Below are 55,075 nucleotides of genomic sequence, written 5' to 3'. Positions count from 1 at the left end.
CGAGGAGCTGCCGGCTCCCGAGCAAGGGATCCTCTGGATCGAGAATGTCGGGAATCTCATCTGCCCCGCGCTCTTCGACTTGGGGGAGGGGAAGCGGGTGGTGATCCTTTCGGTGACCGAAGGAGAGGACAAGCCGCGAAAATATCCGGAGGCCTTTCACGGAGCCGATCTCCTTCTCCTCTCGAAGGCAGATCTTTTGCCCTACGTCGATTTTTCCGTGGAGCAGTGCGCCGACTTTGCCCACCGGCTCCGCCCCGGCCTCGAGCCGCTCCTGCTCTCGGCGAAGACAGGGAAGGGCATGGAGGAGTGGCTCCGCTGGGTGGAGGAGGGGTGGCTTCGCGCCAAGGCCTCCTACCGGCCGGAAAAGCCGGTCGTCGCATAGAAGGGGGGCAGAGGTGCTGGTAGACCCTTTGCTTGTCGCCGCCGTGGGAGCGGGGATTGCCGCCGGGATCGTCCATGCCCTGACCGGCCTCGACCATCTCGCCGCGATCGCCCCGTTGACGATCGAGAGGCGTACGGACGCCTGGCGAGTCGGACTCTCCTGGGGCCTGGGGCACAGCGGGGGCGTCTGGCTCCTGAGCCTGCTCGTTTTTTGGCTGTGGGGCGCCTTGCCGACTGCGCTGCTTTCTTATTGGGGAGAGCGGCTGGTGGGGGGCGTCCTGGTGGCCATCGGTCTCTGGTGCTGCCTGCGTGCTCTCTCCCGCCAGATCCATGTCCACCGGCATTGCCATGACGGGGTTAGCCACGCCCACCTTCATCTCCATCTCCACCGGTCCGGCGCACACTCCTCTTCCCTTCACGAGGCGGCGGAGGACCACCGCCATCCCCATGCCCCGCTCTGGATCGGGCTCCTCCACGGCGTCGCAGGCAGCCATCATCTCCTGGCGGCCCTTCCGGTGCTCGCTCTCCCGAGCCGGGTAGCGGCGGGCGGATACCTCGGCGGCTTCGGCCTGGGGGCGATTCTCGGGATGGCGCTCTTTTCCTGGATCCTGGGAAGAGTCGCGCTGCTGCCTGCGGCGGGAGGGAACCGGAGCTTTCTGGCCATTCGCCTGGCGACGGGGAGCGTCGCGATCGGGATTGGGGTCTTCTGGCTCTGGACGGGGGGGATTTGAATGACCCACCGAAAGGCGGCTTGGCAAATCCGTCTCGAAGGGAAAGTCCAGGGGGTGGGCTTCCGGCCTTTTGTCTACCGGCTGGCGCGCGGGGCGGGTCTGGTCGGCTGGGTGAGCAACGGCCTCGATGGGATTCATATCCGGGTGCAGGGCGAAGTCGAGGCGCTCGAGCGATTTTCGGCCGCGCTGCTTCGGGATCACCCCTCCATCGCCTCGGTGACGCATGCAGAGATCGAGGAAGCGCCGCTGGGGACCGATTCGAGCTTCGTGGTCCGGGAGAGCAGCCGAGAGGGGAAGGCGACGGTCTTGCTGCTTCCCGATCTGGACCTCTGCAAAAGCTGCCGGCGCGAGATCACCGATCCCCGGAATCGGCGCTTCCAGTATCCGTTCATCACCTGCACCGATTGCGGGCCGCGCTACTCGATCATCCAAGGGCTTCCCTACGACCGGGAGCGGACCACGATGGCGCCCTTTGCGATGTGCCCGGAGTGCGCCCGTGAATATCGAGATCCCGCCGACCGTCGCTTCTATTCCCAGACCAACTCTTGTCCCGCCTGCGGAGTGAGGGCCGACCTGCTCGATCCTCGGGGATTGCAGCTGGCCTCGGGAGGCGAGGCGCTCGATGCGGCGGCGAAGCGGATCGCGCAGGGGGAGATCGTCGCCTTGAAGGGAATCGGCGGATACCTGCTTTTGGTGGACGCAGCGAATGAGAAGGCCGTAGGCGAGCTGCGCCGGAGGAAGCATCGGCCGATCAAGCCCTTTGCGCTCCTCTTTGCCGATCTCGATGCGATTCGGCGAGAGGCCTGCGTCGGTCCCGAGGAGGAGCGATGGCTCGGCCGACGCGAGAAACCGATCGTGATCCTGAATCGAAAAGAAGGACCAACCCGGATTGCTTCGGGGGTGGCCCCCGAAGAGGACACCCTGGGGATCATGCTTCCCTCCGCTCCCCTGCCGGCCCTTCTGCTCGACCGGCTGGCGGGTCCGGTGGTGGCGACCAGCGCGAATCTGTCGGAGTCGCCCATCCTGGCCACTGAGGAGGAGATTCTCGGGGAGTTGCGGGAAGGGGTCGATGCGGTGCTCAGCCACAACCGGGAGATCGAGAGCCGCTTGGACGATTCGGTGGTCCGACTCTCCCCTTTTTTCGGGCAGCCCATTCTTTTGCGCCGCGCTCGCGGCTTTGCCCCCCTCTACCTCGCCAAGGGCTTCGAGCTCGACCGGGAGGCGGCCATCCTGGCCATGGGGGCGCAGCAGAAGGCGACGATCACGCTGGCGCATCAGGGGAAGATCTATCTCTCCCAATCCCTGGGGGATCTGGAGGGCTGGGAGGCCCAGGAGAATTTCCGCCGCCTGCTCGCCCATTTCCGCCGCCTGCTCTCCTTTGTGCCGCGGCAGATCGTCGTCGACCTGCATCCGCAGTATACCTCGACCGAGGAGGGCAGGGCGCTAGCAAGAGAGATCGCGCTGGAGGCCGAGGAGGTTCAGCACCAGAAGGCCCATTTCTGGTCTCTCCTGGCCGAGCACTCCCTTTTCTGGGAGCGGGAGCCGGTGCTCGGCGTGATTTGGGATGGGACTGGCCTGGGGGAGGATGAAGCAATCTGGGGAGGGGAGTTCTTTCTCTGGCGGGAAGGACGGATGGAGCGGGTGGCGCATCTCGACTATTTCCCTCTCCTCCTGGGCGAAAAGGCGATCCGGGAGCCGCGCCTCTCCGCTTTGAGCCTCTGGCACTCCTCGGAGACCTTGCGGGCGCGGCTCGAGGCGAAGCTCCGGCCGACCGAGCGGCCGATTTTCCGGGCGCTGCTTGCGCGAGGGGGTGCTCCCAGGACCTCGAGCATCGGACGGCTTTTTGACGGGCTCGCGAGCCTTCTCGGTCTTTCCGATCGCGTCTCCTTCGAAGGGGAGGCGGCACGCCGGCTCGAAAGGATGGCGCTGCGCACCGCTCGGACTCTCGGTGGGATCGACAAGCTGCGAAACCAAGAGCCCTACCCCTTGCTGCCTCCTTCCTCGGACGGGGTGGTGCGCCTGGACGATCTGCGAGAAGAAGTCGCCCGCGATCTGGTCCGCGGCGCCCCTCCGGGGGAGATCGCCCTGCGCTTCCATCTTTCCCTCGCCCACCTTGCGGGCCGAGTCGCGGCGTGGGCGGGTGCGCGGCATCTGGCGCTCGGCGGCGGGGTCTTTCAAAACGGACTCCTGGTCGACCTCGTGGAGGCTTTGTGGGGAGAGCGGCTTTCGGTCTATATTTCCCATGACCTTTCCCCCAATGATGAGAGTATTTCCTTCGGCCAGATGGTGGCCTCCGCCTGGCGGAGCGGAAACCTGAGGAATGCGGGTTAGGAGACTCTTCGAAAGGGAGGTGTTCGGCGATGTGCTTGGCGATTCCTGGAGAATTGAAAGAGGTCTACACGCCCTTTCCCGGCGGCTTCCGGATGGGGAAGGCGAGCTTCGGTGGGGTGGTCAAGGAGGTGAACCTGGAGCTGCTGCCGGAGGCCCAGACAGGCGATTTCGTCCTGGTCCATGTGGGGTTGGCCATTGCCCGCGTGGACGCCGACGAGGCGGAGAAGACCTTCGCCCTGCTGAGGGAGATGGGGGCGCTCGAGGAGATCGGGGCTGAGGCCGCTCCTCCGGAAGCCCGGGAAAGGCCTCCGGCAGCAGAGAGGAGGTTTCCCTGAAGCTTCTCACCGAATACCGTGATCCCGAACTGGTTCGCACGATCTTGGCCAGGATCGGCAGGCGGCTCACACGGTCTTGGCGGATCATGGAGGTTTGCGGCGGGCAGACGCATAACCTGGTCAAGTATGGGATCCTCTCCCTTCTTCCCAAGGCGATCCACTTGATCCATGGACCGGGTTGCCCGGTCTGCGTCACCTCCCTCCAGCGGATCGATCAGGCGGTGGAGCTCGCCGAGCGGGGAGTCATCCTCTGTTCCTATGGGGATATGTTGCGGGTTCCCGGCTCTCGGAAGAGCCTTTTGGAAGCCAAGGCGGGTGGGGCCGACGTGCGGATGTTCTACTCGCCGCTCGAGGCGCTTCGCATCGCACGGGAGAACCCCAGACGCGAGGTCGTCTTCTTTGCGGTGGGCTTCGAGACGACCGCCCCCGCCAACGGGCTGGCGGTCGCGCACGCGGCGCGGGAGGGGGTGACGAACTTTTCTCTCCTCTCGGCCCATGTGCGGGTTCCGCCCGCGATGGAGGCTCTGCTGGCGGATCCCGAGTGCCGGATCGACGGCTTCCTGGCGGCGGGCCACGTCTGCACGGTGATGGGCTACGAGGAATATGAGCCGCTGGCCGCGCGCCACGGGCTTCCGATCGTGGTCACCGGTTTTGAGCCTCTGGATCTGCTCCAGGGGATCCTTCAACTGGTTGGACTTCTGGAAGAGGGAAGGGCGGCGGTCGAGAACGCCTACGGGCGGGTGGTCCGGAGGGAAGGGAACCCCCAGGCTCGGGCCCTTCTCGCGAAGATCTTCGCGAAGGTCGATCGGGAATGGAGGGGCATGGGAACGATTCCGGGGAGCGGGCTCGATCTGCGGCCCGAGTGGAGGGAGTTCGATGCGAGCCGGAAGTTTGTCCTCGATTCGGGGGAGAGCCGGGAAGGGAGTGGATGCCAGGCCGGCCGGATCCTCAAAGGAGTTCTCAAGCCGCCCCAGTGCCCCCTGTTCGGCAAGGAGTGCACTCCGAGCACGCCCCAAGGGGCCCCCATGGTCTCCTCCGAGGGCGCCTGCGCCGCTTACTTCCATTTCTGGGCGGGTGCGGTCGACGACGCCCCGGCGGAGCCCACCGCAGCCCATCCATGAACCCTGTCCCCACCGCGATGGCCTGTCCTCTGCCGAAGCTCGACTTCTCCGAAATCCAGCTGGGCCATGGGAGCGGAGGGATCCTGATGCAAAGGCTCCTCGAGCCCCTCTTCGGGCTCTTTGCCAACCCGGCGCTCTCCGAGCGCCACGACGGGGCGGTGGTGAGCACCGGAGGGCGCATCGCGATCACGACCGACAGCTTCGTCGTGTCGCCGATCTTCTTCCCGGGCGGAGATATCGGACGGCTGGCGGTCCACGGGACGGTGAACGATCTGGCGATGTGCGGCGCCTATCCGCGCTATCTCGCACTCGGCCTGATCCTGGAGGAGGGGCTGCCCGTCCTCGAGCTCTGGAAGGTGCTCTGCTCGGTCCGCGAGGCGGCCGATCGGTGCTCGGTGGCGATCGTGACCGGAGACACCAAGGTCGTCGAGCGGGGCAAGGGCGACCGGGTCTTTCTCCATGCGAGCGGGGTGGGGGATCTCCATCCGCAGGCCGCCGTCTCGGCCCGGCTGATCAGCCCGGGGGACCAGATCCTCCTCAATGGGCCCGTGGGCGCCCATGGCATCGCGATCCTCTCCGTTCGAGAAGGATTCGCCTTCGAATCGAGCATCGAAAGCGACACCGCCCCCCTCCATCGATCCGTGGTTCGCCTGCTCGACCGGTTCGGGACCCGGGTCCACTTTCTTCGGGATGCGACGCGAGGCGGATTGGCCACCGTGCTGGCGGAGGCCGCCCAGCAGGGATCCAAAGGGATCGAGGTCGACGAGGCGCGCATCCCCGTGGACGAAGAGGTCGGCTCGGCCTGCGAGATCCTCGGCTTGGACCCCCTCTACGTGGCAAACGAGGGCCGGTTCGTCGCCATCGTGGCTCCGGAAATCGCGGAAGAGGCCCTCGCCGAGCTTAGGCATAGCGGTTGGCCCAAGGCCGCTGCCATTGGTGCCGTGGGCGAAGAGCACCCGGGCAAGGTGCTCCTCCGGAGTGCGATTGGCGGCAAGCGCCCGCTTCCTCTACTCCCCGGTGAGCAGCTCCCCCGAATCTGTTAGCCTGCCGCTCTCCCAAGCGTTCTCCTGCGGCTTGGGAAATGGACCCGTGGACCCGTCTGCTTCGTTGGGACTTGCTTTTCCCTCCTTGCAGTATTTCGTCATACCGCTTCGGGGGAAAATCTGCGCCCGCCTTGCATCCAGGACCATTCGCCGCGCCTCGGATATGAACTTTGTGAGACAGGCAGGCTAAGCCGGTGGCGATTGGACCTCCTCCGGTTCCTTCCCCCCGATCCCGGGGAGTCGCTGCTTCGAGGGTGTCCCGGGAATCGGAGGGGACAAGAGGGCGACGGTTCGTCCCAGGACGAGGACGACGACTGCGACACTCCAGATCAGGACATTGATGCCGGAGATCTTCTCATCGAAGAGCGAGAGCATCAGCTCCCGCAGGACGAAGGCTGCCGCTGCTTCCAAGAGGACATGAAGCCGGATCCGGTCGAACTGGAAGTATTCGACGAAGGCGCGCAACAGCTCGAGAAGCACGACGAGGGAAAGAGTTCTGCCGACCAGATCTCGAAAACTCCATCCCTTGCCCGATCCGATCAGGGTGGGAGCGAGCTCCCAAAGGCTCCGGGCGATTTCGACCCCGAGGCCAAGGAGCAACAGGAGAATGATGAGATTGAACGCCGCGGCGACCGCAATGCGAAAGAAGCGGAGAAGGGCCTTTTGCACGAGCCCCTGTTCCCATTCCCAACGCGGCAAGGACGACTCGGGAGGCTTCATCGGGGTTGATCCGCCGCACCGGCGGCCGACCGGCTCTTCCGAGAGCACCAAAGCAGACGAGGCCCCGGAGGTCAAGAACTGTAGCCAGCCTATCTCACGAGCGTTCTCCTGCGGCTTGCGAAATGGGCCCGGCCGCTTCGTTGGCGCTTGGTTTACCCTCCTTGTAGGTTGTCGTCGTACTGCTCCGGGGGAAAACGGCGCCCCGCCCTGCATCCAGGCCCATCCGCCGCGCCTCGGGTAGGAACGTTGTGAGACAGGCAGGTTAGGAAGCCGCCGATCGAGAGCGGGAACGAGGCTGGGTCGTCAACCAGCCAAGGGAGGCCCACTCGCGGAACCATTCTCCGTAGCGGCCTGGAGGCAGATCGGGAAACTTCTCGGCCGTCTGGTTGCAGGCTTGGAGAAGGGAAGATCCCTTGGAGAAGGAACGGAGGAGGAAGAAGGCTTCGCGCGGAAGGATTTTGTGGTAGACGGTCTGGCCCTGTCGATGGAGGACGATTCGGCGTCGCTCGGGAGAGACTCGAGATTCTCCGCTTTTCGGTGGACCGGGATGCGCCGCCGATGCGCTCTCGGCTGGCGCGGAAGGCAAGCGGGTCTCTAGCGTCCAGCGCTCGACAGGGTAGTGGAGGTCGAGAAGAACAAGGTGAGGCTGGAGGAAAAGCCGGGTCTCCGGAGTCGTCCTCTCCTTTCGGGGGAGCGGATGTTCCGAGGCGTAAAAGGCGACGATCCTGGCCCATTCGAACCGGGCGAGGTCGAGAACGAGCCGGCGCGGGTGGGGAGCCGCCCAATCCCGCTCTTCCCGGAGGAAGCGGGGGAGCCGGGAGCCTAGCTCCCGGAGCATCGGCGAGGTGGGAGGATAGCGGAGGAGATAGGCTTCGAGGAGCCCGGAAAAGCGCTCGGACCCCAGAAGGCTTTCCAGGCCCGGAAAGTCTTCGGAAAGGGCCTCCCGGAGACGGAGCCAGTATTGGCGATGGTAGATCTCGAGCCGATCGAAGGGGCTCTGCCTTGCGGAGGGCCGGATCAGCTGCTCCGCCAAGGCGGCCATCCCCTCTCCCGGATTGCCCTTGGTCTTTCTCCCGTCTTCCGGGACGGGCGGCCGGGTGATGCAGGAGTAGAAAAGGCGCTGGAGCTCGCGCAGGGTTTCGACGGTATCCGCCTTGGGCAAACCTGCCTCAGGGATGGGTCGAGGCGAGCTGGACAAGGAAGCGATTAGCTTTTTGCGCTTCACGATGGACTTCTTCAAAAGGCGGAATCCGATCATCCCACTCGAGGAGGGTGGGGGTGGCCCCAAGCTTGCCGATGGCGTAGCCGTAAAGCTGCCAGACCGGATCGGCGACCGGTTGGTCGTGGGTGTCGAGGATGTGGGTGGCGAACCGGCTGTGGCCCCCGATGTGGATCTGGGAGACGCGAGCGTGCGGAATCTGGTCGAGGTAAGCGTAGGGGTCAAAGCCGTGGTTCTCGCTCACAATGTAGACGTTGTTTATATCCAGCAAGATCCCGCAATCCGCCTGTTCCGCGACTTCCGAAAGGAACTCCCATTCGGTCATGGTGGAGGCTGTCCACTCCGCGTAACTGCTGATGTTTTCTACGGAGACCGGAACTTCGAGAAAATCCGCAGCCTGCCGGATCTTCGCGGCGGTATGGCGGGCGGCGGCCATCGTAAAGGGCATGGGAAGCAGGTCGTGGCTAAACCGCCCGTCGGCGCTCCCCCAGCAGAGGTGGTCGGATAGCCAGGGCGACCCCGTGCGGCGAACCAGCGCCTTGAGCTTTCGAAGGTGGCTGCGATCGAGCGGCTCGGCGGAGCCGAAGTAGAGGCCGACACCGTGAAGGACGACCCGATACTGTTGGAGGACTCGGTCGAGAACTTCCCGCTGCCTGCCCCCGTCGGCTAGGAAGCTTTCCGAAAGGAGTTCGAACCAGTCGACCACTGGCTTCTTGCGCAGGATCTGGTCGTAGTGGGGAACGCGGAGCCCGACGCCGATGCCGTATTCGGAGGAGGCGTTAAATCGGTTGCTGGGCATGGGCGCAAGAAAGGGGTGGTCCCTGCAAAAAAGGAAGGCAGGTGAGTTGCCCCGCCTGCCTTCGAGCAAACGAATTGCGAGAAATAGGCAAAAGGAGACCTTACTGCTGCGCGCCCGACTCTCCCTCTTTGCTCTTTTTCTTCTTTTTCTTCTCTTTCTTTCCGCTGCACTGGCTGCAGCTTCCCTTTTCGGATGCCATCTTGGCATGGGGGCTTCCGGACTCTGCGGTGAGATCCGCTCCGCTGGCACGAAGAGCCGATCCCGCCAGCAGGCCGGCAAAGGCGGCGGCTGTCAGCAGAGCAACGCTACGATGCTTCATCTTGTTTTCCTCCTTGGATGAGTTGGCGGCGCAACGGCTCCCGACCTACGCTTAGGCCGTGGCCGGTTGAGCCTTTTACCCTCGTTTACGTTCGAAGCGGATTGCTGGCAAGTTAATTTCCTGGAATCCTTGCCGGGAAGAGGGCGGGAGAGCAAGGAGATGATTGCGTTGATTCAACGGGTGCGGGAAGCCCGTGTCTCGGTAGGGGGTCACCCCGTCGCTGAGATCGGGATGGGGCTTCTCGGCCTCGTCGCCGTCGAGCGGGGAGACCGAGAGTCGACGGCGGGAAACCTCCTTGAACGCATGCTCGGCTACCGGATTTTCCCGGACGAAGTCGGGCGGATGGGCCGTTCCCTTCGCGACATCGGCGGAGGACTTCTCCTGGTGCCTCAGTTTACCTTGGCGGCCGATACGAGAACGGGAAGTCGCCCGAGTTTTTCCCCGGCTGCCGCTCCAGAGGTAGGGAAGGCGCTCTTCCTTTACCTGGTTCAAAGGGCTCGGGAACGACACGAAACGGTTGCCAGCGGAGTTTTTGGTGCCGACATGGACGTTGCCCTCGTCAATGCAGGCCCGGTGACTTTTTGGCTTCGCACGGGCCCGGAACCGTCCGCTTCCGAACAGCGCCCGGACGAGCCAAGCTAAACGACGAATCGGGTTGCCCTTCGTGACGGACTCGCCGAAGATCGCTTTGTGAGCGTCCAGGTCTACGGGTGCAACCATGTCGCGATCGAGGTAGGCAGCCGGGAAGAGGCGATCGCTTTCTATCAGGATGTCTTCGGGCTTCGGCTGCTCGATCAAGGGGAAGGAGACGCCTTCTTCGCGCTCGGCGAGCACCAGTTTCTGGCCCTCTTCGTGGTTCCCGAGGTCCGGCCGGACCGGCGACGTCACTTCGGCATCATGGTCCGAGACGAAGAGCAGCTGGCGCAGGTCCGGGAGAAGATTACGCGGAAATATGGCCTTGCCCTCATTCCCGGCTTTCGCTGCGATTTTCGAGACCCTTGGGGGAACCAGATCCAAGTGGTCGATCTCCATGACGAGTCGCTCGTCTGGCTCTTGCCCTACCGAGAGGTGCAGAAGGCCGGGATTATTTTTCGAGGCGAGGAGGACCGTGTCGCACCTCAGGGCGGGCGTCCCGCCTCCCCGGATCTCCGGCCGGAGATCGCCCGCTTTGCCCTGACCGCCGACGTGGTCGTCCTCGGGCTTCGCGAGGAAGAGATCTCCGTGCTCCTGATCGAGCGGAAGACGCCGCCCTATGTCGGGAGCTGGGCCTTGCCCGGCGGCTTCGTCGAGGCGGGGGAGGAGCCGCTGAGAGCGGCGGCCCGGGAACTCGCGGAGGAGACGGAAGTGGCGGGGATCCCTCTGTGGGAAGTCGCCGTCTTCGGGAGATCCGGGCGCGATCCCCGCGGGCCCGTCGTCAGCATCGTCCACGTCGCCTGGGTGGACCCGGCTCTGGTCGATGCCGCTGCCGGAAGCGATGCCTCTGCGGTGCGCTGGTTCCCGGTTGTCGACCTGCCTTCGCTCGCCTTCGATCATCGCGAGATGATCCTGGCGGCCTGCCGGTTCCTCGGGGAGAAGTTGGCTTCCCCCCAATTCGGGGTTGTGTCGGGCGCGGATCGGGATCTCCTGCGCCGGCTGCTCGTTCGGTTAGCCGGCTAGTGTGGGCGTTCGGCCGCCGCCGGAAAGGCGGCTCGAGATTCGAGCGGACGATGGAGAGCTGGAAGGGCTCAAGCTCTTCCGCCGAAGGAGACGTGGTCGTCGAGATCGAGAAGATCGAACCAGCTGACGATGTCTTCCCGGGCGGGGGCGAGCTTGGCGAGATTTTCGGCAAAGACCTGGTGCGATTCGGCGTCCCCGGGAGAACGAGCCTCCATATAGGCAGACCAGCCGAGGATTTCCAACGGTTCGCGACGCCTAGGGGCGGTTTCGAGGATCCAAGCCAGCATTTCGCTGTCGCTCTTCCCCTTTGCCAACTCACCGAGGAGGGCATCGGCGGAAAGGCCCGTGAAGGAAAACCAGCGCTGGTCGAGAGGGCAGTTGTACCGATACTCCCCGGCCTTTCCGGCCAGGTGCGCGCGTCCTTTGTCGAGCAGCCGCGGCAGGCAGACGAAACCTCCGAGACGGACCCTTGGGCTTCGCGGAGGCCGTTGAGTCAAGTCGAAGGAAAAGAGTGCCATGACCGTCGGCGAATATGGGAGTCCTTTCCTTATGCCGGAGCGTGCCGAATTGCGACAATCTTTTTGGTGGGCCGAAGGAGAACGGCGAGCCCCGATTTCGATTCCAGGCTCTATCCCGGAAGATCAGTTCTTCCATCCCGGAGAGTTGCGCTTATTCCTTTGGCAAAAGTCTTGCTTCCGGCCATATTTCGATTCGACGAACTACACAATCTCGTGATGTAATTGCAGAGGGGAAAAGTTCCATCAGGTATTCCGATGAAAGCTTCGTGCCAGGATATCCCGGGTATTGCCGTATCCTCGCTCATGGGCCAAAGACCGGGCCGGCGGGAACGGGCGATCGGTGTTTCGATGCTGACGGTGCTCGGGGCAGGGCTCTGGCTGCTGCCTCATTCGGCCTGTGCAGGAACGTTGGGCGATGGGACCACGGCTTTCCCTCGTTCGCCGATCGTGGAGGAGAGAGCCGTTGCGGAGGGGTTCGGGGTTCGTGACCTCGCCATCCAGTTGGCGGAGTACTCGGCGAGCCAATTTCAGAAATCGGATATCGAACGGGGCGGTACAAAAGCGGCCGATGAACGCGAACTCCCCTACTTCGAGCAGGCGATTTCCCTGGAAAACGCCAGGGGGTGGAACCGGCTCCTCGATCTGTCCGTAAAGTGGACCGGGGCCTATCCGAACGAGGGAGCGCCGTGGTTCTTCCTCGGGCTTGCCTACGAGAATCTTGCCGAGTACGACAAGGCCATTGACGCCTATCGGGCAGCCATCCAGAGAAGGCAGGACTTTTCGAAGGCATGGTGCAATCTGGGAACCTGCTATGCCTATCTTGGACGATACTCGGATGCGCTCAATGCCTTCCAGACGGCGGTGCAGCAAAAGGATGACTTTGGCCGAGCATGGTCGGACCTAGGCGGGACCTATGTGCAGCTCGGACGCTATTCGGAAGCGGTCACCGCTTTAGAAAAAGCCACCCAGCTTCGCCCCGACCTTCCGGAAGCGTGGGGTAACCTCGGTAGCGCCTATGCGGAATTGAAGAATTACGACAAGGCAATCTCGGCGACGAAGGAGGCCCTGCGCCTCAAGCCGGATTATGGAGAGGCCTGGTGCAATCTGGCCATCTTGTACAAGGAGACAGGCCGCAAGAACGAGATGGCCAAAGCCTGCCAGAAGGTTCGAGAGATCGATCCGAAGCTAGAGAAGGATCTCTCCAGCAAGCTCGCGACGCCCTGATTTTCCTCTTTGGTCGGAAACTGGCAACGGGGATGGAGGTCTACAAGGCGGTAAAGCCCTGACTCCAGGTGACTTGCGGTGGGGAAAGGATTCCGCAGTCAGCCGACTTCTTTAACGTCCTTTCTCCGATGGTTCCCCTTTTCCATAAACCGCCTCCTTCAAGCTCTGGATGCGAACCTTCCCTTTCGCAACCTCAGGCTTCCCCTCCACCTTTTCGGCGCCCATCACTGGGAGGATCGTCACCCGATAGCCTTTCGATGTCTTTACCAACGTTTCCGTTCTCCCTGCAGGCACGGACTGAAGGAGGAAAAGCAGAGCGAGCGAAAGCAGCCCAACACTCCCCAAGCGCATTGCTCTCATTGGTCTTGCTCCGCAATTGGTAAACGGTGGAACCTTCCCTCGTCGTTTAGGCGTGACTGGATCGAGTATGCACCTCACGTCTCCTGTGCAACAACAAAATTGATTCTTAAAACAGTGGACGCCACCAAACGCCGAAATCGGACATTCTCCTCCTCTTCTTTGAGGGAGGGAACGAACCCAGGCGGGCCCCCGGGCTTTCCAGATCTGCCTCAGGGGAGTCGCTCCTTGAGCTTGACAGTTGGATGAGGCTTCGATAAGAATCCGTTAACCAACGCGCCCATGTTTGGGTCGCATCTGAAATCATACTAAGGAATAGGAGTAACAGGAGGTATCTATGGCCGATACGATTGCGGAACATCACGAGCAAGCCGCCATGCACCATGAGCATGCTGCGATCCATCATAAGAAGGCGGCGGAGCACCATCGCAAAGGTGAGCACGCGGAGTCGGGGCATCATGCGCATATCGCCCACGGACATGCCCAGCATGCCGAGCATCACGCGGAGTTGGCCGCAAAGGAAGAGGCGACGATGCACGACAAGGAGCCCTGAGCAGGCGCTCCGAAGATTCCGGAAATCCTTCCCGGATGGGGCCGGCACGGGCTTGCTCGCAGGGGCTTTTGTTTTGGAGTTCCTGCGGCGGCAAGGATGGCCAGACATTGTTTAGGGGTGGAGCAGAATCGTTCGCGGAACTGCGGGAGGGAATGTTCGCCGAGGCGTTCGGAGAGGAGCGAGAGGAGGGCGTTACGGATGAGCGCCAAGTTGGCCAGCAGGTTGGGCTGGCGAGAGCGGGAACGGTCTTCGCCCATCAGGACATCGCGTCGCCAATGATTGCGGATTTCGGCTCCGCCCCAATGTCCTCGGATCAAGTCCAACCATTCTTGGGGCGAATACTGATCCGGTGGCGCGCTGGAGAGGTAGTAACGGGACTCGGTGGTGGTGAGGCCGCTCTTTTTCTTCGTTCGCTGGCTGCGCACCACGATCAGGGCGCGGGCAAAGGGGAAGTCGGCGGCCAGGGGCTCGATGGGGAAGGCATGGAGCCCTCGGGTTTCGACCCGGCCATGACCGGTTTGGTTGTCGGCAAAAAGGGGGTGTCGGGCAAGGCGTCCAAGGCTTGAGCCTCTTGGAGCAAGCGACGCTGATTTCCCTTGATCCCGAACAGGTAATCGCCCCCTTTTTCGACGATGAGACGGGCCTGGCGCCGCTGACAATGCAATGGGTCGGCCGTGATGATTTTGCCATCCAGGGCCGGCAGCTTTTCCAGCAGCGCCACCGCCGCGCTTTGTTCGCAACGGGGCGTGTCCTGCTTTTGGTCGTGGACCGCCACCGCTTGCGGGGCGCCGTCCTCCTGTTGGGCCAAGGTCAGGAGGCCAATGTGGTGACGAATCATTTTGCCGTCCATGGCCAGCCGCCTGCGGCAGCAGGCCGCCCTGCCCTTGCAACCAGTCGGTGAGCCTGGAAGCGAAGGCTTCGGGATCCATGCGGGTGAGCACCTGGTAGAAGACACTGTGGCCGGGAACCGGATGGAAGCCTCCGGTGCCCTTCTTGAGCGGCAAGCCCAGCCGACGGCGTTGGGGCTGGGTCAGACTGGTGGCAAAACGGGCGATCTCAGCGATCTCCCGCCGCCCGGCCAAAAGCGCCATCGCGATCAAGGTCAACACCGGATCCGACCGGATAGTGGGCGTTCTCTTCTTCTTGCGCGGATCGGGCCGCTTTCCCAAAAGACCTCCAGCAACGATTCGACGTGTGTTGGGCGTTGACCGGCAGCGTGCCCGAGGGCCTCGCGCTCAAACCCGGCGCGGCACTCTTCGGGTAATTGGGCCGCCCGTAAGGTTTTGCCGCGCCTTGCGCCGAAAGAGGACGCAGCCAGAGCCGCGTTGGGCCGGTCATTGGGCAGGTAAAAATCGGCCCCGATGGCGGCTGTAGCCGCGCTGCTGTAGCCGACCGCCTCCCAGTTGCTCGCCTTGTAGCAGGTCCCCCGCATAGGCCTCCGGATCGGTGAAGCGCTCTCGGCCAAAAGCGGAGTGTAGCCAAAACGATCCCGCCACTGCCCCGGCAACGCCCGCAAGGCGCTCCCCCCAAAGCTTGGGAGGCCAGATTGGGCGCCTCGCCCCTTGGGAGTAAGCCAGCAGAAAACGCCGATTTTGTACGATCAACTTGAGCCGCTCCACCCCGCTGTACGGCGCTCCATCCAATCCACCGATCCCGATCCTTGAGCGCGTAGCAGGCCGGCCCCCAAACCAGCAGCGCCACCGCCTGCCCATCTTGGGCAATGACCTGGCGTAAATAGTCGCCTACCGATCGCCCCGCCCCCAGATAGTGGCGCTCCTTCAACTGCCCATCGAACCATTCGATTTCTTCGGGAGAACTGGCAATCGAAACTTCCAGTCCGCAATCCCTTGCCCCATCGGCTCTTAAATGGAAAAGCTGTTTCATCGAGCCTATGGCATCGAAAAAGTCGCCTCATGTCTAGCCTTTCTTTCCCTCCCTGACACGGAATCACTTGCTCGTTCATAAAAAAAGGCCCTGCCCAAAAGGCGGGGAACTCCTTCCCCGGACGTGGCGAACGACTCTTTTTTCGCGGCGGGGGCTGGCGCGGATGGGGCGTCTCCTTAGGATGCTTAGGCTGCGGCGGAGGCGAAGGCCGTTCGTTCCGCCTAGACAAAGGAGCCATCTTGGGGAGAGTGGGATCGAGCCGATGCGCCTCGGCGTCGAATTGGGCCGCCCGGGCTGCATCGCCCTCGATGCGGTAAACGAGTGCGTTGTTGAGCAGCAGAATGGCTAAGAACTTCCTCTGCTGCTCGACGATCTTGCCCGCCCCTCGTCCCGCCTGGATGTACGCCAGGGTCGAATTGAAGGTCGTATCGGTCTGCGCCTGGCTCAGCGCGGCCCGCTGGATGCCGATCGCCCGGGAGATCGTCTTGTGAGCCTCCGCATATCTTTTCTGGAGCGTGTAGACGACTCCGAGGTTGTTGTAGGGGACCGCCACGCGGAAGGCGAAGCCCAACATCGATGACGCCGACTGGAGCCTCTTGGTGGGATCGATCTCCGCGCCTGCTTGAAGAGAGGTGGCGATTCTCAGCTCCCGATCCGCAGCCGCTTCGGCCTCGGACAGGTGGCCGGCGATGATCCGCTCCGCGACTGCTTTTCCTTCCCCGGCAGGACCGAAGAGGATCTGAGGAGCCGCGAGGAGAGGAACCGCTTTCTGCTTGCCTTCCTCCGGATGGGCGGCGGGAAGGAGCCGGGTCTCGGCCAGCAGGAAGAGGACGAGAAGCAAAGCCGAGTTGCGTGGGCCGACGCGAAGGCCAGAGCGCCAACGTGCCAGAGCACCGGGCGAAGACTCCTGGAACCGGGACGCCACCGGAAATCTCGGTTGACCTTAGAGGCTAACGCTTCCCGTTCGAAGGAGACAAGAGGAATTCCCTTTCTGGGCATCGTCCCTTCGGGTCACTTCCTTTTCCCCGCGAAAGGGGCCCGCAGAACTTCCCGCTGGAACTCTTCCGGGGTGTCGAGATCGACGAGGACCCCGTCATCCTCAATCGGAACTTCCCTTACGAAGAGGCCAAGCTTTGCCAGCAGGGCGCTTCCTCCTCGGTCCCCGCTGAGAGCCGCGAGGGCCGCAAAGTGGCGCCGGCTCCAAACCACGGGGTTCCCCCGCCGTCCACGATAAGTCGGGATCAGGATTCCGGCCTCCTCATTCGAGGCAAAGGCGTTCGAGAGGCGATGCAGATGGCTCGCGTCCACCCTGGGCATATCGGCCAGCAGGATCACCGTTCCCCGGCAGTCGTCCGGCAGCGCCGCAATTCCGGCGCGGATCGAAGAGGCGATTCCCGTTTCCCACTTCGGGTTCGGCAAGCAGATCCCTGCGAGGTCGGCCACCGCCGCCGCCGCTTCGTTCCCGCGATATCCGACTACGACGACGATCGGAAAGAGCTCGGCCTCGCGCGCCGACTGCACGGCGCGGCGGATCATCGCTTCCCCACGGATGGGCAGCAGGGGCTTATGAGCGGGCCGCATGCGCACCGATCCTCCCGCAGCCAGCACGATGGCCGCAATCCTCGTGGTCTTCTCCGCTCCTGGTGGCATGCGAAGATGGTCTCAGGTGGCCGCTTCCGCCACCTCGCGAATCGCCCGGAGGATCCGGGGATAGGTTCCGCACCGGCAGAGATTGCCGTTCATCGACGCGACGATCTCATCGACTTCGGGATGGGGATGGGCGGAGAGCAGGGCGGCCGCCTGCATGATCTGGCCGGGCTGACAGTAGCCGCACTGCGGCACCTGGTGTCGGATCCAGGTTCGCTTGACCGGGTGATCTTCCGGCAACCCTTCGATCGTCGTGATCTTTCCCCCGACGGCCCCGAGCGGCACCTGGCAGGAACGCACCGCCTTCCCGTTGATGTGGACCGTGCAGGCGCCGCACGCTCCGATCCCGCAGCCGAACTTGGTGCCGGTCAGATGCAGAACTTCCCGGAGAACCCAAACCAATTTGAGCTCCTCCGGCGCGTTCACCGAGTAGCTCTTTTCGTTGATGACGAGATTCATGGGGTTTTTCGACCGTTCAGCTACAACGCTAAGGGAAGGCTCTCCGCCCGTCGTCCGGTCGCGGCGAAGAGCGCGTTGGCCAAGGCGGGAGCGGCGGGTGGAGTTCCCGGCTCCCCGACCCCTCCCAACTCCTTCTGCCCTTGGATCAGGAAGACATCGATGTCCTTGGGAATTTCCCCCATCCGCAGGATCGGATACTTATCGAAATTATTCGAGACGATCCTCCCCTCTTCGATGAGCACCCGTTCCTTGAGCGCCGCGGAGAGACCCATCAAGATCCCCGACTCCATCTGCGCTTTGACCGTGTTGGGGTTGACGACCGGGCCGCAGTCGACGGCACAGACGACCCGATGCAGGACGAGCCCCTTCGGGTCGACCGAGATCTCGATGCATTGGGCGACATGCGATCCGAAGCAGCGGTGATAGGCGAAGCCCATCTGCCTCCCTGTCTTGGTCCGACCCCAGCAGGCCTTCTCGGCCGCGGCCTCCACGACCCGCTTGGCGTCGGGATCGGAGAGAAGGGAGAGCCGGTAGTTGACCGGGTCCTTCCCGGCCAGTCTGGCCAACTCGTCCACGAAGGTTTCGACCGTGAAGGCGTTGTGCGTCGATCCTACCGACCTCCAGAACCAGACGGGAACCGAAAAGTCCTTCCGGATCCATTCCACCCGGAGATTGGGGACTGCGTAGGGCAGGTTGACCAACCCTTCGACCGCCGCCGGATCGATCCCGTTCTTCATCCGCGCGGGAAAAGCCGAGGCGAAGATGGAAGGAACCGCAATCCGATGGATCCAGGCCGCCGGCATCCCGCGATCGTCGAGGACCGCTTGAACCCGGGTTGCGTTCGCCGGTCGGTAGCGGCCGGCAGCAAAGTCTTCCTCCCGCGAATAGATCACCTTGACCGGACGGTTGGCGGCCTTCGAGGCCTCGACTGCGTCGATGACGAAATCGAGGGCCGACCGTCTTCCGAATCCCCCTCCGAGATATTGGGTGTGGACCTCGACGCTCGACTCGGGAAGACCGCAAATTTGGGCGGCTGCCTTCACCGAGCCCGTTTGGAACTGCGTCCCGGTCCAGACATCGCACCTTCCGTTTCTCACCCAGGCCGTGGCGTTCATCGGCTCCAGGGTCCCGTGAGCCAGGAAGGGGAGCTTGTAGGACCGTTCGAGCTTTCGCGCTCCCGAGTTCCAGATCTCCCTTGGGCGTCCGTCTTCGCGCGCTACAATCCCTTCGGTTTGCAGGACCTCGACCAGAGCCGTTTCGGCCGAGGCGCTGCTGAGCTTGTCATCTCCCCCTTGCCAGTCGACTCGGAGAGCCTCCCTGCCTCCAAAGGCCGCATCAATGGTTTCGGCGAAGACCGCGACCCCTTGGGAGAGGCTTTGTACGGCGATCACTCCAGGGATGGCCTTGGCGGCGCGCTCGTCGACCGCTTTCGGCTTTGCCCCAAAGCGGGGCGGGCGGACGAAAAAGGCGTAGACGAGCCCGGGAAGGGAGACATCGATCCCGAATTTGGCTTTTCCGGCGACCTTTTCCGGAATGTCGAGCCGCTCGACCGGAGTGCCGATGTAGACGAACTCCTTGGGATCCTTGAGGGCCGGCCGCGCCGGGGGCCGCTCCTTCCGGGCGTAGCGCACGATCTCTCCAAAAGAAGCCGCATGGCCTTTGCCCTCGATTCTCCCGTCGCGGCACCGGATCTCGGCGGCGGGTTCCTTCCAGAGCTTGGCTGCCGCGGCGATCATCATTTCCCGAGCGCCGGCTCCGGCCGTCCGCAAAAAGCCATACATGTGCCGGATGCTCGTGCTTCCGCCGGTGAGCAGGATCCCCCCCGACTCGGGGTCTCCGTAGCCGGGGAGAGCCGGTGCCGGCCGAACCTCGACCTGACTAAGCGAGGCCCCCAGCTCATCGGCAAGAATCATCGGGAACGACGTATAGATCCCTTGGCCCATTTCCGACTTGTTGACCCAACAGATGACGCGGTCCTCCGGCGTGATCGTCAGCCAGAGATTGGGTTCGAAGTCCCTTCGCCGATCCGCGGCGCGGAGCGCGATGGCACCCAATGGGGTGAGCCCGATCGCCACGGTGAGTCCGCAGCCTTTGAGAAATTCCCTTCGGTTCATGGGCCTTGCTTCCGCTGGCGGGCCTGCGGAAGGCCGAATGGCCGGCTTCCCCGAGGCTGCGGAACGGAGGCTATGCCGGATCGGGACAAACGCCAAGCTCTCTCGACGCCGATCGAGAAAGGGGTCCGTCGCCTCCGTTCCGCGAGAGCCGGCGATTCTTCACCGCGATCATCTCCGCCAGAATGGCCGCCGCGATCTCTCCGGGATGACGTGTCCCGAGGTCGAGCCCGACCGGGCTGGAGAGCCGATCGAGCTCCTCGGGGAAGAAGTAGGGGGCGAGGCGTTTTCTTCGTTTTTCGGCGGTCGCTCGGGAGCCGAGCGCCCCGACATAGAACGCTTCGGAGTGGAGGGCGCCTAAGAGCGCCATGTCGTCGAGCATTGGATCGTGGCTCAGGGCGACGATCGCGGTCCGCGGGTCGGGAGGGAGAGTCGAAACGACCTTGTCGGGCATGCCGGGAAGGTAGCGCACGCCCGGCAGGGAGGCCGCCGGAGCGAACGCCTCCCGGGGATCGCAGAGGAGCACCTCGTAGCCGAGCAGTTGGGCCATCGCGGCGAGACAGCGCGCGATCTCGCCGGCACCGACCAGCAGCAGCCGCCAGGGCGGCCCGAAGACCGTCACCAGCCGCCCGTTCTCCAGGCGGGTCGCCTCGGCGGGGGTTGCGTCGGTCAATCGGATCGTTCCATCGCACAGATCGAGGATTCGCGTCGCCAGCCGATGATCGGCCGTCCGGGCAAGGATCTCCTCGATCCATTCGCTTGACCGGATCCGCTCGAACACCACGCGGAGCGTCCCTCCGCAAGGCAAGCGGGGATAAGCGGCCTCCGCGGGCCCCGATGCGAACTCGACGACCGTGGGGAAGGGAAGCTCTTCTCCCGCGCGCACCCGCGTGATCCACTCTTCTTCCACGCAGCCGCCGGAGACCGATCCGGCCAGAACGCCATCCGAGCGGATCGCCAACAGCGCCCCGGGCTGTCGCGGTGCTGCACCCGAGGCTTGGGCGACGGTGGAGAGTACGACCCCGAAGCCCGCCCGATGCCAGTCGCGAGCCTGTGTCAACACCGCTAAGTTCGAAGAGTCCATGCCCGAAGTCCTGCCGATGAAGGCAGCCGTTCCCTTTTGTTAACAGAAGCCGATCCGCTTTTCCAAGCCGGGAGGCCTGCCGAAGGAGTGCCCCGCCACCATTTTAGTCGAGCACGGCATCATACCAGCCATCGCGCCGTCGCACGCGGATCGGCAGGCCGAAGGCCGCGCTCAGCGCGGCATCGGTAAGGATCCGGTCCTTCTCTCCCTGCTGGAGCAGTCGGCCATTCTGCAGCAGCAGGACATGACCGATTTCCGGCAGGATCTCCTCGATGTGATGGGTAATGAGCAAGAGTGTCGTGCCCGATGTCGCCAGGGCGCGCAGGCTCTCCAGGAAGCGGCGGCGGCTGGCGAGGTCGAGGCCTTGGCAAGGTTCGTCGAGCAGCAAGGCCCGGGGGCGATGCACCAGGGCGCGGGCGATCAGCACGCGCCTCGCCTCCCCACTGGAGAGGCTGGTCACCTCGCGGCCGGCAAGGTGACCCGCACCGAGCAGGTCGAGGGACTGGACTGCCCGTTTGCGCATCTCTTCGATGACGCGATGGTTGGGGCCCAAGCCCCGCGCGGCGAAAAAGCCGGAGAGCACGACCTCGAAGCTTTCCAGCGGTGGGTCGCCGGTGAAGTCGCCCTCCTGCCCGGGCGAGACGATGCCGAGCAGGCCCCTGAGTTCGGTCACGTGCCAAAGGTCGCGGCCGAAGACCCGCAACCCGCCGCGATACCCGTCGCGCACCGAGGGATAGACCTCGCGTGCGATCAGCTTCACCAGGGTGGATTTGCCCGAGCCGTTGGGTCCGAGAATCGCCGTGTGCCGGCCGGTCGGCACACGCAGGCTCAGCCGGTCGAGGATCCAGCGCTCGCCGCGCTTCACACTGGCTTGGTCGATCTCGAGGAGCGGGCTCTCGAAGACGCCGCCGGGGTGGGCGGGATGGGCGCTCATGCTGAGCATCCTCTCGGCGGAAAGAAAGGTTGGCAAGCCTTGGGCTTGCGATGTCCCAGGGCTCCAGGCTCCAAAGCAGAGCACCGCTCTTCGTCGGCTCCCGTTGACGGCGCAAGAACAACTCTCTATCTCTAGACTATCAGACAATAAACCCGGAAATCGACCCATACATAAAAAAGCGGACACTACTGCGAAAAGCCGCGATGGAACGAGTCCATGAAAGAGTTGTCGAAGCCCAATTCGGCGCTCGCGCCAAAGCCTATGTGGAGAGCGCCGTTCATGCGCAGGGTGCCGACCTTGAGGCGCTGGAACGGATCGTTCGGGATCTTCGCCCCGAGCACGCACTCGACTTGGGAGCTGGCGGCGGGCACGTTTCCTATCTGTTGGCGCCTCATGCCGGCATGGTTTCGGCGGTAGACCTGTCGCCGGATATGCTGACGGCGGTCGCCGCCACGGCGCGCGAGAAGGGATTATCCAACATCGAAACCGTGCCGGCGTCGGCCGAGCATCTGCCTTTTGACGACGGCTGGTTTGACTTCGTGGCCTCCCGCTATTCCGCGCACCATTGGCGTGACCTCGACGACGGCCTGCGCGAGGCGCGCCGGGTACTGAAAAGCGGTTGTCGGGCGGTCTTCATCGATGCTTGCTCGCCCGGGCCTGCTTTGCTCGATACGCATCTGCAGGCCGTCGAATTGTTGCGCGATACCTCCCATGTGCGCAACTATTCGGCTTCGGAATGGGCCGCTGCCTTGACGCGATCGGGCTTCGGCGTGGCCGATTACCGGACTTGGCGGTTGCGCATGGATTTTCCGGTCTGGACAGCGCGCATGTCGATGCCGGAGGCGAACCTGAGAGGTATCCGCGTCCTGCAAGAGGCGGCCTCCGCTGAGACGAAGGCCTATTTTGCGATCGAGGCGGACGGTTCCTTTCTGCTCGACATTCTGTGGATCGAGGCGATAGCAGAACTGCCTCGTAGATGACGTCTGACGCTTGTTGTGACCCACACACAAATTCCGGACACTCTCTCCGGCAAGCCGGATCTTGCCGTACTCCAGCGGCCAGCGTACCGTCGAAACGGAGGTAAGGCGATCTTCATGCCCACGAAGACCTTTGGCCCGCGCACGGTAAAGGATTGGCTCGCGACTCCCGAGGGAGAACATTGGGAGCTCATCCACGGGAACCTCATCATGACGGAGGAGACGGGCGACAACAGCAGGCTAGCGGGAGAGATCGAGTGGGAGATCCGGAAATACTTGGATCCGCATCCTCTCGGTGTCGTCGAGCGCAACATCGCCTTTACTTTCCACGGAACCATTGATGCCGACCGCGAAGGCGTGGTTCCCGACCTCTGCTACATCCCGAACGACCAGTTTGGGAAATGGGAGGGAGAGGCGCATGTCCAGAAGAACGTGATTCCCGCGCTCGCGGTGGAAATCCTCTCCCATTCGACCAGGCAGATGGACCTTGTCGACAAGGTGGAGATCTATCGCGAAGCAGGCGTTCCGGAATATTGGATCTTCGACCGCCATCAGGAAACGGTCCGGATCTACCGCTTTGCCGAAAACCGGGAGAAGCCGGTCACGGTCCACACCTTCGAGGAAACCTTGACGACTCCGCTGCTCCCGGGATTCTCCTTGGAGATGCCGAAGGTCAGGCGGGCCTTGCGGATCGGACGGGAAGCGCGCCGTCCTTCCCGGTTGTAGCCGTTTAGCGAGATGGCGAAGGATCTGGCCCGACGCTTTTTGGCGCCTCTTGTCCAGCCGCTTCTGGAGAGCGGGTTATTCCCCGGCGGGAGCCCGGGGGACCGCTTCCCTCGCCTTGGTGACCACGAAGCCCGCCTCGCGTAGCGCTTGAGCGGCGTCCTCGCGGGTGTAGCTCTCGGTCGGGATGAAATCGATATCCCCGTAAAACGAGAGCTCCCGCTCCTTCCGCAGCCGGGTGGAAATCCGAGCGAGCTCCTCCAGGTGCGCTCGAATGGGTTCGGCCAGCGATTCCCGATGCGCCCGCAAGAGGCCCGAGACGTCGTGCACATGGGGAGGTTCGATTCCCGCCTGGCGAAGGACCGCCTTCAAGGCGAGCTCGACGGCTTCCTGCGCTTCCCGGATCACGTCGGAGTAATCCCGGCTCTCGAGGAGATGGGCCAAGAATGCCAGGCGCGCCTCGGACTTCCGCAGGTAGCTCTGCGCCAGCGACTCTGTCGTCATCGACTTGCGCCTCGATTCATGCCAATCGCAAAACAAAACGGATTAAATATGGATCAGCTCCCCGGGGGCATGCCCGGGCTTGAGCTCCCAGTACCAGGCATTTCCGCTCCAGATCCGTCGCGCTCCGTTGCGCGCCAGCCGCTGCTTCATCTGCCGCAAGGCGGCCTCGAGCACCCGCTGCGGGTCCCAGAGGATTCGCGCATCCTCAGTCATGTCGAAGAGGATGGGGCTTCCCGCCTCCAGCTCCTCCGGCGTCTTGAAAAGCGGCGACCATTCGGTGAGGACCCCGTGCGCCCGCGCCTCCTCGAGAGCGGGAGCGAGCTCCTGCTCGACTGGCTCCCATTCGGCGACTCGGGCCATCCTTCCACGGGGCAGGGGGTCAGCGACCACGAGAAAGTCGATGTCCGAATCGGGCCGCATCTTTGCCCGTCCCACCGATCCGAAGACCGCCAGGGCGAAGAGCCGCGGGCCATAGGCGAGGCGGACGGCCGCCAGAAGCTGCCGCAACAACTCCTCGAAGCATTGCGGAAAGTAGGGGTCGAGGCTCCGCTCCATGGCCAGGATCCTGACACAGCCGCTCCCTGGTGGCGAGGAGATCCCGCGCCGCCGCGTCTCCCTCTTTTAGGGGGGGGAAAGGCTCCCGACCATTGTGCAAGCCGTAGGAGAGCGCTTGTGTAGAGTCGAGGAATGGCGCGGTGCGACCTAGGAATATCGAAGGGGGATCTGCCCATTTTTTGGACAGGCTCCTGCCTGAGGAGCTCTCCCGATCGTCCGTTTCCCCTTGCGTCTCTTCCGGCCGCTATGATCGTCGCTACCTGACGGTGCAGAAGCTTTACCACGGGATTTCTACGCATGGACCGAGGAGACCGCTCGGCTTCTGCGCGAGCGCCGCTTCGCCGAGTTGGACCTGGAGGACCTAATCGAGGAGGTAGAAAGCTTGGGGAAATCGCAAAAGAGGGAGCTGTGGAGTCGGCTTAGAACGTTGATGGAGCACCTCCTCTACATCGCCTATCTGACAAGAGATCCAGAGAGAGAGGGGTACGGATGGAAGGGCACGGTCATTGCGCAGCGAGATGAACTGGCAGAGCTGTTGAACGACAACCCGAGTCTGAAACACAGGTTGGACGAGACGACGGCGGGAGCGTATCTAACGGCCTGCAAGTTACTTTTCGAAAAGTCTGAAGAGATGTCGTTACTTAAATCATAGACAACTATTCACTACCAGGGGAGGTTGTCCACGACGCCGGCCGAACAGCGTTGCCGACGGTTCGCGTGCCGGGGTTTCGCCGGCAAAGCCCAGGTAGCGCCCAATGCCCGCGGTTTCGGGAGCCGAGGCGCGGGAGGCAATCGATTGCCTCCCGACCGGGCATGCGCTGCATGCGCCGCTTTGAGCCTCTTCCGGACGCCCGCCCAGAACGACCATACTTGCTTCGTCCGATTCCTCGCGGGTAGGGCGAAGGTGAGCGTGAGCCGTCCATTGCGGGTCGGCACGACGGCCTCCCGCACGGACGGGCGTTCGGATAGACCCAATCCTCTCCGGGCGACGGCGTAGGCCGCGCCCTGGTGAGAACCGATGCCATGACGGCGCGCGTGGTTGACCGCGCCGATCATGGAAGTGTAGGCCGGGTCGACTACGATCCCCTCGACTCCGGCACGAAAAGAGGCCGCTTTCAGCATCGCGATCGCCTTGGCGTAGACAAAGGAAGAGCGCGCTCGCGCCCGGACGGGATCGACCGCCTCAAGCTCAGCCCTCCTCTTGCGAAGATTTAATCGCTCGATCACGAGCGGCTTGCCCGCTTCGACGCAGGTCTTGGCGATCTCCTGGCATGCATCGCCGATTGCGGCTTTCGCCTGCTCCTCGCTTTTCCCGTAGAGATTCAATCCGATTCGGCGAATCCCCACGAGGTTGCCAGAGCGGTCCGTTTCGGCCAAGGCAAGATGGTCTTCATTGACGTCGATGCCGATCGCCCCCATAAGATGGATCGTCCTCAAGGGGACTGGTTACGCCTCGACGCTCGCGAACACCCGCCACCCCTTCCGGTCCCGCACGAAGCGGTAGCTCACCGCAGATCCCTCCCGCTTGCGGACGAGCTTCCCCGTCTTGGTTTGCCTGGTCACGATCCGGCTGGCGGAGAGCGCCTGGAGGATCGCCTCCTGGCCGTAGGCGAAGCGCACGCCCTCGAGCACCAAGTGCCTGCTCGGCCCGCTTAATCCGTCCGGCAACCGCAACCGCAGCCGCAGGCTGCCGTCCGGGCCGACCATAGCCAGGCAGGACTGGTTGCCCGCCGCCTCGTCCTTCGATCCGAGCACCAAGAACTGGCTGCCGCGTTCCGCCTGCCAATCCTTCTTCCAGTCGGCATGGCTGGCGGATCCGTTCTCTTCCAGGGCAAACTGCTTGCGGAAGAGGCGGCGAGAACCGAAGCAGAGCCGGACCTGTCCGGACTCCCGATCGGAGGTCAAGGCATCAAGCTTGGTCCGTAGGATGGCAAGCCGCCGCTTTTTCCGATGCAGGGCGTTCGAGCCCGGCTTCTTCTCCTCCAGCCGGGCGATCGCCTCTTCTGCTCTTTTGGATGCGCCTTTTGGCTTCCTCGATCCGCTCGGGCCGCTTTTCCTGGATCGAGGCGATCTTGTCTTCGAGCTCGATCCGGATGGCGTTGAACTGCCGGGCGGTGAGTCCGAACCGGCGCAGGAACGACCGCTTGAGATCGTTCCGGGGAACGCCCGCCCGCATTTTGGCGAAGAGGCTTGCGCTCTCGCCCGCCCGTAGAGCGCCGCATAGGCGTCGAGCGACGCCGACTGCTCAGGCGTCACCTTCAAACGGGTCTGGTAGGTGAAAACGGGGAGCTTACTCACGGATCGCTTCGAGTGCTTTCTTGGCGCGGTGCTCGCGTGTAATAGAGGGCAACGCCATCGGGTTGTGCCGCCTCTGCATGCACGATCACGGTTCCGGTCGGCAACTGCTCGACCGGCACGGGCAAACGCTTATCCTTCCCCATTCGCCAAGCCGTCCGATAGCAAATACCCTGCTGCTTGGCCCAGACACTCAACTTCACATGAATATTCTTCAATATACAGCCGTATATGGCGAAATAATTGTGAGCTGCTGTCAACCGCAAGACGGGAAGACGTTTCGGCCCCTGACAAAGGAGGATCTGCCTCAGGTCTGTCCGTGGAACATCGACGAACTCTTGACAGATGGCCTCTTATTTCACGCGCGGCGAGCTCGACCGGCGCAGGGAGTCTTCGAGCTTCCGCGAGCGTTAACCGAAGCCCAGTCCTCATAGCCCGCGAAACGTTGTGGTCCATTGCGCAAGCCGCAGGAGAACGCTTGGGAGAGAGGCAGGCTAGACAAGGAGATAGCGAAAAGCGAAGATCGGCTTTGCGGTGATCGGTGCCCAAAGGCGGGTGGAAGCGGGTGGGAGAGTTCCTCCCGGCTCTGTGTCTGGCCAAACCCTGGCCATGATGAGAAAAGGGGCGTTCCGGTCGTCGTAGTCCGCCGATGAATGCTTCGGATGCAACGATGGCCGTCTTCCTGGATTTGGAAAACATCGCGCTCGGCGCCCGGGAAGCGGCTTATCCCAGGTTCGACATCCAGAAGGTGCTCGAGCGCCTCCTGCTCAAGGGGCATATCGTCGTCAAGAAGGCGTATTGCGACTTTGAGCGCTACAAGGAGTTCAAGCGCGGTCTCCATGAGGCGGCCTTCGAGTTGATCGAGATCCCGCATCTGAGCCAATCGGGAAAGAACTCGGCCGATATCCGGATGGTGGTCGATGCGCTCGACCTCTGCTACACCAAGGGGCACGTCGACACCTTCGTGATCATCAGTGGAGATTCCGATTTTTCCCCCCTGGTCAGCAAGCTGCGGGAAAACGCGAAGACCGTGATCGGGGTCGGTGTCAAGAACTCGACTTCCGACCTCTTCCTCAACAACTGCGATGAGTTCCTCTATTACGACGATCTCGTCCGCGACGCGAAGGAGGCTCAGGCGCTCGCTGAGCCCCGGGAGAAAAAACCTAAGGGGAAGGCCTCGAAGCCGCCCGCCGATAAGGCGTTGCAAATGGTCGTCGAAACGCTGGAAGCCCTGGTCCAGGAGAGAGGCGAGGACGAGCGCATCTGGGGATCGATGATCAAGCAGGCGCTCAAGCGCCGCAATCCGGGGTTCAACGAGCGGGCCTACTCCTTCCGGTCCTTCAACGAGCTTCTTCTCGAGGCCCAAAAGAGAGGGCTCCTCAAGCTCGAGCCCGACGAAAAATCCGGAGGCTATCTCGTCTCTGCCTCCGAGGTTCATTGATCCTTGACCCAAGGGCATTCCGCGCTCCCCGGGGGGGGATGCGGGGTTGGCCGCCTCCAAGCGATCCTTTCTTGATTTCCCGCTCCGACTTGTCCGACGGAGGCATCTTCCGGCGGCGATTGACGGGAAGGAGCCCGTGCGCGATCATGGGCCAGCGCCTCGGAGCATCGCTGACCGGGGCGTGGAAGGTCCCTCCAAGATGTCCAAGCAAGGCGACATGACGTCGGTCATCGATCTGACCCGGGAAAAGGGCACGGGCCCCACTCGGACACGCCGGCCGCTCTACGTCGATCTCTTGCCACCCTGCCGGGCCGCCTGCCCCGCTGGGGAGGACATCCAGGGCTGGCTTGCCCTGGCCCAGGCCGGGAACTACCGAAAGGCCTGGGAGCTCCTCGTCCGGGAGAACCCTTTTCCTGCCGTTCACGGGCGGGTCTGCTACCATCCTTGCGAGAGTCATTGCAATCGGGGTGACTACGACGCCCCGGTCTCCATTCACGCGATCGAGCGCTTCCTCGGGGATCTCGCTTCCGCTGAGGGATGGCCCTTTCCGCAGGCCGCGGCGCCCAGCGGAAAGCGGGTGCTGGTCGTCGGAGCGGGCCCCTGCGGGCTCTCGGCCGCCTACCATCTCGCCCGCCTGGGCCATGCGGTCGAAGTCCATGAGGCGGGTCCCTTGGCCGGAGGGATGATGCACTTCGGCATTCCCGCCTACCGGCTGCCTCGCGAGGTGTTGGCCAACGAAGTCGAACGGATCGAGCGGATGGGGGTCCGCTTCGTCTTCGATCACAAGGTCGAGGATCTCCTCGCCGAAAAGGCGGCGGGCGTCTTTGACGCCGTCCTGGTCGCCATCGGCGCCCAGATCGGCAAGCATGTCGACATTCCGGCCCGGGACGCGGCGCGCGTGCTCGATGCGGTCTCCCTTCTGCACCAAGTGGCCGGAGAGGAGCGTCCCCTGCTCGGCCGGCGGGTGGTGATCTACGGCGGGGGCAACGTCGCGATGGATGCGGCGCGGACGGCCAAGCGGCTGGGGGCCGAAGAAGCCCTGATCGTTTACCGAAGGGACCGCGCCCACATGCCGGCCCGTGCCTTCGAGGCCGACGAGGCCCTTTCCGAGGGGATCCGAATCCGGTGGCTCACGACGATCAAGGAGATCACGGGCGAGGAACTGACCGTCGAGCGGATGGAACTCGGACCCGACGGCCGGCCACGGCCGACCGGGCAATACGATGCGTTGCGGGCGGACGCGGTCGTGCTCGCGATCGGGCAGGAGACAGACAGCCGCTTCCTCCGGCGGGTTCCCGGGATCCTCTTCGGGAAGGACGGGGCGGTGATCGTCGACCAGAACCGGATGACCGGGCATCCCGGCGTCTTCGCCGGAGGCGACGCGGTTCCGGGGGATCAGACCGTCACGGATGCCGTTGGCCAGGGGAAGAAGGCGGCCCGGTCGATCGACGGCTGGCTTCGCGGCTCGGCCTCCGCCGAGCCGGCCCCTCCGCCCGGCGTCTCCTTCGCCATGCTTCATCTGCCGGTCTACCTCGACGTACCACCGGGACGCCAGTCCGAGCGGCCGCTGGCCGCGCGAACGAGCGATTTTGCCGAGGTGGTGGCGGGGCTCTCGGAAGCCGAGGCGCGCCGCGAGGCCGAGCGCTGCTTCTCCTGCGGCATCTGCTTCGAATGCGACAACTGCTTCGCGGCCTGTCCGGAGGACGCGATTCTCAAGTTAGGCCCGGGCCTGCGCTACCGGTTCCTCTACGAGAAGTGCACCGGCTGCGCGGTCTGCTTCGAGCAGTGTCCCTGCCATGCGATCGAGATGATCCCCGAGCCTGCGCCTGCGGGAGGCCGGGCATGACCGCGCGGACCGTGAGAACGCGCCGGGCAATGGACGGCAATACGGCTGCTGCTGACGTCGTCTACCGGACGAGCGAGGTCTGCGCGATCTATCCCATCACCCCGTCCTCGACCATGGCGGAGCTCGCCGACCAGTGGGCGGCCGAGGGACGCAAGAACCTCTGGGGGAGCGTCCCGGTCGTTCAGGAGATGCAGAGCGAAGGGGGGGCGGCCGGCGCCGTCCATGGAGCCCTCCAAGCCGGAGCGCTGACGACCACCTTCACCGCCTCCCAGGGTCTCCTCCTTATGCTCCCGAACATGTTCAAGATCGCAGGAGAGCTCACCCCGACGGTCTTCCACGTCGCGGCGCGGTCGGTCGCCAGCCACGCGCTTTCGATCTTCGGCGACCACTCCGATGTGATGGCGGTACGCCCCACGGGCTTTGCGCTCTTCTGCTCCGGTTCCGTCCAGGAGGCCCACGACGGCGCCCTGATCACGCTGGCGGCCACCCTGGAAAGTCGGGTGCCCTTCCTCCACTTCTTCGACGGCTTTCGCACCTCGCACGAGGTGAACACCCTCGACCTGTTGGCCGACGAGCAGCTCCGGGCACTGATTCCGGACGAGCTCGTCCGAGCGCACCGGAGCCGGGCGCTCAATCCGGAGCATCCGTTCATCCGAGGGACCGCCCACAACCCCGATACCTTCTTCCAAGCCCGGGAGGCGGCGAGCCCCTTCTATTCCGCCCTGCCCCGCATCCTCCGGTCGGTCCTCGACCGGTTCGCCGCGCAGGCCGGCCGACGCTACCGACTCTTCGAGTACGACGGCCCCGAGGATGCCGAGCGGGTGATCGTCCTGATGGGCTCCGGGGCCGAGACCGCCCGGGAGACCGCCTCCGCCCTCCGTCGGCAAGGAGAGCCAGTGGGCGTCCTCCAGGTCCGCCTCTTTCGTCCGTTTGCGGCCGAGGAGTTCCTTTCCGCGCTTCCGCTGAGCTGCCGGTCCCTTGCCGTGCTCGAGCGGACCAAGGAGCCGGGGGCGCCGGGCGAGCCCCTCTTCCTCGACGTGCTGGGAAGCCTCGCCGAGGCCTATTTCCAAGGGAAACGGCCGCATCTCCCCCGGGTCATCGGCGGCCGCTACGGCCTTTCCTCGAAGGATTTGACCCCCGCGATGGCGAAGGCGGTCTTCGACGAGCTGCGGAGGCCCGAGCCCAAGAGCCGTTTTACCGTCGGCATTACCGACGACGTTTCCCAATCGAGCCTCGAGGTCGACCCGGGCTACTCGATCGAGCCGGACTCGGTCGTCCGGGCGCTCTTCTACGGTCTGGGCGGCGACGGAACGGTCGGGGCCAACAAACATTCGATCCAGATCCTCGCCGAGGAGGCCGGCCTGCATGCCCAGGGCTACTTCGTCTACGATTCCCACAAGTCGGGAGCGCTGACCGTCTCCCACCTCCGGTTCGGCCCGGAGCCGATTCATTCCCCCTACCTGGTCTCCTCGGCGAGTGTCGTGGCCTGTCACTGGTTCCCCTTCCTCGAGCGGGTCGACGTTCTCCGCTCGGCGGCGCCCGGGGCGGTCTTCCTCCTCAACAGCCCCTACGGGCCGGAATCGGTCTGGGACCATCTCCCCCGATCCATTCAGCGGCAGATCCTGGAGAAGCGGCTCCGACTCCACGTGATCGATGCCTCCCGGATCGCGCGCGAGGCGGGCCTCAAGGGGAGGACCAACACGGTGCTTCAGACCGCCTTCTTCGCGCTCGCGGGCATCCTCGCGCGCGACGAGGCGGTGGAACAGGTCCGTCAATCGATCCGGAAGGCCTACGGCGGGAAGGGGGAAAAGGTCGTGGCCGCGAACCTCCAGGCGGTCGACCATGCGCTCGCGAACCTCCATGAGGTGATCGTTCCCAAGGAGGCGACGAGCGCCTTCGATCGGCGGCCTTGGATTCCCCCGGATGCCCCCGAGTTCCTGAGGCTCGTGACGGGCCCGATGCTCGAGGGGCGGGGCGACGAGATCCCCGTCAGCCTCTTTCCGGTGGACGGAACCTATCCTTCGGGTACCGCCGCCTTGGAAAAGCGGAATGTTGCCGACTTCGTGCCGATCTGGGAGCCCGCGATCTGCGTCCAGTGCGGCCAGTGCGGCTTCGTCTGTCCCCACAGCGTCATCCGAGTCAGGTATTACGACGAGGCGCGGCTCGACGGGAGCCCGCCCTCCTTCCGTTCGGCCCCGATCAACCTCCGGGGATATCCGGGGGTCCGCTTCACCCTCCAGGTCTATGTCGAGGACTGCACCGGCTGCGGGCTCTGCGTCGATGTCTGCCCCGCCTACAGCCCAGTGGAGCCGGAGAAGAGGGCGATCCATTTGGAGGCGAAGCAGCCCGTCCTGGAAGCCGAGCGGGAGAACATCGCCTTCTTCGAGCGGCTCCCGGTCAACGATCGCTCCCACGTCGACTTTGCCAACGTCCGGGGAGTCCAGTTCCTGGAGCCCCTCTTCGAGTTTTCCGGCGCCTGCGCGGGCTGCGGGGAAACCCCCTATCTCAAACTCCTTTCCCAGCTCTTCGGCGACCGGCTCTTAATCGCCAACGCGACCGGTTGCTCCTCGATCTATGGAGGCAACCTCCCCGTCACACCGTGGGCCAAGAACGGCGAGGGGAGGGGACCTGCCTGGTCGAACTCCCTTTTCGAGGACAACGCCGAGTTCGGCTTCGGCTTTCGGCTGGCGGCCGACCAGCTCCGGGGCCAGGCCGAGGAGCTTCTCCGCGGACTAGCCGGCTCGGTCGGTGAGGAGTTGACGCGGGAGATCCTCTCGGCCCGGCAGATCCAAGAATCGGAGATCCGCGCCCAGCGCCGGCGGCTCGAGGCCCTCCGCGGGAAGCTGGCGTCGCTGGCCGAGACGAGCCCCCACGCCCGAGAGCTCCTCTCGGTGATGGACCACCTGGTCCGCCGCTCCATCTGGCTCGTCGGCGGGGACGGCTGGGCCTATGATATCGGCTTCGGGGGCCTCGACCATGTACTCGCCACCGGCCGGAACGTCAATGTGCTCGTCCTCGACACCGAGGTCTACTCCAACACCGGGGGACAGGCCTCGAAGGCGACTCCGCTCGGGGCGGTCGCCAAGTTTGCCGCCGCGGGGAAGCGGGAGCCCCGCAAGGACCTGGTCCTGCAGGCGATCGCCTACGGCAACGTCTACGTGGCCCAGGTGGCGATGGGAGCCAACCCGCAGCAGACGCTCCTCGCCTTTCGGGAAGCCGAGGCTTACGAGGGCCCTTCGCTGATCCTCGCCTACAGCCACTGCATCGCCCACGGCATCGAGATGGAGCGGGGCTTGCGCCAGCAGGATGCCGCGGTCGCCTGCGGCTACTGGCCGCTCCTCCGCTTCAATCCTGCGATGCGGGCGATCGGCGAGAACCCCTTCCGCCTCGACTCGCCCCGGCCAACCCTCCCCTTCTCGCAGTATGCCAATCAAGAGTTGCGCTACCGAGCGCTCGGGATGAGCCATCCCGCCGACGCCGCAGCCCTCGCGAAACGCGCCCAGACCCTGATCCTCGAGAAGTATCAGATCTACGAGCAACTCGCCGGCTTGCGGGAAGGGAAAGCGCCCGTTCCCGTCGGCGCCGAGGCGCCCCCGCCACGATGAACCTCGCGACCCGTTACCTGGGCCTTTCCCTCCAGAGCCCGCTGATCGCGTCGGCCTCTCCCCTGACCGGGGAACTCGATGCCATTCGCCGGCTCGAAGACGCGGAGGCGGGAGCGGTCGTCCTTCCCTCGATCTTCGAGGAGCAGATCCGGGCCGAGCAAGATCGCTGGGAGCGGCTCACGGCCGCCGGGACCGACAGCTTCCCCGAGGCGCTCAGCTACTTCCCCGATCCGTCCTCCTACCGGGTGGGGCCGGAGCGCTACCTCGAGCTCATCCGGGAGGCGGTCCAGGCGGTCGACATCCCGATCGTGGGCAGCCTCAACGGGGTAACGAGCGAGGGATGGATCTCCTACGCCAAGGGGATCGAGGAGGCGGGTGCCGACGGCCTCGAGCTCAACATCTACTTCTTTCCCACCGATCCTTCCGAGGAGGGCCAAGCGGTGGAGGAGCGCTACCTCCAGATCGTCCGGGCGGTCCGCGCCACGGTCTCGATCCCGCTTTCGGTCAAGCTTCTCCCCGCCTTCAGCTCCCTGGGGAACCTAGCCCGGCGGCTGGTCGAGGCGGGAGCGCAAGGGCTCGTCCTCTTCAATCGCTTCTATCTGCCCGGGATCGACATCGCCGAGCTCCGACTGGTCGACGACCTGATCTTGAGCAGTCCCAGCGAGACGCGCCTTTCCGTCTTCTGGCTCCGCCTCCTCCGCGGCCGGCTGACAGCTTCCTTGGCGGCCAGCAGCGGGGTCGAGAGCGCTCGGGAGGTGATCGAGTACCTGCTCGCGGGAGCCGACGTCGTGATGACGACCTCCGCCCTGCTGCGAGAGGGGATCGGCCGGATGAAAGGCCTGGTTGGCGGCCTCCGCGACTGGCTCGACCGTCACGGATTCGCCTCCGTCGACGCGATTCGGGGTCTCTTGAGCCGGGAGCATCTCGCCAAGACCGAGCCGGCTGCCCGCGCCCGCTATATCGACATCCTCCAGCGCTATCCGGCGGAGCAGCCGTCGAGAGGTTAAGCCCCAGCCTCGACCGACTATGCGGTTCGGAGGGGGAGTCGCTACCGCTGGCCGACGAGCTCCTTGATCGATAGAAGCATCTGCCCAAGGACTTCCTGGGCGTCTCCGTAGACCATCCGGCAGTTGTCGGCCGTGAAGAGGGCGTTTTCGATGCCTGCGTAGCCCTTCCCCTGGCCGCGCTTGATCACGTAGACTTGGTGGGCCTTGTCGACATCAAGGATCGGCATCCCGTAGATCGGCGAGCCCTTGTCGGTCCGGGCCGCAGGATTGACGATGTCGTTGGCCCCCACCACCAGAGCCACATCGGTCGTCGGGAACTCCCCGTTGATCTCGTCGAGGCCGACGATCATTTCGTAGGGGACCCCCGCCTCGGCCAGCAGCACATCCATGTGACCCGGCATCCGGCCCGCCACCGGATGGATGGCGAACTTGACGTCGGCGCCCTCTTCCTGCAAGCGCTTGGCCAACTCGTAGAGCTTCCGCTGGGCATGGGCCGCGGCGAGCCCGTAGCCCGGGACGAAGATCATCTTCCGCGCGTAGCAGAGCGTGGCCGCCGCGTCCTCGGCGCTGATCGGCTTGAGCTGGCCGGTCACCTGGGCCTCCTCCTGTCCGGTCTCGCCGAAGTTGCTAAAGAGGATGTTACCGAGCGAACGGTTCATCGCCCGCGCCATGAGCAGGGTGAGCAGGCTGCCCGCCGCTCCCACGACTGTTCCGGCGATCATGAGGGCTGGATGGTGGAGGACATACCCCTCGAAGCCGACCGCGATCCCCGTGCAGGCATTGCAGAGCGAGATCACGACCGGCATGTCGGCCCCGCCGATCGGCAGCGTGATCAGCGCCCCGAAGGCGAACGAGCAGAGGAAGAAGAGAGCGAGGAGATTCTCATTGGGGAGGAGAGCGGGCAATGCGGTGGCCGAGGCGACCGCCAGCAGGAGCACGAGCCCGTTTCCGAGTTGGAGGAAGCGTGGCCGCCAGGGCTTCGGCAGCTTTCCCTCGAGCTTCGCCCAGGCGATGAGCGATCCCGAGAACGAAAAGGAGCCGATGAAGCCTCCGGCGATCGTGATGGCCAGCCGGACGTTGCTCGCGTCGGGATGCGCCAGCAGCTCCATCGCCGAGATCGCCCCGGCCGCCGCTCCTCCCATTCCGTTGTAGAGGGCCACCATCTGCGGCATTGCGGTCAGGGGGACCCGATGCCCCCGCCACCAGGACCAGCCGACTCCCAAGATAAGGGCAAGCCCGCCGAGCAGGAGGTTGACCGGCAGATGGGTCCGGGCCTCCCCGCTCACGCCGAAGACGTAGAGGAAGCTCGCCAGCGTCACGACCATCATCCCGATCCCGGCGAGGACAATCCCGGAACTCGCCGTGACCGGCGAGGACATCCGCTTGAGTCCGTAGATCAGCAGGAAAGCCGTGATCAGGTCGCAGGATTGGAGAAGCAGATCCATCGTTACCTTCGCAGCTCCGGCGCCGTCTTAGATGGCTTTCCCGAGTGAAACATCCGGAGCATCCGGACCGTCACCACATATCCGCCGGCGGCGTTCGCCGCGCCGAAGAGCACCCCAAGGAAGCCGATTACCTGCTCCACCATGGTCGTGGCGTGGAGCAGCGCGTAGAGCGCGCCCACGACCACGATGCCGTGGATGAAGTTGGAGCCCGACATGAGCGGGGTGTGGAGGATCGCCGGCACCCGCGAGATCACCTCGTAGCCGGTAAACGCAGCCAGGAGGAAGAGGTAGATCGCCAGGAAGCCGGTGAGCGTGGTTTGTCCGTCCATGAATGGCTGCTCCGATCGAGCCTTGAGACGATCAACCAATGCGACGCAGGTAACCTCGGGGATTCCAGGTGATGCCGAAATTTTCCCGGGTCCGATCGGCCTCGAAGCGGTGGTCCTCCGCCAGGAAATCCGCCACCGCCTCATAGGGACCGGGGGACGGGCCGTCTGCAATCCCATGATGGCAGTTGGTATCTTCGACGATCAGGTAGCTACCCGGGCTGACCAAGCCGGCATAGGCTCGCAAGACGCCGAGCGTGTTGGCGTGGGTATGCTCGCTATCTTCAATCACGAGGACTCGTTCGGATCCGCCGATTTGGGAGGCGACTTTGTCGGCGAGAAGCTTGGCATCCCCCTGGATCCAGGAGATCCGCGGATGGCGCTTGGCGCGCAGATCGATCTTCCGCTGGTCGATGTCGATCGCGATGATCCGCCCCTTTCCGAGCGCATCCAGAATGTGGGCGAGCGCCAGGGCGCTTCCGCCCCGATAGTTGCCGATCTCCACGACGACCTCCGGCTGGCTCTCGTAGAGGAGCTCCTGATAGACCCAGAAATCCAGAGGGCATTTGAACGTCTGGATTCCGAAGTAGGTCGTTCCGATCAGGATCCGTGCCTGCATCCGCTCGAGCACCCTTTCGAGGGGCTCCTCGAGCCGTTCTTCCATGGGCGGCCACGAGAGTGGTGGCATTTGGGTCATGGCGCCGAGTCTAGTGGAATCGACTTCCTCTCGCCAATCGCAAAGAGCGCGCGCCTCAATGAAACCGTCTTGTTCCCGAGGGCTAACCGTTCGGCTTCTCGGCCTCGATCCACTTCACGATATCGAGGTAGACGTTTTCCTCCCCGAGGACCCGAAAGCCCGCCGCCTTCACGTTGCTCACTGTCTCCCGGTTTAGGGCGGGACCCATGAGCCGCGATAGGGGGGTCATGGCATCAAAGAGGATGCCTACCGGTCCGATCCGACTCCGCACATGCTCGAAGAGGAAGAAGCGGCCGCCGGGCCGGAGCACCCGGTGGATCTCCCGAAGTCCGAGCAGCGGATCGGGAACCGAGCAGAAGGTACAGACCGAGAGCGCCTGGTCGAAGGAGCCGTCGGGGAAGGGGAGCCGCTGGACGTCGGCTTCTCGCAGCTCGATCCCCCCGGGGTAGTCGGCTGCCTTGGCGGCCGCCCGGGAAAGCATCTCCGGGCTGATGTCGACCGCGGTCGGCGACAGGCCGGCCGGCAGGTAGCGGAAATCGTTCCCGGTCCCGGCCCCGACGAAGAGGAGCTTCCCCTCGAGTCGCGCGAAGAGCCTCCGCTTTTCCGGGCCGAAGCGCTGGTCGTCAGCCCAGGTGAGGCGGTCGAAGAACCGGCTTGCCGCATCCCATTTCCGGCGGGTCGAGGAGCCGGCTGCTTCGGGAGATCCTCCCGCTGGTCCGTTGACCGGACCGCGCAGGATCCGATCGTAGAGCCGAAAGCCCGCTACGGCGACCGCCCCGAAAAACGCTCCTACGCTTAAGGCTCTCGCCCAGCCGGGCGATCCCGCCCCCATCGAGTCGCGCATGGCGAAGAGCATGCCCCCGTACATGCCGATCCACGATCCCGGCACCATCGTCTGGAACATGCCCAAAAAGGGACCCAGTACGACTCCGAGCAGGAGATGGATCCCCATACCCAGGACCATGCCGAGCAGCATCGCCAGCACCATGTCGCACCCGGGTGTGACCAGGCTCCGGACCGCTCCGGCGACGAGGGCTCCCGTCAGCATCCCCGCCAGGTAGTCGCCCAGCGGAAAGAGAAGGGAGCGGGTCGAAGCGGGCTTTTCCATCGGTGCGGCCGACCGGGATTCGCTCCGGTCGCAGAAGCATGTTCTTTCCGGGGTTCTTCCAACTCAAGGCAAAAAAAGGCGGAGGCAGCGGCAGATCCTCGACCGGATCTGCTTGTCTCGTCCTCTCCTTCCCCGGCATGATGTCGGTTCCGAACAACGGAAGGAGCTACCCATGAACCCGTTCTCCGGCATTCTTTCGACACAGCGCTCGATCGGCCCCCTTCTTCTCCGCCTGGGCCTGGCCGTCGTCTTTTTCCCGCACGGCGCGCAGAACGTCCTTGGCTGGTTCGGCGGCGGGGGGCTGGCCGCCACCACGGGTTTTCTCCACTCCTCCCTCCATATCCCCATCCTGCTGGCGCATGCCGCGATCTGGACCGAACTCCTGGCTCCGCTCGCCCTCTGCGCGGGGTTCTGCACCCGCTTGGCGGCGTTTGCTCTGGGAACGACGATGGCGGTGGCCGCGCTGATGGTCCATCTCCCGCACGGATTCTTCATGAATTGGTTTGGGACCCAGGCGGGAGAGGGTTTCGAGTTCCATCTCCTGGCGATCTCCGGCTGCCTCTGCCTGCTCTTCACCGGGGGAGGATCCCTCTCCATCGATCATCGCGTCTCCGGCGAGCTCTAACCGCCAATTCTCACAAGCTCTCTCCTACGGCTTGCACAATAGGCTTGGATGCGAGGCGTGGCGCCTCGGCTACGAAATTTGTGAGAATTGGCGGCTAACAGGATGCGGGAGGCTCGCTTCCGGTGCCGGGCCGCCTTTCTTCGACGGGTTCGACATGCACCGTGACCGAGGCCTGCGGCACGGTCCGCCGCACCGCCTCCTCCATCCGGTCGCAGAGCCCGTGCGCTTCCCGGACGGCGAGTGAGCCGGGAAGTCCCAAGGTGAGCTCGACGAAGACCGCCCGGCCCGCCCTTCGGCTGCGAAGCCGAAGCACTTCGGCGAACGGGGGGCCTTCCCGGGCGAGATTCGCCTCGATCAGCGCCACGGTCGCGGGCGAGAGCCCCTCGTCGATCAGCCCGCCGAGCGAGTCGCGTACGAGCCGGTAGCCGGTCCAGAGAATATTCGCTGCGAGAAGCAGGCCGAGCAGCGGATCGAGCAACCAGAGACCGGTGAGCTTGGCCGCGGCCAGCCCGAGGACCATTCCGAGCGAGGTGATCACGTCGGTCCAGAGATGGATCCCGTCGGCGGAAAGGGCTGGGGAGCTCTCCTTCCGCGCGCGGACCAGGAGATAGGATCCCAGGAGCCCGTTGACCAGCGTCGACGAGGCCGAAAGGGCGATTCCCTCGGTCAGCTGGGGAAGCGGCTCGGGCGAGAAGAGGCGCCGGAGCGCGGCGAAGAGGATCAGCACCGCCGCCACCGCGATCAGCCCTCCCTCGAAGCCCGCCGAGAGATACTCGGCCTTCGTATGACCGTAGGGATGGTTGAGATCGGGGGGAGCGGCGGAGATGCGTAGCGCCAGAAAGGCCGCGGCGGCTCCGGCGACGTTGACGACCGACTCGAGGGCGTCGGAGTAGAGGGCGACCGAGCCCGTCAGCCGGTAAGCCAGGAACTTGGCGGCGAGGACGATCAGACCAACCCCTAAACTGAGCGCTCCGGCGCCCGTTGCCGTCACTCTTCCGAGGCTAGCCGCCATTTCTCGTGCGCCGTGAAAAGGGTGCATCGCCCAGTGGGGAGGGAGTGATCTCCACCCGGCGACTATTGCTCCAGCCGGAAGCACCCGGAGCGGCTACTGGTGGTAACGCCAGCGGTCGAAGCCTATGGGGGAAAAGGCCCGGGAAGCGGGTCAGCGAGCAAGCAGGCCCTAAGGAAAGTGAACGCTGAACAAAGCCTCGAAACCGGCAATGCGGACGCCGAGCTCGTGAGAAAGAAGCGAAGGCCGTTGTCTCCCTGGGAAGGAGAGCAATACGTGCACTGGGGAGAGCCGCCGGGGTATTGGGCGAGGGCATGCGGGCAAAGGACGATGCATCAACACGGGAGGCCCATCTGGCCGGGAGCTCGGGCTGGCCCCGAGCGGACCGACCGCTGCCCTGCGAGGGGCCGAAGCGGGACCAGGTGGGAGTCGGATAGGTCCATACTACCTGTGAGCTCGGAGAAAGTCCGAGGGAGGGAAGGGGCCTTAGTTCAAGGGAAACGTCGGAAGGAGCGAGAACGGAGTGTGGCGGTACGCCTACAACCTCCCTTGCGTGTTCGGAGGCTCCAGAGGACGTTGCAGGAGAAAGCGAAGGCAAGTTCGACCTCCTCTCCCTCGGGAGATGTACGTGGAGCTTACCGTGGGCATAATCCTGTACCAACCTTGTTCGGAAGCCGAATGCGGGAAATCCGCCTGTTCGGTTTGATGAGCGGGGAGTGGAAACGGCCGATAAGGAGAGATACTCAGGCACTGTCATACCGAAAGGGGCAGCTCCCGCTATGGCTCTCCTACGTCGCACCGCGCCACTCCTCGACTCCACACACATTTGGTAGCCGCAGCGTCGCAAATGGGCTTGGATGCGAGGCGGGGCGCCGGTTTTCCACCGGAGCTGTATGAGGACATACTGTAAGGATGGAAAACCAAGCCTAACGAAGCAGACAAGCCCATTTTGCAAGCCGCAGGAAAAAGCTTGTGGGAAATGGCGGCTATACCTCTCTCCTCGATCCGGCAAGCCGCCGGATGGCAAAGTGGACGCCAGAGGCAAAGCTGTTTCCTAGGCAACGGCGGCGCAAAGGCCCTGCTTCTCCGCGAGCCGGCGGAAGGGGCCCTCCGCTTCCAGGAGATCGGCGTAGGTGCCTTCTTGGACGATCTTTCCCTCTTCCAGGACGAGAATCCAGTCCGACCCGGCCAGAGTGGAAAGCCGGTGAGCGATGAAAAGAACGGTCCGACCTTGCTCCAGGAGTTCAATCGAAGATTGAATCTGCGTTTCGCTGTGCGAGTCGAGGTTCGAGGTTGCTTCGTCGAGAATCAGGATGGGCGCGTTGCGGACGAAGGCTCGCGCAATGGAAAGCCGCTGTCGTTGCCCCCCGGAGAGTCTCACCCCTCGTTCGCCGATCTTCGTGTGATAGCCGTTGGGCAGCTGGGAGATGAATTCGTGTGCTCCCGCCATTCGGGCGGCCTCCTCGATTTCCGCGTGCGTCGCATGGGGGTTGCCGATCGCGATGTTCTCGCCCGCGGTCAGGTTGAAGATCACGACATCCTGGCTCACCAAGGAGAAAAGCCCCCGGGCGTCCTGGAGCTTGAGCTCCCGCAAGTCGTGACCGTCAATGCGGATTGTCCCGGCAACCGGGTCGTAGAAACGGAGCAGGAGGCTGGTGATGGTGCTCTTTCCGGCCCCGCTGGGACCGGCAATCCCCAGCTTGGCCCCCTTGGGAAGAGTGAAGGAGACCTTTTCGAGGACGAGCCGGTTTCCATAGTGGAAGGTCACCTGATCGAAGGAAACCGTCTCCGTGAACTCCCGAATCGGCTTGGCATGCTTCGCTTCCTGGACGCTCGCTGGAGTTTCCAGGAGCTCCGAGAGGCGCTTGGCGCTGATCGCCCCTTCCTGGATCTTCACATTCGCGTCGGCCAACCGCCGGATCGGAGCGAAGAAGAGGAGGGCTCCGTTGGCGACCACCGCCATATTGGCGATGCTCACATGCTGCCAGACGACGGAGAGGATCAGAAGAGAGAGGGCGAAGCTGGCGATCACGTCGATCGAAGGGCTCACGAGCGAACTCGAGGTGTTCATCTTCGCATTCTGGCGCGCCAGGTCGTTTGCCTGCTTCCGGAAGAGGTCGGCGTTCCTCTTTTCCAAGGAGAAGGCCTTGATCACATGAACCCCCGCCACCGACTCCAAGAGCAGGTTGCTCTGGTCGACTGCCGTCGAGACCATCTTGGCCGCACTCCTGCGGACCTTACCCGAGAGCATCACCGCCGGGATGATGCAGACCGGGATGAGCAGACTGGCGACCAGGGTGAGCCGCCAGTCGATGGTTGCGCACGCAAGGAGGATCGCCAGCAGGGTGAAGGGGTCCTTGGTGACGTCGGTGAAGAGGATGCTGATCGACTGGTAGAACCCTTGGGTATCGTTGAGGATCCGCACCGAGAGGTCCCCCGTCGTCGAGCGATGGTAGAAGTCCATCGAGAGCGCATGGAGCTTTTGCAAGATCGCGGTCTGAAGGTCGGCCACGATCCGTCCGGCAGCCAAGTTCATGAAATAGGCGTTGCCGAGTCGGAAAAGCCCGCGAACCAGGGCGACCCCCGGAAGAAGCAGGAGGCCTCCGACGACTCGCTTCCCGTCGAGTGGCGCTCCCATCATCGGCATCCACTGCTGCAGGACCTGCATGGCCGATTCCCGCGAGTGATGGGCGTGGTGGGTATCCGCCGGCGCATCTAGACCCGGCGTGCCCAGGAAGTTGTCGATCGCGGCCTTGAGCACGAAGAGATAGGTGCCGTTGATCGAGGCGAAGACCAAGCCCGTGAGCACGCCCGACGCCAGGATCTTCCAATGTCTGCGTAGAAATGGCGCAGAGAATTGGAGAATCTTCCAGAGCTCCCGCATCTCGTTCCTTTATCGAATCCCGTGGATGGCGAAGCAAGCGGGATTTCTCAAGCGGTTCTCCTGGAGCGTGCCGTCCTAGGCTCTCCCATAGCGGTCCTCGAAGCGGACGATGTCATCTTCTCCCACGTAATCCCCGCACTGCACCTCGATGATCACCAGATCGATCAATCCCGGGTTCTCCAGCCGGTGGGAGATTCCCGCCGGGATATAGGTCGACTCGTTCGGACGGATCAACTGCTCCACCTCTCCCTGCGTCACCTTGGCCGTGCCCGACACGACGACCCAGTGCTCGCTCCGGTGATGGTGCATCTGGAGCGAGAGCGCCCTTCCGGGCCGGACGACGATCCGCTTGATCGCAAAGCGCGAGCCCTCTTCCAGGACGGTATAAGTCCCCCAGGGCCGGTGGACCGTCCGGTGGAGGAGATGAGCCGGGTGTCCCTGTCTCCTGAGCTCGGCCACCACGGCCTCGACCTCCTGGTCCCGGTCCTTGGCCGCGATCAAGAGGGCGTCGGGCGTGTCGACCACGAGGAGGTCTTGCACCCCCAGGACGGCGGTGAGCCGGTCTGGAGCATAGACGACACAGCCTTCGGCATCCCGGAGCTGCGCCTCTCCCACGACCCGATTCCCCCGCGCATCGGCGGGGAGCAGGTCGGCATAGCTCGACCAGGAACCTACGTCGCTCCAAGAAAAGGGAGCGGGAACGACGGCGACCTTCCGGGCCTTTTCCATGACCGCGTAATCCAAGGAGAGCGACGGAAGGGACCCGAACTCCTTGGGAAGCTCCACGACGCCATCCTTTTCCCGGAGCCCGCCCATGCAGCGCTCGATCCCCTGGGCCATCTCGGGAGCCCACTCCGCGAGAGCCGCGAGGAGCGCATCGGCCCGAAAGCAGAAGATCCCCGCATTCCAGAAATGTCGGCCCGAAGCGGCAAAACCCTCGGCGCGTGCCCGATCCGGCTTCTCGATGAAGCGGGAGACTCCATGGCCGAGCACCGCGTCCTTTCTGATCTCCTCGCCCCGCTCGATATAGCCATAGCCGGTATGGGCGCTCTTCGGCACGATCCCAAAGGTGACCAGGTACCCGAGCCGCGCCAACTCCACCGCTTGGCCCACCGCCTTGCCAAAGGCGGGTCCTTCCTCGATCCGGTGATCGGCTGGAAGGACCAGGAGAACGGTCTGGGGACCCGAATGCTCGCTCAGCCAGCGCGCCGCGGCTCCAATGGCCGGGGCGGTGTTCCGCGCGATCGGCTCCAGCAGATAGCGGAGCGCCTCCTCCCCGGCTCCGTTCGCTGCATCCCTGGCCTGGAAGAGGTAGTCCCGATGGAGGACGGTGAGGGGCGTTGCCGCCCCGGGGAGAGAACGGGCATGGGCGAGAGCCCGCGCAAAGAGGGAACGGCCGTCCGGCAGCTCAAGAAAAGGCTTCGGTCTCCCCTTTCGGGAGAGAGGCCAGAGACGCGTTCCCGCCCCTCCCGCCAGGATGATCGGAACCAGAGAGTCGGCGGTATCCATGAAATTTCTGCCTTCAGGCTACCTAAAGGCCGGGGCCTTCCGGGCACCCGTGGTCACTCCTTGTAAGGGACTTTCCGAGGAAAGGCAATCCAGATCGCCGAGCGGAGCCCTTGCTGCCAGGGTCTTTTTTTATGAACGAGCAAGTGATTCCGCGTCAGGGAGGGAAAGAAAGGCTAGACAGGACAGGAAGCGACTTTTTCGATGCCATAGGCTCGATGAAACAGCTTTTCCATTTAAGAGCCGATGGGGCAAGGGATTGCGGACTGGAAGTTTCGATTGCCAGTTCTCCGGAAGAAATCGAATGGTTCGATGGGCAGTTGAAGGAGCGCCATTATCTGGGGGCGGGGCGATCGGTGGGCGACGATTTGCGCCAGGTCATTGCCCAAGGTGGGCAGGGCGGTGGCGCTGCTGGTTTGGGGGCCGGCCTGCTACGCGCTCAAGGATCGGGATCGGTGGATTGGATGGAGCGCCGTACAGCGGGTGGAGCGGCTGAAGCTGATCGTACAAAATCGCCGTTTTCTGCTGCTCACCCCCAAGGGGCAGGCACCCAATCTGGCCTCTCAAGCTTTGGGAGCGGCCTTGCGGGCGTTGCCGGGACAGTGGCGGGATCGCTTTGGCTACACTCCGCTTTTGGCCGAGAGCTTCACCGATCCGGAGGCATACGCGGGGACCTGCTACAAGGCGAGCAACTGGGAGGCGGTAGGCTACAGCGCGGGCTACAGCCGCCATCGGGCCGATTTTTACCTGCCCAACGACCGGCCCAAGCGGCTCTGGCTGCGTCCTCTTTCGGCNCAAGCGCGGCAAACNTTNCGNGCGGCCCAATTACCCGAAGAGTGCCGCGCCGGNTTGAGCGCGAGACCCTCGGGCACGCTGCCGGTCAACGCCCAACAGCTCGACTCATTGCTGGAGGTCTTTTGGAAAGCGCCCGATCCGCGCAAGAAGAACGCCCACTACCCGGTCGGATCGGTGTTGACCTTGATCGCGATGGCGCTTTTGGCCGGGCGGCGGGAGATCGCCGAGATCGCCCGTTTTGCCACCAGTCTGACCCAGCCCCAACGCCGTCGGCTGGGCTTGCCGCTCAAGAAGGGCACGGGAGGCTTTCATCCGGTTCCCGGCTACAGTGTCTTCTACCAAGTGCTCACCCGCATGGATCCCGAAGCCTTCGCTTCCAGGCTCACCGACTGGTTGCAAGGGCAGGGCGGCCTGCTGCCGCAGGCGCTGGCCTTGGACGGCAAAATGATTCGTCATCACATTGGCCTCCTGACCTTGGCCCAACAGGAGGACGGCGCCCCGCAAGCGGTGGCGGTCCACGACCGAAAGCAGGACACGCCCCGTTGCGAACAAAGCGCGGCGGTGGCGCTGCTGGAAAAGCTGCCGGCCCTGGATGGCAAAATCATCACGGCCGACCCATTGCATTGTCAGCGGCGCCANGCCCGCCTCATCGTCGAAAAAGGGGATGATTATCTGTTCGGGATCAAGGGAAACCAGCCTCGCTTGCTCCAAGAGGCTCAAGCCTTGGACGCCTTGCGCGACACCCCCTTTTTACCGACAACCAAATCGGTCATGGCCGAGTCGAAATCCGCAGGCTCCATGCCTTCCCCATCGAGCCCCTGGCCGTCGACTTCCCCTTTGCCCGCGCCCTGATCGTGGTGCGCAGCCAGCGCACGAAGAAAAAAGCGCCCTCACCAGCATCGAGTCCCGTTACTACCTCTCCAGCGCGCCACCGGATCCGTATGCGCCCCAAGAATGGTTGGACTGGATCCGAGGACATTGGGGTGGAGTCGAAAACCGCAACCATTGGCGACGCGATGCCCGGATGGGCGAAGACGGTTCCCGTTCCCGTCAGCCCAACCTGCTGGCCAACTCCGTCCTCATCCGTAACGCCCTCCTCTCGCTCCTATCCGAACGCCTCGGCGCACAATCCCTCGCGCAGTTCGGCGAACGACTCCTCTCCAGTCCCAAACAATGTCTGGCCATCCTTGCCGCCGCATGAACTCCTAAACAAAAGACCCTGCGCGTCGGATCGGCCCAGGGGAGGCTGTCGAGCGGGAGGCGGAGCCCGATCAGGCTGTCGCCGGGGAGCAGGAAGAGGACGTCGGCACGGAAAAACCAACGGTCCGACTCCCAGCGGGGCCGCCCGCCGCAGAGCGACCGGCGCAGGGGGAGTACCGAGCCGACCGGGGCGGCGAGCCCCGGAGGAAAACCCGGGAGAAGCGCGCCCGCTCGAGCGGATCGCGGAGCTTGGCATCCTCGACGAGGATGTTCGCCGGAAGCCGCCCTTCTCGTCAGAGGTAGTAATGGATGTCCTCATAGGCCGGGCGGACGAGCTCGGGTGGAAGGCCCAGCCGTTCGGCCAGGGCCTGCGCGAACCGCTCGGCATCGGGAGCCCCGGCATCGTCGGCATCGTCGTCGGAGGCGAGCAGGGCGCGGTCATTCCAGACCGGCTCGCCGTCGGCCCTCCAGTGGGCGTGGGGCGCCCAGCGTTGCAGGGGCTCCCCCGGATACTGCTTGCCCAGACTATAGGTGAGGGCTGCCCCAGGCCCCCAGAGGGGGAAGAGCTTCCGGAGGAGCCGTCCGGCGTAGGCCCGCTTGGTCGGCCCGAGCGCCTCGAACTTCCATTCGGCAGCTTCGCGGTCGGTGGCGGAGATGAAGGTGGGCGCACCTCCCATCCAGAGGCGGACGCCGGCCTGGCGGAGGGCCGCGTCAACGGAGGCGCCCTGGGCGAGGATCGCCTGCCATTGCGTGGGGGTGTAGGGCTTGGTCACCCGCGGGGTTTCCGAGACGCGCCGGACCGCCATCTCGAAGGTAAAGCGGCTCCCGGTGCCTTCCTCGACGGAGAAGGTGCCGGAAATGGGAGCGGCCGACTGGGGCGAAGCCGTGGCGGCCAGGGGGATATGACCTTCGCCCGCGAAGAGCCCCGAGGTGGCGTCCAGGCCGACCCAGCCGGCTCCGGGTAGGTAGACTTCGGCCCAGGCGTGGAGATCGGTGAAGTCGGCCTCCGGTCCGGCGGGGCCGCCGTCCACGGGCTTGGTGTCGGCGACGAGCTGGATGAGATAGCCCGAGACGAAGCGGGCTGCGTAACCGAGATGCCGGAGAAGGGTGACCTGCAACCAGGCGGAGTCCCGGCAGGAGCCTCGGGCCCGAGCGAGCGTCTCCTCCGGGGCGTAGACTCCGGGCTCCTCTCGCACCACGTAAGCGATCCGCTCGTGGAGCGTGCGGTTGACCGCGACCAGCACGACCGTACGCAGCGGCGATCCCTCGAAGCGGCGGCGCGTTTCGGCGAGGAGGGCGGCGAGAAGCGGACCGGGTGCCGAAGCGACCCTGAAGGGGGCCAGTTCCTCGGAGAGAATCTCGTCGTAAGCGAAGGGCCACGACTCCACTCCGCCTGGGGTTCCAGGAAGAAATCGAAGGGGTTGACGGTCTCCAGGTCGGCGATCAGGTCGACCATGACATCGAAGTGGGTCACCCGTTCCGGAAAGACCACCTGGGCGAGGAAGTTGCCCTGGGGATCCTGTTGCCAGTGAAGGAAATGGGGCTTGGGGTCAACCAGGAGGGAGCAGGAGAGAATCGGGGTGCGGCTGCGCGCGGCGGGGCGGAGCCGGACGATCTGCGGGCCTAGCATCACCGGGCGGTCATAGCGGTAGGAGGCGTGGTGGGTGAGCGCGGCGTGGATCGACATGGAGTCTTCGGGTTTGTCTCAGGAGAAAGTCAGCAAGACGGGATGGCTTTGGAAAGGAATTTCCTCGTCCGATCAGAGAGGGAGCGGCAACGGGTCGAGGTCGACCTGGACCCTGACCGTGTGGCGTCCGCCGCCCACGATGACGCCCCGCAGGGGAGAGACGTCATGGAAGTCTCGCCCCCAGGCGAGGGTGACATGCTCGTCTCGGACCAATAGGCGGTTGGTCGGGTCGAAGTCGATCCAGCCCGCCTCCGGACCGGCCCACGCGGAAATCCACGCGTGGGACTGGTCCGCCCCTCGAAGCTTCTCCTGCCCAGGGGGCGGGTGGGTGCGCAGGTAGCCGGAGACGTAGCGCGCCGGAAGCCCGAGCGCGCGGAGGCAGGCAAGCATGAGATGGGCATAGTCCTGGCAGACGCCCCGGCGGCCTGCGAACGCCTGAAATGCGGTGGTGGCGCTGCCGGTCGCACCGGGCTCGTAGGTCATATCGGAGTAGAGGCGCCCGTTGAGGTCGAGCAGCGCTTCCAGGATCGGCCGGTCCGCCGGGAAGCTGGCGGCGGCATAGGCAGCGATCTCCCCGTCAGGCGCGGCCAGCGCGCTGGGCAAGCAGAACTCCGCCAGATCGACATCGTCGAGGCTGCGGGCGGCGATCTCCTCCCAGGCCGAGGTGGCGGCCGGAGGGCCCGACTGGCCGACTTCGACCGTGGCGCTCATCGCCACCCGGAACTCCCGGTGCGCTCCGGTAATCGAGACCGTGGTGGTCAAATTCCCGAAATGATCGACCTCGTCTCGGCGGCTGTCGGGAGTCGGGGAGATGTCGAGCCGGGCGGCGAGGACGGTCTGGCCGGGTCGTTCGCGCGGCAGGAGGTGGAGGAAATGGGTGCCCAGGACCACCGCCGCCTCGGTATAGTCGTAGATCGTGGTGTGATGGAGCCGGTAGAGGGTCATGGCAAGAGGTCGCGGACTTCGTTTTCCTCAAGGGCGTGCGCTTCGGGGAGCAGGGCGAAGAAGCGTCGGTGCATCCGGTCGGAGAGGAGGCGGAGCTTGGCCGCAATCTCTCGGAGAGGCTCGCGCAGGTCCGAGGCGACGCCAACTAAGTTGGTGACCTCGCGCTGTAGCTGGTGGGCGGTCTCCGCGTCGTCATCGGCCCCCAGCCGCTCGAGGCAGGCGCGCAGCGCTGCGCATTGGAAGGCGAGCGAACGCGGGTTGAAGAGATCGGCCAGGACCATCGAGAGCACGGGGCCGGGGGAGAGGATGCCCGCATGACGCAGATCGTAGCTCAAGACCGAATCGGCCAGTTCGATGCTCAGCGCCATGCCCGGCTCGAGCCGATCGAGCGGCGCGTCGAGCAGGATGGCGAGGCTCTCCGTCATCGACTCTCCGCGCTCGAGCCGGCGGCCCATTTCCAGAAAGAGCCAGCCGCCGTCGCGGGACATGTTCTCCGCCGCGATCCCCGCAAAGGTGGCGGTAAAGCTGAGCAGCATGGGGAGTGCCGTCCCTTCGTCGGGGAGGCTGTCGGCTGTCTGACGGAGGGCGAAGCGGACGGTCGCCAGCATCGAGGGCGAAAGCCGCTCGGAAGAGGCATCGATCAGCCGGCCAACCTCCTTCACCAGCCCGTCGATCGGCCGGCCGCCCGCCAGGGTCTGCCGCAGCAGCCGGCCCGAGGCGGTGCCACCGGCAATGTCGGCCGACACGAGACCGGCCCGGGCGAGGCAATGGATGAGGAGGGTGCGCTCGGCGATGTCGCGCGGCAGCGAGGTGCCCGATTCGAGGCGCGGTAGGGCGAGCATCAGCAGGCGGCAGGCGGCCTCCAGCCGCTCAACCGAACGACCGAGCCAGAAGAGGTTGTCGGCCAGCCGCGAGGGGAGGTGAGCGGCGGCGAGGAAGGGAGCGAAGTCAGGAGGTTCCACCGGGGGAGGTCCGACGATATAGGAATCCTCTTCCGATTCGAGCACCCAGATATCCTTGAAACCGAGTGACGAAGCCTCCGGTCGGGAAGCCTCGAGCGGCAGGCCGAGCCCGCCGGGCAATACCCGCCACTGTTCGCCGTCATTCCAGGCGAAGAGCCGAAAGCCGATCGGGGCCGAGGCGATGACCTGGCCGTCCGCAAAGGGCGCACGGGAAGCCAGCGCCCGATCCTCCTCGGTGGCGCGCAAGAGCAGAGGGCTCTCGCCCAGCAAGGGCTCGCAGAGCCGGTCGAGGAAGGGAAGGAGCTCCGCCGCCTCCACCAGGGCCGTCCCGGGGGCGTTCCATATGACAAGGACCCCGGCGCGCAGGGCGCCGAAGGCCCCCGGAACGCCCAGTGCCGGCCGGCCGCCCTGCTCGAGCGGATCGAGATCGATCCCGGAGATTCCGCGGATCAAGGTCGCGATCGGGAGCAGGCCGCTCAGCGTCTTCATGTGCAGGGCGCCCCTGCGCGTGGCGAGGTCGTTCGGTTCGATCCGCAGCAGGCCGAGGGAGCGGGCGAGCAGGGCCTCGTCGACCGCTCCCGGGCTCGGGCAGGAAGCGGTGCTGGCGGAAAGGACAGCCACGAGCCTCCCCCCCGCTCCCCGGTAGAGATGATCGACCAGCATCTCGCGCGCCGGGCGCAAAGAGCGCAAGCCGCCGGCGGGGAAGATCTCCGGAAGGGTACCCGCAGCCAAGCGGCGGAGGCTCAGCGCATGGCCGAGGCCAGAAATCGCTCCCGCATGATCTCGGAGCAGCCGGAAGGAACCGTTGGGGGTGCGGACTAGGTCGGCGGCGTAGAGCGCTAGACGGGGGGCCGCCAAAGGGGCCGAAGTGTGGAGGCCGCGTAAGAAATGGCGCTGACCGAGCACGAGCGCGGGAGGAATCCGGCCCAGGCGGAGCAGGCTCTGGGGCCCGTAGAGATCTTCTAGCACCCAGCCCAGCAGGCGGGCCCGCTGTCGGATTGCCCCCTCGAGCTCCGAAAACTCGCCGGCGGTCAGCAGAACCGGCAGCGGATCGTAGATGGAGCGCGGCGCATCGCCGAACGGTCCTGCCAAGTCGGTCATGCGGTTGAGCGCGGTGGCACGGCGGGCGAACTGCTCCGGCCCCAACCGGCGCACGGCCGCCATCGCGGGCCTCCATGCGTCACGAAAGCGTCCGTGGGGATCGAGCCTCTCGTCGCGTCCCAATCTCGCCTCCGGTCCCTGCATCCAACCCGCTTAACAGACCGCCGCGCCGGTGCCTACCGAAAAAACCGGTGCTAGCAGCCTGTCGGGCTTAGCGCGAAAACTCCCCACGATGCGGCGGGAGATCGAATTGGTCATCCGTTTCGAGATTCTGCCCGGCCGGGGTGAAGTCATCGGGGTGAAGTCATTTCAGGGCATCCCTGAATGGATGTGCGGAAGCCCGGGAGAGGGCCGCCAGTCCCGTTCCGGCCTCCGAGCAGACCCGCTGAAAAGCTTTTCCCCGACTTCCAAAGCGCGTAGACGTGGGAGGAGCGACGGCCGCAAAGGTCGAGCAGAGTGGAATCCATGCTCTTATACGACCGGCTCCAGTTCGGCTTCACGGCCGCCTTTCACTACCTTTTCCCCCAGCTGACGATGGGGCTTGCGCTCTTCCTGGTGATCTTCAAAACCTCTTCCCTCTTCGCGAAAAATCCGCTCGCGGATGCGGCGCTTCGCTTCTGGAGCAGGATCTTCGCCCTGACCTTCGTCTTTGGAGTCGTGACCGGGATCGTGCTCGAATTCGAGTTTGGGACGAACTGGTCCCGATTTTCCCGCTACGCGGGGGAGACGGTGGGGCAGCTGCTCGCCCAGGAGGGGACCTTCGCCTTTTTCCTCGAGTCCTCTTTCCTCGGGATCCTCCTCTTCGGGGAAAGGAGGATGGGTCCGAAGGTCCACTTCCTGGCCGCCTGGATGGTCATGGCCGGCTCTTGGCTATCCGGCTATCTCGTCATCGCGGCCAATGCCTGGATGCAACATCCGGTGGCGATCCTCTCCGCCAGAGAGGGGGTGGTCCACGTCTCGAGCGTCTGGACCCTCCTCGCAAACAGCTGGGCGGCCAAGCAGTACCTGCACAACATGTGCGCCTCGGTTCTGACCTCCTCCTTCGTCGTCTCGGCCGTGGGGGCCTTTTACCTGCTCAGCGGACTCCACCGGGATCTGGCGAGCTACTTCCTGCGCTACGGAGTCTGCCTCGGCCTTGTGAGCTCCCTCTTGGTGATCGTCCCGACAGGGGATGGGGAGAGCAAACAGGTCTTCGCCTATCAGCCGGTCAAGGGGGCGGCGATGGAGGGGCTCTTCCACAGCGAGAAGGGAGCCCCCTTGATCCTGGTCGGTCAGCCCAACATGGAAAGCGAGTCTTTGGACAACCCGATCTATCTGCCCGACATGCTCAGTATCTTGACCTACCGGCGCTTCACGGCCGAAGTCCAGGGCCTCGACTCCTTCCCCAAGTCTGATTGGCCAGACAACATCCCGCTGGTCTATTATGCCTATCATATCATGGTCGGCCTCGGGACCATCTTCGTGGCCACCATGCTCACGGCAGCCTTCTTTTTATGGAGAAGACGGCTCTTTCAGACGCGCTGGCTCCTCTGGGCGATCTTCCTGCTTTTCCCTTTTCCCTATATCGCGAACACCGCTGGCTGGGTGACGGCCGAGGCGGGAAGACAGCCGTGGGTCGTCTACGGGCTCCTCAGGACGGTCGACGGGACCTCGCCCAACGTTCACGCGGGCAATGCGATCTTCACGTTCCTGGGATTCCTGGGGCTCTATCTGGCGCTAGGGATCCTCTTCCTCTTTCTGGTAGGCCGGAGGGTGTTGCGGGGACCGGAATCGGCGGCTCCGGCGGAAAGCGCCCAAGGGGAATAGCGGAGGCAAGGCGGAGATGGAGACGATCTGGTTCGTTCTGCTCGTGATCCTGCTCGGAGGCTTCGTCGTCCTGGACGGGTTTGACTTTGGCGCGGGGATTCTCTTGCCCTGGATCTCCAAGGACGACCGAGAGAGACGGACCCTGATCGAGTCGATCGGCCCAGTCTGGGACGGGAACGAGGTCTGGCTCGTGGCTGGCGGTGGGCTCTTCTTCTTTGCCTTCCCGAAAGCCTATGCCAGCGCCCTGAGCGGATTCTATCTGGCGGTCATGATCTTTCTCTGGGTGTTGATCCTTCGGGGCATCTCCGTGGAGATCCGCTCCCAGCTCCCGAGCATTCTCTGGCGAAACTTTTGGGACGGCCTCTTTTTTCTCTCGAGCTTGCTTGCAGCGGCGATTCTGGGCGGACTCCTCGGGAACCTAGTGAGCGGGGTGCCGATCGACTCCTCGGGCAACTTCTTCCTGCCGCTCTGGACCTATTTTCTTCCCGGCAGGCACCACGGGGTTCTCGACATGGCCACCTTGCTCTTCAGCCTGTTGGCGATCATCAGCCTGGCTGCTCACGGAGCCTCCTACCTGATCTGGAAAACGGACAGAGCTCTCCAGGAAGGGGCCAAACGCGCCTTCCGCCGGCTTTTTATCCTCGAAGCGATCTTCGTCCTGCTCACCCTGCTCGTCGTCGTCTTGCTCCAACCCCCACTCCTCCGCCGGTATTGGGAAGCGCCATGGGCGCTCCTATTCCCCGGTCTTGCCCTGCTGTCCTGGGCGGCAAAGAGGATCGCCTTCCAGAAAGGCAAGGAGTGGCTCTGCTTCGTCTCCTCTTCGGTCTTTCTCCTTGCCTCCCTGGTCTCGACCGCCTTCGGTCTCTATCCCAACCTGCTGATCTCCTCGCTCGATCCTTCCTCGAGCCTGACGATCGCAAACTCCGGAGCGGCACCGAAGGCTCTCTCCGCTGGCTTAGGCTGGTTCGCGGTGGGGTTTGCCCTGATCGTCCTTTACACCATCATGGTCTACCGGTCGTTTTGGGGCAAAATACGGGGTGGTGCGCACGGATATTGAGAAGCTGAGAAGCGGGCTGGCAGGGCGCCTTCCCGGCACAAGAGGCCACGGTTTCACCGCGGGACCGCAGCGAATGCCCGCGCGCGCGACCTCAAGTCAACCGGATGTCGAGCGTCCGCAGGCAGGTGTGGAGGCCGGCATCCTGGGTCGGTAGGATGTAGGCCTCTCCATTCGACTCGTTGACACTTCGGCCGCCGCAGATCGCGATCGGGCATCAGCCCGAGGTTTTGCGGAGCGGAGGTGAGGGGGAGAAACGCAGTCCAGGGCCTGCGGCCGAGCCCGAGCCCCGAGTGGGCTGGACGATCTCCCGGATTTGGTTAGCCTCTGGCATGGCACAGCACATCCTTTCATCGGCTTCTCGAATGCTCGGCTTCTCTTTTATCACCTTGGGTCTCATCCAGGGATTGTGGAAGACCGGATCCGCCCGCTCTCTCATGGAGGACGTCGTTGGATTCACCATTCTCTTCTTCCTGGGCGCAACGGTGGCTGCTTACCTGGCGTTGCGTTCGGGTAAGGCGTCCAGCTTCTGGGAGCGGGCGGCGGACTGGCTCTTTCTTCTGGGTCTGGCTTGCACCGCCGGCGAGACCGTGGTCCTGGTGGTCTCGATCACCTAGCCGCTCCTCTGCCACGGGCCCCAAAGCGGGGTTCGCCAAAAGGAAAACCTTGCAAAGCCCTCCTTTGCGCCTTGCCCGCGGCAAGCCGCGGTTTGCGAGATCCGGCTGCTCCGCGGAGCGAAGTTCCGCCGAATGCCTCGGACTTCAGAAGAGTCTTGACCGGGATTGCATCTTAAAATGAATACACTCTAGTGTGCTGAACGATAAATAGCTATGTATTAGCTTTTGCTTCGATTGCTGCGCGGGAACGCTGGATTTTTTCCAAAATGGCCTGCCCTTCAGCCTTCCAAACGTATCGCTTGGGCGAAAGGTCGCGGTCCTGCAGATAGGCCTCTATTGAAGCGACCAATTCCTTGGTGCTTGTAAAGCTGCCGTCCCGGATGCAGTCCACCGTCAAATCCCGGAAAAAGCGTTGCACCAGATTCATCCACGAACTGGACGTTGGCGTGAAGTGAAGGTGGATTCTGTGGGTTCCCCGCATGCGCTCCTGACGCTTGTTGCGCGCGTGGATCCACTCCATGACGAGCGGTTGCTTGTGCGTGGCATAGTTATCGACGACCAGGTGGAGCGACAAAGAGGAAGGGGTTTCCCTATCGAGTTTCTTTAGGAAGGCGAGCCACTCTTTATGAGTGTGTTGAGGAGCCGTCTGGCGGGATATTCTTCCGTCCAAATAGCTCAAGGCCGCGAAAAGCGTGATCGTTCCGTGCCGGACATAGTCATGGGTGCCGGTGCGAACCCTTCGAGGCCCAAGAGGCAAAGCGATTTGTGTGCGCTCCAGGGCCTGGCATTGGCTTTTCTCATCACAGCAGAGGACCAGCGCCCGTTTTGGCGGATTAAGATAAAGACCGATCACATCCCAAAACTTCTCTTCAAATCGGGGATCATTCGATACCTTGAAGGTGCGGTGGAGGTGGGGTTTTAAGTCATTG

At 64.2% G+C, this 55,075-nt stretch carries 53 protein-coding genes and 5 pseudogenes (1 of these 58 cut by a window edge); 23 read left to right on the top strand and 35 right to left on the bottom strand.

What is annotated here, in order from left to right; translation table 11 throughout:
- The 6 genes in view from hypB to hypE are tightly spaced (at most 29 nt apart) and all read left to right on the top strand, a layout consistent with a single transcriptional unit that may run on beyond the window.
- Nucleotides 1–382, top strand: the final stretch of a protein-coding gene (gene hypB / locus A37A_RS0101560) for a hydrogenase nickel incorporation protein HypB (RefSeq protein WP_018289787.1). Its footprint begins 398 nt before the window's first position; 382 of the gene's 780 nt are visible here — the last part of the coding sequence; its start codon lies off the left edge, out of view; it ends in the stop codon at nucleotides 380–382.
- A 13-nt stretch (nucleotides 383–395) separates the two neighbouring features.
- Entirely contained in the window at nucleotides 396–1,112 is a 717-nt protein-coding gene (locus tag A37A_RS0101555) for a hypothetical protein (protein ID WP_020493853.1), read from the top strand.
- Entirely contained in the window at nucleotides 1,113–3,443 is a 2,331-nt protein-coding gene (gene hypF / locus A37A_RS0101550) for a carbamoyltransferase HypF (protein ID WP_018289785.1), read from the top strand.
- A gap of 29 nt (nucleotides 3,444–3,472) precedes the next feature.
- Nucleotides 3,473–3,778 carry a HypC/HybG/HupF family hydrogenase formation chaperone gene (locus A37A_RS0101545; RefSeq protein ID WP_018289784.1) on the top strand — a complete coding sequence of 102 codons (306 nt, stop codon included), beginning with the start codon at nucleotides 3,473–3,475 and terminating at the stop codon, nucleotides 3,776–3,778.
- Nucleotides 3,775–4,899 (top strand): hydrogenase formation protein HypD, encoded by a 1,125-nt coding sequence (gene hypD, locus A37A_RS0101540; RefSeq protein ID WP_040887578.1) that lies wholly within the window; start codon nucleotides 3,775–3,777, stop codon nucleotides 4,897–4,899. Before A37A_RS0101545 ends, hypD begins: the two co-directional genes overlap by 4 nt.
- A complete protein-coding gene (gene hypE / locus A37A_RS0101535) occupies nucleotides 4,896–5,942 on the top strand; it encodes a hydrogenase expression/formation protein HypE (RefSeq protein ID WP_020493852.1) in 1,047 nt (348 codons plus the stop codon). The genes hypD and hypE overlap by 4 nt, the downstream gene beginning before the upstream one ends.
- Nucleotides 5,943–6,128: 186 nt before the next feature.
- Here the strand turns inward: hypE and A37A_RS0101530 are convergent, their stop codons facing one another.
- From A37A_RS0101530 to A37A_RS0101515, 4 genes are all read right to left on the bottom strand, one after another.
- Nucleotides 6,129–6,662, bottom strand: coding sequence for a phosphate-starvation-inducible PsiE family protein (locus tag A37A_RS0101530; RefSeq protein ID WP_020493851.1), 534 nt, complete (start codon nucleotides 6,660–6,662; stop codon nucleotides 6,129–6,131).
- A gap of 262 nt (nucleotides 6,663–6,924) precedes the next feature.
- A complete protein-coding gene (locus A37A_RS17915; RefSeq protein WP_196799458.1) occupies nucleotides 6,925–7,887 on the bottom strand; it encodes a DNA-binding domain-containing protein in 963 nt (320 codons plus the stop codon).
- Entirely contained in the window at nucleotides 7,832–8,680 is an 849-nt protein-coding gene (locus A37A_RS0101520) for a DUF692 domain-containing protein (protein ID WP_018289779.1), read from the bottom strand. Before A37A_RS0101520 ends, A37A_RS17915 begins: the two co-directional genes overlap by 56 nt.
- Before the next feature lie 100 nt (nucleotides 8,681–8,780).
- Nucleotides 8,781–8,999: a hypothetical protein gene (locus A37A_RS0101515; protein ID WP_018289778.1), complete on the bottom strand. Its 219-nt coding sequence runs from the start codon at nucleotides 8,997–8,999 to the stop codon at nucleotides 8,781–8,783.
- A gap of 159 nt (nucleotides 9,000–9,158) precedes the next feature.
- On the opposite strand from A37A_RS0101515, the gene dtd reads away from it, so the two are divergent.
- Both dtd and A37A_RS18760 read left to right on the top strand, forming a co-directional pair.
- Complete coding sequence (gene dtd / locus A37A_RS0101510; RefSeq protein WP_020493850.1) at nucleotides 9,159–9,641, top strand: D-aminoacyl-tRNA deacylase; 483 nt, start codon at nucleotides 9,159–9,161, stop codon at nucleotides 9,639–9,641.
- A gap of 48 nt (nucleotides 9,642–9,689) precedes the next feature.
- The gene (locus tag A37A_RS18760) at nucleotides 9,690–10,655 is read left to right on the top strand and encodes an NUDIX domain-containing protein (protein WP_018289776.1); all 966 of its coding nucleotides are present in this window, start codon (nucleotides 9,690–9,692) and stop codon (nucleotides 10,653–10,655) included.
- A 68-nt stretch (nucleotides 10,656–10,723) separates the two neighbouring features.
- On the opposite strand, the gene A37A_RS0101495 is transcribed toward A37A_RS18760, so the two are convergent.
- On the bottom strand, nucleotides 10,724–11,173 hold the full coding sequence (locus tag A37A_RS0101495) for a DUF5069 domain-containing protein (protein ID WP_018289775.1): 450 nt from the start codon (nucleotides 11,171–11,173) through the stop codon (nucleotides 10,724–10,726).
- Nucleotides 11,174–11,476: 303 nt separating this feature from the next.
- Between A37A_RS0101495 and A37A_RS15085 the strand changes: the two genes are divergently transcribed.
- Nucleotides 11,477–12,397, top strand: coding sequence for a tetratricopeptide repeat protein (locus A37A_RS15085; RefSeq protein ID WP_018289773.1), 921 nt, complete (start codon nucleotides 11,477–11,479; stop codon nucleotides 12,395–12,397).
- A 111-nt stretch (nucleotides 12,398–12,508) separates the two neighbouring features.
- Here A37A_RS15085 and A37A_RS0101480 read toward each other — a convergent pair whose 3' ends face one another.
- The gene (locus tag A37A_RS0101480; protein ID WP_155996404.1) at nucleotides 12,509–12,667 is read right to left on the bottom strand and encodes a hypothetical protein; all 159 of its coding nucleotides are present in this window, start codon (nucleotides 12,665–12,667) and stop codon (nucleotides 12,509–12,511) included.
- A gap of 424 nt (nucleotides 12,668–13,091) precedes the next feature.
- On the opposite strand from A37A_RS0101480, the gene A37A_RS18755 reads away from it, so the two are divergent.
- Nucleotides 13,092–13,307, top strand: a complete 216-nt coding sequence (locus tag A37A_RS18755; RefSeq protein ID WP_081616154.1) for a hypothetical protein — start codon at nucleotides 13,092–13,094, stop codon at nucleotides 13,305–13,307.
- An 83-nt stretch (nucleotides 13,308–13,390) separates the two neighbouring features.
- On the opposite strand, the pseudogene A37A_RS20410 reads toward A37A_RS18755, so the two are convergent.
- The 10 genes and pseudogenes from A37A_RS20410 to A37A_RS0101425 all read right to left on the bottom strand — a co-directional run.
- Nucleotides 13,391–13,780 (bottom strand): annotated as a pseudogene (locus tag A37A_RS20410) (hypothetical protein); the annotation flags it as partial.
- Nucleotides 13,738–14,157, bottom strand: a complete 420-nt coding sequence (locus tag A37A_RS21080; protein WP_051076230.1) for a DDE transposase family protein — start codon at nucleotides 14,155–14,157, stop codon at nucleotides 13,738–13,740. The gene A37A_RS21080 and the pseudogene A37A_RS20410, both read right to left, overlap by 43 nt.
- A gap of 97 nt (nucleotides 14,158–14,254) precedes the next feature.
- A pseudogene (locus tag A37A_RS21075) lies at nucleotides 14,255–14,416 on the bottom strand (hypothetical protein); the annotation flags it as partial.
- Complete coding sequence (locus tag A37A_RS21070) at nucleotides 14,410–14,823, bottom strand: DUF4338 domain-containing protein (RefSeq protein WP_231363720.1); 414 nt, start codon at nucleotides 14,821–14,823, stop codon at nucleotides 14,410–14,412. The gene A37A_RS21070 and the pseudogene A37A_RS21075, both read right to left, overlap by 7 nt.
- A gap of 84 nt (nucleotides 14,824–14,907) precedes the next feature.
- Complete coding sequence (locus A37A_RS21065) at nucleotides 14,908–16,116, bottom strand: hypothetical protein (protein WP_018289767.1); 1,209 nt, start codon at nucleotides 16,114–16,116, stop codon at nucleotides 14,908–14,910.
- An 86-nt stretch (nucleotides 16,117–16,202) separates the two neighbouring features.
- The gene (locus tag A37A_RS0101445) at nucleotides 16,203–16,841 is read right to left on the bottom strand and encodes an NTP transferase domain-containing protein (RefSeq protein WP_018289766.1); all 639 of its coding nucleotides are present in this window, start codon (nucleotides 16,839–16,841) and stop codon (nucleotides 16,203–16,205) included.
- 12 nt (nucleotides 16,842–16,853) lie between these two features.
- Complete coding sequence (locus A37A_RS0101440) at nucleotides 16,854–17,297, bottom strand: (2Fe-2S)-binding protein (protein WP_018289765.1); 444 nt, start codon at nucleotides 17,295–17,297, stop codon at nucleotides 16,854–16,856.
- A gap of 20 nt (nucleotides 17,298–17,317) precedes the next feature.
- Complete coding sequence (locus A37A_RS0101435; protein ID WP_018289764.1) at nucleotides 17,318–19,411, bottom strand: xanthine dehydrogenase family protein molybdopterin-binding subunit; 2,094 nt, start codon at nucleotides 19,409–19,411, stop codon at nucleotides 17,318–17,320.
- A 70-nt stretch (nucleotides 19,412–19,481) separates the two neighbouring features.
- Nucleotides 19,482–20,492 (bottom strand): XdhC family protein, encoded by a 1,011-nt coding sequence (locus tag A37A_RS15065; protein WP_018289763.1) that lies wholly within the window; start codon nucleotides 20,490–20,492, stop codon nucleotides 19,482–19,484.
- 103 nt (nucleotides 20,493–20,595) lie between these two features.
- Entirely contained in the window at nucleotides 20,596–21,426 is an 831-nt protein-coding gene (locus tag A37A_RS0101425; RefSeq protein ID WP_040887855.1) for an ABC transporter ATP-binding protein, read from the bottom strand.
- 203 nt (nucleotides 21,427–21,629) lie between these two features.
- On the opposite strand from A37A_RS0101425, the gene A37A_RS0101420 reads away from it, so the two are divergent.
- The gene (locus A37A_RS0101420; RefSeq protein WP_018289761.1) at nucleotides 21,630–22,406 is read left to right on the top strand and encodes a class I SAM-dependent methyltransferase; all 777 of its coding nucleotides are present in this window, start codon (nucleotides 21,630–21,632) and stop codon (nucleotides 22,404–22,406) included.
- Between the two features lie 15 nt (nucleotides 22,407–22,421).
- A complete protein-coding gene (locus A37A_RS0101415) occupies nucleotides 22,422–23,129 on the top strand; it encodes a Uma2 family endonuclease (RefSeq protein WP_018289760.1) in 708 nt (235 codons plus the stop codon).
- Between the two features lie 75 nt (nucleotides 23,130–23,204).
- Here A37A_RS0101415 and A37A_RS0101410 read toward each other — a convergent pair whose 3' ends face one another.
- Together A37A_RS0101410 and A37A_RS0101405 are read right to left on the bottom strand one after the other, a co-directional pair.
- Nucleotides 23,205–23,630 carry a HEPN domain-containing protein gene (locus A37A_RS0101410; RefSeq protein ID WP_018289759.1) on the bottom strand — a complete coding sequence of 142 codons (426 nt, stop codon included), beginning with the start codon at nucleotides 23,628–23,630 and terminating at the stop codon, nucleotides 23,205–23,207.
- Nucleotides 23,631–23,672: 42 nt separating this feature from the next.
- Nucleotides 23,673–24,185, bottom strand: coding sequence for a nucleotidyltransferase family protein (locus tag A37A_RS0101405; RefSeq protein ID WP_018289758.1), 513 nt, complete (start codon nucleotides 24,183–24,185; stop codon nucleotides 23,673–23,675).
- A gap of 295 nt (nucleotides 24,186–24,480) precedes the next feature.
- On the opposite strand from A37A_RS0101405, the pseudogene A37A_RS15060 reads away from it, so the two are divergent.
- Nucleotides 24,481–24,837, top strand: a pseudogene (locus tag A37A_RS15060) (DUF29 domain-containing protein); the annotation flags it as partial.
- Nucleotides 24,838–24,848: 11 nt separating this feature from the next.
- Here A37A_RS15060 and A37A_RS20405 read toward each other — a convergent pair.
- The 4 genes from A37A_RS20405 to A37A_RS15050 all read right to left on the bottom strand — a co-directional run bounded on the left by A37A_RS20405 (nucleotide 24,849) and on the right by A37A_RS15050 (nucleotide 26,683).
- Nucleotides 24,849–25,604, bottom strand: a complete 756-nt coding sequence (locus tag A37A_RS20405; RefSeq protein WP_026195578.1) for a hypothetical protein — start codon at nucleotides 25,602–25,604, stop codon at nucleotides 24,849–24,851.
- A gap of 27 nt (nucleotides 25,605–25,631) precedes the next feature.
- Nucleotides 25,632–26,090: a hypothetical protein gene (locus A37A_RS21060; RefSeq protein WP_026195577.1), complete on the bottom strand. Its 459-nt coding sequence runs from the start codon at nucleotides 26,088–26,090 to the stop codon at nucleotides 25,632–25,634.
- A gap of 4 nt (nucleotides 26,091–26,094) precedes the next feature.
- Entirely contained in the window at nucleotides 26,095–26,361 is a 267-nt protein-coding gene (locus A37A_RS21055; RefSeq protein WP_018289756.1) for a hypothetical protein, read from the bottom strand.
- A gap of 118 nt (nucleotides 26,362–26,479) precedes the next feature.
- Nucleotides 26,480–26,683, bottom strand: a complete 204-nt coding sequence (locus tag A37A_RS15050) for a hypothetical protein (protein WP_018289755.1) — start codon at nucleotides 26,681–26,683, stop codon at nucleotides 26,480–26,482.
- 446 nt (nucleotides 26,684–27,129) lie between these two features.
- Here A37A_RS15050 and A37A_RS0101375 point away from each other — a divergent pair, with 446 nt between their 5' ends.
- From A37A_RS0101375 to A37A_RS0101360, 4 genes are all read left to right on the top strand, one after another.
- Nucleotides 27,130–27,921 (top strand): NYN domain-containing protein, encoded by a 792-nt coding sequence (locus A37A_RS0101375; protein ID WP_026195576.1) that lies wholly within the window; start codon nucleotides 27,130–27,132, stop codon nucleotides 27,919–27,921.
- Nucleotides 27,922–28,120: 199 nt separating this feature from the next.
- Nucleotides 28,121–29,767 carry an NAD(P)-binding protein gene (locus A37A_RS0101370; protein WP_040887847.1) on the top strand — a complete coding sequence of 549 codons (1,647 nt, stop codon included), beginning with the start codon at nucleotides 28,121–28,123 and terminating at the stop codon, nucleotides 29,765–29,767.
- The gene (nifJ, locus tag A37A_RS0101365; protein ID WP_018289751.1) at nucleotides 29,764–33,372 is read left to right on the top strand and encodes a pyruvate:ferredoxin (flavodoxin) oxidoreductase; all 3,609 of its coding nucleotides are present in this window, start codon (nucleotides 29,764–29,766) and stop codon (nucleotides 33,370–33,372) included. The genes A37A_RS0101370 and nifJ overlap by 4 nt, the downstream gene beginning before the upstream one ends.
- Entirely contained in the window at nucleotides 33,369–34,379 is a 1,011-nt protein-coding gene (locus A37A_RS0101360; RefSeq protein WP_018289750.1) for a dihydroorotate dehydrogenase-like protein, read from the top strand. The genes nifJ and A37A_RS0101360 overlap by 4 nt, the downstream gene beginning before the upstream one ends.
- Before the next feature lie 41 nt (nucleotides 34,380–34,420).
- Here A37A_RS0101360 and A37A_RS0101355 read toward each other — a convergent pair whose 3' ends face one another.
- From A37A_RS0101355 to A37A_RS15045, 4 genes are all read right to left on the bottom strand, one after another.
- Nucleotides 34,421–35,824 (bottom strand): NAD(P)(+) transhydrogenase (Re/Si-specific) subunit beta, encoded by a 1,404-nt coding sequence (locus A37A_RS0101355; protein WP_018289749.1) that lies wholly within the window; start codon nucleotides 35,822–35,824, stop codon nucleotides 34,421–34,423.
- 2 nt (nucleotides 35,825–35,826) lie between these two features.
- Entirely contained in the window at nucleotides 35,827–36,153 is a 327-nt protein-coding gene (locus A37A_RS0101350) for an NAD(P) transhydrogenase subunit alpha (RefSeq protein ID WP_018289748.1), read from the bottom strand.
- A gap of 31 nt (nucleotides 36,154–36,184) precedes the next feature.
- A complete protein-coding gene (locus A37A_RS0101345) occupies nucleotides 36,185–36,814 on the bottom strand; it encodes a CmcI family methyltransferase (RefSeq protein ID WP_018289747.1) in 630 nt (209 codons plus the stop codon).
- A gap of 115 nt (nucleotides 36,815–36,929) precedes the next feature.
- Nucleotides 36,930–37,955 (bottom strand): class I SAM-dependent methyltransferase, encoded by a 1,026-nt coding sequence (locus tag A37A_RS15045; protein ID WP_018289746.1) that lies wholly within the window; start codon nucleotides 37,953–37,955, stop codon nucleotides 36,930–36,932.
- A gap of 172 nt (nucleotides 37,956–38,127) precedes the next feature.
- On the opposite strand from A37A_RS15045, the gene A37A_RS0101325 reads away from it, so the two are divergent.
- A complete protein-coding gene (locus A37A_RS0101325; RefSeq protein WP_018289744.1) occupies nucleotides 38,128–38,580 on the top strand; it encodes a DoxX family protein in 453 nt (150 codons plus the stop codon).
- Between the two features lie 94 nt (nucleotides 38,581–38,674).
- Here the strand turns inward: A37A_RS0101325 and A37A_RS0101320 are convergent, their stop codons facing one another.
- The 3 genes from A37A_RS0101320 to A37A_RS0101310 form a co-directional block, all read right to left on the bottom strand.
- Nucleotides 38,675–39,592 (bottom strand): cation diffusion facilitator family transporter, encoded by a 918-nt coding sequence (locus tag A37A_RS0101320; RefSeq protein ID WP_018289743.1) that lies wholly within the window; start codon nucleotides 39,590–39,592, stop codon nucleotides 38,675–38,677.
- A 1,051-nt stretch (nucleotides 39,593–40,643) separates the two neighbouring features.
- Nucleotides 40,644–42,473: an ABC transporter ATP-binding protein gene (locus A37A_RS0101315; RefSeq protein WP_018289742.1), complete on the bottom strand. Its 1,830-nt coding sequence runs from the start codon at nucleotides 42,471–42,473 to the stop codon at nucleotides 40,644–40,646.
- 75 nt (nucleotides 42,474–42,548) lie between these two features.
- Complete coding sequence (locus A37A_RS0101310; RefSeq protein WP_018289741.1) at nucleotides 42,549–43,982, bottom strand: mannose-1-phosphate guanylyltransferase/mannose-6-phosphate isomerase; 1,434 nt, start codon at nucleotides 43,980–43,982, stop codon at nucleotides 42,549–42,551.
- 387 nt (nucleotides 43,983–44,369) lie between these two features.
- On the opposite strand from A37A_RS0101310, the gene A37A_RS17895 reads away from it, so the two are divergent.
- Nucleotides 44,370–45,626: an ISAs1 family transposase gene (locus A37A_RS17895; protein WP_231363864.1), complete on the top strand. Its 1,257-nt coding sequence runs from the start codon at nucleotides 44,370–44,372 to the stop codon at nucleotides 45,624–45,626.
- Between the two features lie 106 nt (nucleotides 45,627–45,732).
- The gene (locus A37A_RS21050) at nucleotides 45,733–45,975 is read left to right on the top strand and encodes a hypothetical protein (protein WP_018289738.1); all 243 of its coding nucleotides are present in this window, start codon (nucleotides 45,733–45,735) and stop codon (nucleotides 45,973–45,975) included.
- A 71-nt stretch (nucleotides 45,976–46,046) separates the two neighbouring features.
- Here A37A_RS21050 and A37A_RS21970 read toward each other — a convergent pair.
- The 5 genes and pseudogenes from A37A_RS21970 to A37A_RS0101280 all read right to left on the bottom strand — a co-directional run.
- Nucleotides 46,047–46,142: pseudogene (locus A37A_RS21970) on the bottom strand (hypothetical protein); the annotation flags it as partial.
- Nucleotides 46,143–46,267: 125 nt separating this feature from the next.
- Nucleotides 46,268–47,362: a transglutaminase family protein gene (locus A37A_RS20390; RefSeq protein ID WP_018289737.1), complete on the bottom strand. Its 1,095-nt coding sequence runs from the start codon at nucleotides 47,360–47,362 to the stop codon at nucleotides 46,268–46,270.
- Between the two features lie 113 nt (nucleotides 47,363–47,475).
- Nucleotides 47,476–47,604 (bottom strand): annotated as a pseudogene (locus A37A_RS21965) (transglutaminase N-terminal domain-containing protein); the annotation flags it as partial.
- Between the two features lie 129 nt (nucleotides 47,605–47,733).
- Nucleotides 47,734–48,606 carry a transglutaminase family protein gene (locus A37A_RS0101285; RefSeq protein ID WP_018289735.1) on the bottom strand — a complete coding sequence of 291 codons (873 nt, stop codon included), beginning with the start codon at nucleotides 48,604–48,606 and terminating at the stop codon, nucleotides 47,734–47,736.
- Nucleotides 48,603–50,813 carry a circularly permuted type 2 ATP-grasp protein gene (locus A37A_RS0101280; protein WP_196799456.1) on the bottom strand — a complete coding sequence of 737 codons (2,211 nt, stop codon included), beginning with the start codon at nucleotides 50,811–50,813 and terminating at the stop codon, nucleotides 48,603–48,605. The genes A37A_RS0101285 and A37A_RS0101280 overlap by 4 nt, the downstream gene beginning before the upstream one ends.
- Before the next feature lie 321 nt (nucleotides 50,814–51,134).
- Here A37A_RS0101280 and A37A_RS0101275 point away from each other — a divergent pair, with 321 nt between their 5' ends.
- The 3 genes from A37A_RS0101275 (at nucleotide 51,135) to A37A_RS0101265 (ending at nucleotide 54,146) form a co-directional block, all read left to right on the top strand.
- Nucleotides 51,135–52,475: a cytochrome ubiquinol oxidase subunit I gene (locus A37A_RS0101275; protein WP_018289733.1), complete on the top strand. Its 1,341-nt coding sequence runs from the start codon at nucleotides 51,135–51,137 to the stop codon at nucleotides 52,473–52,475.
- Nucleotides 52,476–52,491: 16 nt separating this feature from the next.
- Nucleotides 52,492–53,532 (top strand): cytochrome d ubiquinol oxidase subunit II, encoded by a 1,041-nt coding sequence (cydB, locus tag A37A_RS0101270; protein WP_018289732.1) that lies wholly within the window; start codon nucleotides 52,492–52,494, stop codon nucleotides 53,530–53,532.
- A 329-nt stretch (nucleotides 53,533–53,861) separates the two neighbouring features.
- The gene (locus A37A_RS0101265) at nucleotides 53,862–54,146 is read left to right on the top strand and encodes a hypothetical protein (protein ID WP_155996396.1); all 285 of its coding nucleotides are present in this window, start codon (nucleotides 53,862–53,864) and stop codon (nucleotides 54,144–54,146) included.
- A gap of 211 nt (nucleotides 54,147–54,357) precedes the next feature.
- Here A37A_RS0101265 and A37A_RS15025 read toward each other — a convergent pair.
- On the bottom strand, nucleotides 54,358–55,075 hold a 718-nt coding region (locus A37A_RS15025), incomplete at its 5' end, for an IS630 family transposase (RefSeq protein WP_018289730.1).

This window comes from Verrucomicrobium sp. 3C (assembly GCF_000379365.1).
In the GTDB taxonomy this organism is placed as follows: Bacteria; Verrucomicrobiota; Verrucomicrobiia; order Methylacidiphilales; family Methylacidiphilaceae; genus Methylacidimicrobium.
This window is presented reverse-complemented; position numbering and strand designations above follow the sequence as displayed.

What these genes read in the sequence shown, in the direction of transcription:
- hypF (WP_018289785.1), top strand. Translation starts at nt 1,113, where the DNA reads ATGACCCACCGAAAGGCGGCTTGGCAAATCCGTCTCGAAGGGAAAGTC.
- A37A_RS0101545 (WP_018289784.1), top strand. Translation starts at nt 3,473, where the DNA reads ATGTGCTTGGCGATTCCTGGAGAATTGAAAGAGGTCTACACGCCCTTT.
- hypE (WP_020493852.1), top strand. Translation starts at nt 4,896, where the DNA reads ATGAACCCTGTCCCCACCGCGATGGCCTGTCCTCTGCCGAAGCTCGAC.
- A37A_RS0101530 (WP_020493851.1), bottom strand. Translation starts at nt 6,662, where the DNA reads ATGAAGCCTCCCGAGTCGTCCTTGCCGCGTTGGGAATGGGAACAGGGG.
- A37A_RS0101520 (WP_018289779.1), bottom strand. Translation starts at nt 8,680, where the DNA reads ATGCCCAGCAACCGATTTAACGCCTCCTCCGAATACGGCATCGGCGTC.
- A37A_RS0101515 (WP_018289778.1), bottom strand. Translation starts at nt 8,999, where the DNA reads ATGAAGCATCGTAGCGTTGCTCTGCTGACAGCCGCCGCCTTTGCCGGC.
- dtd (WP_020493850.1), top strand. Translation starts at nt 9,159, where the DNA reads ATGATTGCGTTGATTCAACGGGTGCGGGAAGCCCGTGTCTCGGTAGGG.
- A37A_RS0101495 (WP_018289775.1), bottom strand. Translation starts at nt 11,173, where the DNA reads ATGGCACTCTTTTCCTTCGACTTGACTCAACGGCCTCCGCGAAGCCCA.
- A37A_RS15085 (WP_018289773.1), top strand. Translation starts at nt 11,477, where the DNA reads ATGGGCCAAAGACCGGGCCGGCGGGAACGGGCGATCGGTGTTTCGATG.
- A37A_RS18755 (WP_081616154.1), top strand. Translation starts at nt 13,092, where the DNA reads ATGGCCGATACGATTGCGGAACATCACGAGCAAGCCGCCATGCACCAT.
- A37A_RS21080 (WP_051076230.1), bottom strand. Translation starts at nt 14,157, where the DNA reads ATGGACGGCAAAATGATTCGTCACCACATTGGCCTCCTGACCTTGGCC.
- A37A_RS0101445 (WP_018289766.1), bottom strand. Translation starts at nt 16,841, where the DNA reads ATGCCACCAGGAGCGGAGAAGACCACGAGGATTGCGGCCATCGTGCTG.
- A37A_RS0101440 (WP_018289765.1), bottom strand. Translation starts at nt 17,297, where the DNA reads ATGAATCTCGTCATCAACGAAAAGAGCTACTCGGTGAACGCGCCGGAG.
- A37A_RS0101435 (WP_018289764.1), bottom strand. Translation starts at nt 19,411, where the DNA reads ATGAACCGAAGGGAATTTCTCAAAGGCTGCGGACTCACCGTGGCGATC.
- A37A_RS15065 (WP_018289763.1), bottom strand. Translation starts at nt 20,492, where the DNA reads ATGGACTCTTCGAACTTAGCGGTGTTGACACAGGCTCGCGACTGGCAT.
- A37A_RS0101425 (WP_040887855.1), bottom strand. Translation starts at nt 21,426, where the DNA reads ATGAGCGCCCATCCCGCCCACCCCGGCGGCGTCTTCGAGAGCCCGCTC.
- A37A_RS0101420 (WP_018289761.1), top strand. Translation starts at nt 21,630, where the DNA reads ATGGAACGAGTCCATGAAAGAGTTGTCGAAGCCCAATTCGGCGCTCGC.
- A37A_RS0101410 (WP_018289759.1), bottom strand. Translation starts at nt 23,630, where the DNA reads ATGACGACAGAGTCGCTGGCGCAGAGCTACCTGCGGAAGTCCGAGGCG.
- A37A_RS0101405 (WP_018289758.1), bottom strand. Translation starts at nt 24,185, where the DNA reads ATGGAGCGGAGCCTCGACCCCTACTTTCCGCAATGCTTCGAGGAGTTG.
- A37A_RS20405 (WP_026195578.1), bottom strand. Translation starts at nt 25,604, where the DNA reads ATGGGGGCGATCGGCATCGACGTCAATGAAGACCATCTTGCCTTGGCC.
- A37A_RS21055 (WP_018289756.1), bottom strand. Translation starts at nt 26,361, where the DNA reads ATGCGGGCGGGCGTTCCCCGGAACGATCTCAAGCGGTCGTTCCTGCGC.
- A37A_RS0101375 (WP_026195576.1), top strand. Translation starts at nt 27,130, where the DNA reads ATGAATGCTTCGGATGCAACGATGGCCGTCTTCCTGGATTTGGAAAAC.
- A37A_RS0101370 (WP_040887847.1), top strand. Translation starts at nt 28,121, where the DNA reads ATGTCCAAGCAAGGCGACATGACGTCGGTCATCGATCTGACCCGGGAA.
- nifJ (WP_018289751.1), top strand. Translation starts at nt 29,764, where the DNA reads ATGACCGCGCGGACCGTGAGAACGCGCCGGGCAATGGACGGCAATACG.
- A37A_RS0101360 (WP_018289750.1), top strand. Translation starts at nt 33,369, where the DNA reads ATGAACCTCGCGACCCGTTACCTGGGCCTTTCCCTCCAGAGCCCGCTG.
- A37A_RS0101355 (WP_018289749.1), bottom strand. Translation starts at nt 35,824, where the DNA reads ATGGATCTGCTTCTCCAATCCTGCGACCTGATCACGGCTTTCCTGCTG.
- A37A_RS0101350 (WP_018289748.1), bottom strand. Translation starts at nt 36,153, where the DNA reads ATGGACGGACAAACCACGCTCACCGGCTTCCTGGCGATCTACCTCTTC.
- A37A_RS0101345 (WP_018289747.1), bottom strand. Translation starts at nt 36,814, where the DNA reads ATGGAAGAACGGCTCGAGGAGCCCCTCGAAAGGGTGCTCGAGCGGATG.
- A37A_RS15045 (WP_018289746.1), bottom strand. Translation starts at nt 37,955, where the DNA reads ATGGAAAAGCCCGCTTCGACCCGCTCCCTTCTCTTTCCGCTGGGCGAC.
- A37A_RS0101325 (WP_018289744.1), top strand. Translation starts at nt 38,128, where the DNA reads ATGAACCCGTTCTCCGGCATTCTTTCGACACAGCGCTCGATCGGCCCC.
- A37A_RS0101320 (WP_018289743.1), bottom strand. Translation starts at nt 39,592, where the DNA reads ATGGCGGCTAGCCTCGGAAGAGTGACGGCAACGGGCGCCGGAGCGCTC.
- A37A_RS0101315 (WP_018289742.1), bottom strand. Translation starts at nt 42,473, where the DNA reads ATGCGGGAGCTCTGGAAGATTCTCCAATTCTCTGCGCCATTTCTACGC.
- A37A_RS0101310 (WP_018289741.1), bottom strand. Translation starts at nt 43,982, where the DNA reads ATGGATACCGCCGACTCTCTGGTTCCGATCATCCTGGCGGGAGGGGCG.
- A37A_RS0101285 (WP_018289735.1), bottom strand. Translation starts at nt 48,606, where the DNA reads ATGACCCTCTACCGGCTCCATCACACCACGATCTACGACTATACCGAG.
- A37A_RS0101280 (WP_196799456.1), bottom strand. Translation starts at nt 50,813, where the DNA reads ATGCAGGGACCGGAGGCGAGATTGGGACGCGACGAGAGGCTCGATCCC.
- A37A_RS0101275 (WP_018289733.1), top strand. Translation starts at nt 51,135, where the DNA reads ATGCTCTTATACGACCGGCTCCAGTTCGGCTTCACGGCCGCCTTTCAC.
- cydB (WP_018289732.1), top strand. Translation starts at nt 52,492, where the DNA reads ATGGAGACGATCTGGTTCGTTCTGCTCGTGATCCTGCTCGGAGGCTTC.
- A37A_RS0101265 (WP_155996396.1), top strand. Translation starts at nt 53,862, where the DNA reads ATGGCACAGCACATCCTTTCATCGGCTTCTCGAATGCTCGGCTTCTCT.